Source organism: Vibrio sp. T11.5, from assembly GCF_027587155.1.
Taxonomy (GTDB): domain Bacteria; phylum Pseudomonadota; class Gammaproteobacteria; order Enterobacterales; family Vibrionaceae; genus Vibrio; species Vibrio neptunius.
The window spans coordinates 1-56478 of sequence record NZ_JAPPTP010000020.1; the positions used below are offsets into that span (position 1 = coordinate 1).

Annotated in this window: 66 protein-coding genes and 1 pseudogene (1 of these 67 only partly in view); 16 read left to right on the top strand and 51 right to left on the bottom strand. The window is 45.7% G+C overall.

Features of this window, described 5'->3' with window-relative positions; all coding sequences use genetic code 11:
* Nucleotides 1–381 precede the first annotated feature (381 nt).
* The 7 genes from OH455_RS17425 to dusA form a co-directional block, all read right to left on the bottom strand.
* Nucleotides 382–1158: a phosphoadenylyl-sulfate reductase gene (locus tag OH455_RS17425; RefSeq protein WP_269982254.1), complete on the bottom strand. Its 777-nt coding sequence runs from the start codon at nucleotides 1156–1158 to the stop codon at nucleotides 382–384.
* A complete protein-coding gene (gene cysI / locus OH455_RS17430; RefSeq protein ID WP_269982255.1) occupies nucleotides 1151–2887 on the bottom strand; it encodes an assimilatory sulfite reductase (NADPH) hemoprotein subunit in 1737 nt (578 codons plus the stop codon). The genes OH455_RS17425 and cysI overlap by 8 nt, the downstream gene beginning before the upstream one ends.
* Nucleotides 2887–4746, bottom strand: coding sequence for an assimilatory sulfite reductase (NADPH) flavoprotein subunit (locus OH455_RS17435; protein ID WP_269982256.1), 1860 nt, complete (start codon nucleotides 4744–4746; stop codon nucleotides 2887–2889). The genes cysI and OH455_RS17435 overlap by 1 nt, the downstream gene beginning before the upstream one ends.
* A 126-nt stretch (nucleotides 4747–4872) precedes the next feature.
* Nucleotides 4873–5103 (bottom strand): hypothetical protein, encoded by a 231-nt coding sequence (locus tag OH455_RS17440; RefSeq protein ID WP_006963181.1) that lies wholly within the window; start codon nucleotides 5101–5103, stop codon nucleotides 4873–4875.
* Between the two features lie 146 nt (nucleotides 5104–5249).
* Nucleotides 5250–5924, bottom strand: a complete 675-nt coding sequence (locus OH455_RS17445; protein ID WP_269982257.1) for a TIGR04219 family outer membrane beta-barrel protein — start codon at nucleotides 5922–5924, stop codon at nucleotides 5250–5252.
* A gap of 92 nt (nucleotides 5925–6016) precedes the next feature.
* Entirely contained in the window at nucleotides 6017–6226 is a 210-nt protein-coding gene (gene pspG / locus OH455_RS17450) for an envelope stress response protein PspG (protein WP_045974689.1), read from the bottom strand.
* A 170-nt stretch (nucleotides 6227–6396) separates the two neighbouring features.
* Entirely contained in the window at nucleotides 6397–7398 is a 1002-nt protein-coding gene (gene dusA, locus OH455_RS17455) for a tRNA dihydrouridine(20/20a) synthase DusA (RefSeq protein ID WP_269982258.1), read from the bottom strand.
* A gap of 111 nt (nucleotides 7399–7509) precedes the next feature.
* On the opposite strand from dusA, the pseudogene OH455_RS17460 reads away from it, so the two are divergent.
* From OH455_RS17460 to OH455_RS17480, 5 genes and pseudogenes are all read left to right on the top strand, one after another.
* Nucleotides 7510–7814: pseudogene (locus OH455_RS17460) on the top strand (site-specific integrase); the annotation flags it as partial.
* 790 nt (nucleotides 7815–8604) lie between these two features.
* Nucleotides 8605–9642, top strand: coding sequence for a response regulator (locus OH455_RS17465; protein WP_269982259.1), 1038 nt, complete (start codon nucleotides 8605–8607; stop codon nucleotides 9640–9642).
* A gap of 21 nt (nucleotides 9643–9663) precedes the next feature.
* Nucleotides 9664–13281, top strand: a complete 3618-nt coding sequence (locus tag OH455_RS17470) for a hybrid sensor histidine kinase/response regulator (RefSeq protein WP_269982260.1) — start codon at nucleotides 9664–9666, stop codon at nucleotides 13279–13281.
* Between the two features lie 166 nt (nucleotides 13282–13447).
* Nucleotides 13448–13906 (top strand): zinc uptake transcriptional repressor Zur, encoded by a 459-nt coding sequence (zur, locus tag OH455_RS17475; RefSeq protein WP_205622465.1) that lies wholly within the window; start codon nucleotides 13448–13450, stop codon nucleotides 13904–13906.
* Between the two features lie 15 nt (nucleotides 13907–13921).
* Entirely contained in the window at nucleotides 13922–14383 is a 462-nt protein-coding gene (locus OH455_RS17480; RefSeq protein WP_006963190.1) for a chemotaxis protein CheX, read from the top strand.
* 45 nt (nucleotides 14384–14428) lie between these two features.
* On the opposite strand, the gene cysC is transcribed toward OH455_RS17480, so the two are convergent.
* From cysC to cobA, 5 genes are read right to left on the bottom strand one after another with little or no spacing between them, the layout of a single operon-like run.
* The gene (gene cysC / locus OH455_RS17485) at nucleotides 14429–15046 is read right to left on the bottom strand and encodes an adenylyl-sulfate kinase (RefSeq protein ID WP_269982261.1); all 618 of its coding nucleotides are present in this window, start codon (nucleotides 15044–15046) and stop codon (nucleotides 14429–14431) included.
* Nucleotides 15047–15056: 10 nt separating this feature from the next.
* Nucleotides 15057–16781 (bottom strand): SLC13 family permease, encoded by a 1725-nt coding sequence (locus tag OH455_RS17490; RefSeq protein WP_206371620.1) that lies wholly within the window; start codon nucleotides 16779–16781, stop codon nucleotides 15057–15059.
* A 23-nt stretch (nucleotides 16782–16804) separates the two neighbouring features.
* Entirely contained in the window at nucleotides 16805–18217 is a 1413-nt protein-coding gene (cysN, locus tag OH455_RS17495; RefSeq protein ID WP_269982262.1) for a sulfate adenylyltransferase subunit CysN, read from the bottom strand.
* Between the two features lie 18 nt (nucleotides 18218–18235).
* Nucleotides 18236–19168 (bottom strand): sulfate adenylyltransferase subunit CysD, encoded by a 933-nt coding sequence (gene cysD / locus OH455_RS17500; RefSeq protein ID WP_269982263.1) that lies wholly within the window; start codon nucleotides 19166–19168, stop codon nucleotides 18236–18238.
* A 34-nt stretch (nucleotides 19169–19202) separates the two neighbouring features.
* On the bottom strand, nucleotides 19203–20069 hold the full coding sequence (gene cobA / locus OH455_RS17505; protein ID WP_045974697.1) for a uroporphyrinogen-III C-methyltransferase: 867 nt from the start codon (nucleotides 20067–20069) through the stop codon (nucleotides 19203–19205).
* Between the two features lie 261 nt (nucleotides 20070–20330).
* Here cobA and cpdB point away from each other — a divergent pair, with 261 nt between their 5' ends.
* The 4 genes from cpdB (at nucleotide 20331) to OH455_RS17525 (ending at nucleotide 24369) form a co-directional block, all read left to right on the top strand.
* Nucleotides 20331–22292, top strand: a complete 1962-nt coding sequence (gene cpdB, locus OH455_RS17510) for a 2',3'-cyclic-nucleotide 2'-phosphodiesterase (RefSeq protein ID WP_269982264.1) — start codon at nucleotides 20331–20333, stop codon at nucleotides 22290–22292.
* A 118-nt stretch (nucleotides 22293–22410) separates the two neighbouring features.
* Nucleotides 22411–22980 (top strand): Crp/Fnr family transcriptional regulator, encoded by a 570-nt coding sequence (locus OH455_RS17515; protein ID WP_045974699.1) that lies wholly within the window; start codon nucleotides 22411–22413, stop codon nucleotides 22978–22980.
* A gap of 70 nt (nucleotides 22981–23050) precedes the next feature.
* The gene (locus tag OH455_RS17520; protein ID WP_269982265.1) at nucleotides 23051–23503 is read left to right on the top strand and encodes a GNAT family N-acetyltransferase; all 453 of its coding nucleotides are present in this window, start codon (nucleotides 23051–23053) and stop codon (nucleotides 23501–23503) included.
* Nucleotides 23504–23505: 2 nt separating this feature from the next.
* On the top strand, nucleotides 23506–24369 hold the full coding sequence (locus OH455_RS17525; protein ID WP_269982266.1) for a DMT family transporter: 864 nt from the start codon (nucleotides 23506–23508) through the stop codon (nucleotides 24367–24369).
* On the opposite strand, the gene OH455_RS17530 is transcribed toward OH455_RS17525, so the two are convergent.
* Complete coding sequence (locus tag OH455_RS17530; RefSeq protein ID WP_269982267.1) at nucleotides 24370–24939, bottom strand: LysM-like peptidoglycan-binding domain-containing protein; 570 nt, start codon at nucleotides 24937–24939, stop codon at nucleotides 24370–24372.
* 234 nt (nucleotides 24940–25173) lie between these two features.
* Between OH455_RS17530 and OH455_RS17535 the strand changes: the two genes are divergently transcribed.
* Nucleotides 25174–25794 (top strand): FKBP-type peptidyl-prolyl cis-trans isomerase, encoded by a 621-nt coding sequence (locus tag OH455_RS17535; protein WP_006963202.1) that lies wholly within the window; start codon nucleotides 25174–25176, stop codon nucleotides 25792–25794.
* A 554-nt stretch (nucleotides 25795–26348) separates the two neighbouring features.
* Here the strand turns inward: OH455_RS17535 and rplQ are convergent.
* From rplQ to kefG, 38 genes are all read right to left on the bottom strand, one after another.
* Nucleotides 26349–26729, bottom strand: a complete 381-nt coding sequence (rplQ, locus tag OH455_RS17540; protein ID WP_005383141.1) for a 50S ribosomal protein L17 — start codon at nucleotides 26727–26729, stop codon at nucleotides 26349–26351.
* A gap of 26 nt (nucleotides 26730–26755) precedes the next feature.
* On the bottom strand, nucleotides 26756–27748 hold the full coding sequence (locus OH455_RS17545) for a DNA-directed RNA polymerase subunit alpha (RefSeq protein WP_004410407.1): 993 nt from the start codon (nucleotides 27746–27748) through the stop codon (nucleotides 26756–26758).
* A 24-nt stretch (nucleotides 27749–27772) separates the two neighbouring features.
* Nucleotides 27773–28393 carry a 30S ribosomal protein S4 gene (gene rpsD, locus OH455_RS17550; protein WP_045974704.1) on the bottom strand — a complete coding sequence of 207 codons (621 nt, stop codon included), beginning with the start codon at nucleotides 28391–28393 and terminating at the stop codon, nucleotides 27773–27775.
* Nucleotides 28394–28420: 27 nt separating this feature from the next.
* Nucleotides 28421–28810 (bottom strand): 30S ribosomal protein S11, encoded by a 390-nt coding sequence (gene rpsK, locus OH455_RS17555; protein WP_001118870.1) that lies wholly within the window; start codon nucleotides 28808–28810, stop codon nucleotides 28421–28423.
* Between the two features lie 18 nt (nucleotides 28811–28828).
* Nucleotides 28829–29185, bottom strand: a complete 357-nt coding sequence (gene rpsM, locus OH455_RS17560) for a 30S ribosomal protein S13 (protein ID WP_005450559.1) — start codon at nucleotides 29183–29185, stop codon at nucleotides 28829–28831.
* 149 nt (nucleotides 29186–29334) lie between these two features.
* The gene (gene rpmJ, locus OH455_RS17565; protein ID WP_000868186.1) at nucleotides 29335–29448 is read right to left on the bottom strand and encodes a 50S ribosomal protein L36; all 114 of its coding nucleotides are present in this window, start codon (nucleotides 29446–29448) and stop codon (nucleotides 29335–29337) included.
* 27 nt (nucleotides 29449–29475) lie between these two features.
* Nucleotides 29476–30810 (bottom strand): preprotein translocase subunit SecY, encoded by a 1335-nt coding sequence (gene secY / locus OH455_RS17570; protein WP_045974705.1) that lies wholly within the window; start codon nucleotides 30808–30810, stop codon nucleotides 29476–29478.
* A 20-nt stretch (nucleotides 30811–30830) separates the two neighbouring features.
* Complete coding sequence (gene rplO / locus OH455_RS17575) at nucleotides 30831–31265, bottom strand: 50S ribosomal protein L15 (RefSeq protein ID WP_006963206.1); 435 nt, start codon at nucleotides 31263–31265, stop codon at nucleotides 30831–30833.
* A gap of 5 nt (nucleotides 31266–31270) precedes the next feature.
* Entirely contained in the window at nucleotides 31271–31447 is a 177-nt protein-coding gene (gene rpmD, locus OH455_RS17580; RefSeq protein ID WP_006963207.1) for a 50S ribosomal protein L30, read from the bottom strand.
* A 7-nt stretch (nucleotides 31448–31454) separates the two neighbouring features.
* Nucleotides 31455–31958: a 30S ribosomal protein S5 gene (rpsE, locus tag OH455_RS17585; protein ID WP_004745894.1), complete on the bottom strand. Its 504-nt coding sequence runs from the start codon at nucleotides 31956–31958 to the stop codon at nucleotides 31455–31457.
* Between the two features lie 14 nt (nucleotides 31959–31972).
* Complete coding sequence (gene rplR, locus OH455_RS17590; RefSeq protein WP_045974706.1) at nucleotides 31973–32326, bottom strand: 50S ribosomal protein L18; 354 nt, start codon at nucleotides 32324–32326, stop codon at nucleotides 31973–31975.
* Nucleotides 32327–32335: 9 nt separating this feature from the next.
* On the bottom strand, nucleotides 32336–32869 hold the full coding sequence (gene rplF / locus OH455_RS17595; protein ID WP_045974707.1) for a 50S ribosomal protein L6: 534 nt from the start codon (nucleotides 32867–32869) through the stop codon (nucleotides 32336–32338).
* Between the two features lie 12 nt (nucleotides 32870–32881).
* Entirely contained in the window at nucleotides 32882–33274 is a 393-nt protein-coding gene (gene rpsH, locus OH455_RS17600; protein ID WP_045974708.1) for a 30S ribosomal protein S8, read from the bottom strand.
* A 29-nt stretch (nucleotides 33275–33303) separates the two neighbouring features.
* Complete coding sequence (gene rpsN / locus OH455_RS17605; protein WP_006963211.1) at nucleotides 33304–33609, bottom strand: 30S ribosomal protein S14; 306 nt, start codon at nucleotides 33607–33609, stop codon at nucleotides 33304–33306.
* 17 nt (nucleotides 33610–33626) lie between these two features.
* Nucleotides 33627–34166, bottom strand: coding sequence for a 50S ribosomal protein L5 (rplE, locus tag OH455_RS17610; RefSeq protein ID WP_045974709.1), 540 nt, complete (start codon nucleotides 34164–34166; stop codon nucleotides 33627–33629).
* Between the two features lie 23 nt (nucleotides 34167–34189).
* A complete protein-coding gene (gene rplX, locus OH455_RS17615; protein WP_045974710.1) occupies nucleotides 34190–34507 on the bottom strand; it encodes a 50S ribosomal protein L24 in 318 nt (105 codons plus the stop codon).
* A gap of 13 nt (nucleotides 34508–34520) precedes the next feature.
* Nucleotides 34521–34892 (bottom strand): 50S ribosomal protein L14, encoded by a 372-nt coding sequence (rplN, locus tag OH455_RS17620; RefSeq protein WP_004745883.1) that lies wholly within the window; start codon nucleotides 34890–34892, stop codon nucleotides 34521–34523.
* Nucleotides 34893–35056: 164 nt separating this feature from the next.
* Nucleotides 35057–35311, bottom strand: coding sequence for a 30S ribosomal protein S17 (rpsQ, locus tag OH455_RS17625; RefSeq protein WP_045974711.1), 255 nt, complete (start codon nucleotides 35309–35311; stop codon nucleotides 35057–35059).
* On the bottom strand, nucleotides 35311–35502 hold the full coding sequence (gene rpmC, locus OH455_RS17630) for a 50S ribosomal protein L29 (RefSeq protein ID WP_011078825.1): 192 nt from the start codon (nucleotides 35500–35502) through the stop codon (nucleotides 35311–35313). Before rpmC ends, rpsQ begins: the two co-directional genes overlap by 1 nt.
* Nucleotides 35502–35912: a 50S ribosomal protein L16 gene (gene rplP / locus OH455_RS17635; protein ID WP_004410459.1), complete on the bottom strand. Its 411-nt coding sequence runs from the start codon at nucleotides 35910–35912 to the stop codon at nucleotides 35502–35504. The genes rpmC and rplP overlap by 1 nt, the downstream gene beginning before the upstream one ends.
* An 11-nt stretch (nucleotides 35913–35923) precedes the next feature.
* On the bottom strand, nucleotides 35924–36622 hold the full coding sequence (gene rpsC, locus OH455_RS17640; protein ID WP_004745879.1) for a 30S ribosomal protein S3: 699 nt from the start codon (nucleotides 36620–36622) through the stop codon (nucleotides 35924–35926).
* 19 nt (nucleotides 36623–36641) lie between these two features.
* Entirely contained in the window at nucleotides 36642–36974 is a 333-nt protein-coding gene (gene rplV, locus OH455_RS17645; protein WP_006963216.1) for a 50S ribosomal protein L22, read from the bottom strand.
* Between the two features lie 10 nt (nucleotides 36975–36984).
* Entirely contained in the window at nucleotides 36985–37263 is a 279-nt protein-coding gene (gene rpsS, locus OH455_RS17650; protein ID WP_004745876.1) for a 30S ribosomal protein S19, read from the bottom strand.
* Between the two features lie 21 nt (nucleotides 37264–37284).
* Nucleotides 37285–38109 (bottom strand): 50S ribosomal protein L2, encoded by an 825-nt coding sequence (gene rplB, locus OH455_RS17655; protein ID WP_006963217.1) that lies wholly within the window; start codon nucleotides 38107–38109, stop codon nucleotides 37285–37287.
* A 16-nt stretch (nucleotides 38110–38125) separates the two neighbouring features.
* Nucleotides 38126–38428, bottom strand: a complete 303-nt coding sequence (gene rplW / locus OH455_RS17660; protein WP_004398471.1) for a 50S ribosomal protein L23 — start codon at nucleotides 38426–38428, stop codon at nucleotides 38126–38128.
* Nucleotides 38425–39027 carry a 50S ribosomal protein L4 gene (gene rplD, locus OH455_RS17665; RefSeq protein WP_004745875.1) on the bottom strand — a complete coding sequence of 201 codons (603 nt, stop codon included), beginning with the start codon at nucleotides 39025–39027 and terminating at the stop codon, nucleotides 38425–38427. The genes rplW and rplD overlap by 4 nt, the downstream gene beginning before the upstream one ends.
* A 17-nt stretch (nucleotides 39028–39044) precedes the next feature.
* Nucleotides 39045–39674 carry a 50S ribosomal protein L3 gene (gene rplC, locus OH455_RS17670; protein WP_006963219.1) on the bottom strand — a complete coding sequence of 210 codons (630 nt, stop codon included), beginning with the start codon at nucleotides 39672–39674 and terminating at the stop codon, nucleotides 39045–39047.
* Nucleotides 39675–39688: 14 nt separating this feature from the next.
* A complete protein-coding gene (rpsJ, locus tag OH455_RS17675) occupies nucleotides 39689–40000 on the bottom strand; it encodes a 30S ribosomal protein S10 (protein ID WP_001181007.1) in 312 nt (103 codons plus the stop codon).
* Nucleotides 40001–40656: 656 nt separating this feature from the next.
* The gene (rlmB, locus tag OH455_RS17680; protein WP_269982268.1) at nucleotides 40657–41394 is read right to left on the bottom strand and encodes a 23S rRNA (guanosine(2251)-2'-O)-methyltransferase RlmB; all 738 of its coding nucleotides are present in this window, start codon (nucleotides 41392–41394) and stop codon (nucleotides 40657–40659) included.
* A gap of 12 nt (nucleotides 41395–41406) precedes the next feature.
* Nucleotides 41407–43872: a ribonuclease R gene (gene rnr / locus OH455_RS17685; protein ID WP_269982269.1), complete on the bottom strand. Its 2466-nt coding sequence runs from the start codon at nucleotides 43870–43872 to the stop codon at nucleotides 41407–41409.
* A gap of 310 nt (nucleotides 43873–44182) precedes the next feature.
* The gene (motX, locus tag OH455_RS17690) at nucleotides 44183–44821 is read right to left on the bottom strand and encodes a flagellar protein MotX (protein WP_045977363.1); all 639 of its coding nucleotides are present in this window, start codon (nucleotides 44819–44821) and stop codon (nucleotides 44183–44185) included.
* A gap of 72 nt (nucleotides 44822–44893) precedes the next feature.
* Nucleotides 44894–45040 (bottom strand): hypothetical protein, encoded by a 147-nt coding sequence (locus OH455_RS17695; protein WP_167336335.1) that lies wholly within the window; start codon nucleotides 45038–45040, stop codon nucleotides 44894–44896.
* A gap of 53 nt (nucleotides 45041–45093) precedes the next feature.
* A complete protein-coding gene (locus tag OH455_RS17700) occupies nucleotides 45094–46410 on the bottom strand; it encodes an adenylosuccinate synthase (protein ID WP_045977362.1) in 1317 nt (438 codons plus the stop codon).
* A 133-nt stretch (nucleotides 46411–46543) separates the two neighbouring features.
* Nucleotides 46544–47485 carry an isoaspartyl peptidase/L-asparaginase family protein gene (locus OH455_RS17705; RefSeq protein WP_269982270.1) on the bottom strand — a complete coding sequence of 314 codons (942 nt, stop codon included), beginning with the start codon at nucleotides 47483–47485 and terminating at the stop codon, nucleotides 46544–46546.
* 102 nt (nucleotides 47486–47587) lie between these two features.
* Nucleotides 47588–48169 carry a peptidylprolyl isomerase gene (gene slyD, locus OH455_RS17710; protein ID WP_269982271.1) on the bottom strand — a complete coding sequence of 194 codons (582 nt, stop codon included), beginning with the start codon at nucleotides 48167–48169 and terminating at the stop codon, nucleotides 47588–47590.
* 96 nt (nucleotides 48170–48265) lie between these two features.
* A complete protein-coding gene (locus OH455_RS17715) occupies nucleotides 48266–48460 on the bottom strand; it encodes a YheV family putative zinc ribbon protein (protein ID WP_045977359.1) in 195 nt (64 codons plus the stop codon).
* Nucleotides 48461–48527: 67 nt separating this feature from the next.
* On the bottom strand, nucleotides 48528–50321 hold the full coding sequence (gene kefB, locus OH455_RS17720) for a glutathione-regulated potassium-efflux system protein KefB (RefSeq protein WP_269982272.1): 1794 nt from the start codon (nucleotides 50319–50321) through the stop codon (nucleotides 48528–48530).
* Entirely contained in the window at nucleotides 50311–50904 is a 594-nt protein-coding gene (gene kefG / locus OH455_RS17725; protein ID WP_422636376.1) for a glutathione-regulated potassium-efflux system ancillary protein KefG, read from the bottom strand. The genes kefB and kefG overlap by 11 nt, the downstream gene beginning before the upstream one ends.
* Nucleotides 50905–51071: 167 nt before the next feature.
* Here kefG and OH455_RS17730 point away from each other — a divergent pair, with 167 nt between their 5' ends.
* From OH455_RS17730 to crp, 6 genes are all read left to right on the top strand, one after another.
* Nucleotides 51072–52994 (top strand): ABC transporter ATP-binding protein, encoded by a 1923-nt coding sequence (locus tag OH455_RS17730; RefSeq protein ID WP_269982273.1) that lies wholly within the window; start codon nucleotides 51072–51074, stop codon nucleotides 52992–52994.
* Complete coding sequence (locus OH455_RS17735) at nucleotides 52991–53467, top strand: TIGR02444 family protein (RefSeq protein WP_269982274.1); 477 nt, start codon at nucleotides 52991–52993, stop codon at nucleotides 53465–53467. Before OH455_RS17730 ends, OH455_RS17735 begins: the two co-directional genes overlap by 4 nt.
* Nucleotides 53468–53478: 11 nt before the next feature.
* Nucleotides 53479–54456, top strand: coding sequence for a hydrolase (locus OH455_RS17740; protein WP_206371595.1), 978 nt, complete (start codon nucleotides 53479–53481; stop codon nucleotides 54454–54456).
* Between the two features lie 39 nt (nucleotides 54457–54495).
* Nucleotides 54496–54708, top strand: coding sequence for a YheU family protein (locus OH455_RS17745; protein WP_045977353.1), 213 nt, complete (start codon nucleotides 54496–54498; stop codon nucleotides 54706–54708).
* Between the two features lie 87 nt (nucleotides 54709–54795).
* Nucleotides 54796–55665, top strand: coding sequence for a phosphoribulokinase (locus OH455_RS17750; protein WP_019276788.1), 870 nt, complete (start codon nucleotides 54796–54798; stop codon nucleotides 55663–55665).
* Between the two features lie 242 nt (nucleotides 55666–55907).
* On the top strand, nucleotides 55908–56478 hold the 5' portion of the coding sequence (crp, locus tag OH455_RS17755) for a cAMP-activated global transcriptional regulator CRP (RefSeq protein WP_004410522.1). It continues 62 nt past the right edge of the window; 571 of the gene's 633 nt are visible here — the first part of the coding sequence; the start codon lies at nucleotides 55908–55910; its stop codon lies beyond the right edge, outside the window.

A 56478-nucleotide genomic window follows, 5' to 3' on the forward strand; every position in this document is an offset into this window, starting at 1 on the left:
ATTCTTCTTTTGTGATTAACTTCACTTCGGAAGAGGCGGCCATTCTAGCGTTTTAAGTTTTAGTGTCAACCACTTTTTTTAAACTTTTTTCTTAAGCGTTTCCGCTTGACTAGTTAACCTATCGACTTCACTTGAACCCTTGTGAGCCCTTGCCCTGTCGACAAGGAGGCATTATAGAGATCGACATCACATTAGCAAGCGTTATTTTATGAAAATTGCAAAAATAACATTTAAACGCTGACTTTTCGCTCAAAGCCTTATTTATCCAACTTTACCCCAAAATAGCGAACACCATACCCACAGAGTTATCCACAATCGCTATTTTTTCAGGCAAAATAAAAGGCCGCATTGCGACCTTTCCTCTTATTATAGAAGAGCAGATTAGATGCCTGAGCCATCTTGCTCGCTGTCATCTTCATGGAGCCCACATTCTCGTTTAAGGCCGAAGAACCGAGTTTCTTCTTCACTCATTCCTGGCTCCCATTTCTTGGTTGTATGAGTGTCTCCAATGGATAAGTACCCTTCATCACGTAACGGATGATACGGCAAGCCATGCTGTTCTAGATAATAGTGAACGTCTTTGTTTGTCCAATCGATGATAGGCAGAAATTTAAACACGCCATTTTGAATCGTCAGAATTGGCAGGTTTGCTCGAGAATTAGATTGCTCACGGCGCAATCCTGAAAACCAAGTCCCCACTCTAAGTTCATCCAAAGCGCGACGCATAGGTTCCACTTTGTTTAAGCGATTGTACTGTTCAATTCCCTCTATACCTTGCGCCCACAGTTTTCCATAACTTGCCTCTTGCCATGCCGCACTCTGCTTTGCACGATAGACTTGAAGGTTAAGGTTCAGCTTTTCCGTAAGGTCATCAATAAACTGGTAAGTTTCAGGGAAGAGATAGCCAGTATCTGTCAATATGACCGGGATATCAGGCCTAGCCTCCGTGACTAAATGCAGCATCACCGCGGCCTGAATACCAAAGCTTGAGGAAACAGCGTGTGTTCCTTCCAGATTTTCTATCGCCCAGGAGACTCTTTCCTGAGCCGTTAGCTTTTCGAGCTCTAAATTAATTTCCGCAAGACGGAGAGTCTGCTCCGTCTTTGTTGCCGTTAAGAGCTCTGCTAACTTCAGTTTTAAAGCCACGGAGTTAAGCATAAAAGTCCCTCTTAGAAACGAACACTTCATCGACAATGCCAGCTCTGATCGTGAAGTCACCAAAGCACTCACCGTCGGTACGCTCTTTGGCCCATCGACCGACTAGCTGATCGATCTCTTCTAGGATCTGTTTGTCTGTGATGTTTTCTTTATACATCTTAGGTACGCGCGTACCGCCACGATTACCACCAAGGTGCAAGTTGTAACGGCCAGGAGCTTTACCTACCAGACCAATTTCCGCCAACATCGCACGGCCACAGCCATTCGGACAGCCTGTCACACGTAATATAATGTTGTCTTCTTCCGGCAGGCCGTGTTTCTTGAGAATGTCTTCAACGTCCGTAACAAATTCTGGCAAGAATCGTTCAGCTTCAGCCATTGCCAACGGACAGGTTGGGAACGCAACACAAGCCATTGAATTCTTACGCTGCTCACTAACGGTTTCATCCATCAAACCGTGTTCAACAGCGATTTTCTCAATTTTCGCTTTATTGCTTTTTGAGACTCCTGCAACAATCAGGTTCTGGTTCGCCGTCATGCGGAAATCCCCTTTGTGAATTTTCGCTATCTCAGCCACACCTGTTTTAAGAGGCTTACTCGGATAATCCAGCAAACGACCATTTTCAATAAATAGAGTCAGGTGGTACTTGCCGTCGATCCCTTCGACCCAGCCGACTCGGTCGCCACGTTCGGTAAATTCATATGGACGGCTTGCTTCAAACTCTACCCCAGCACGCTTCTCCACCTCTGCTTTGAAGACATCACTGCCCACTCGATCAAGCGTGTATTTAGTTTTGGCATTTTTACGATTCGACCGGTTACCCCAATCACGCTGGGTAGTAACGACTGCCGCTGCAACATCTAGCGTTTTCTCAAGAGGGATAAATCCAAAATCATCGGCACGTCTTGGGTAAGTAGAGGTATCGCCATGAGTCATGGCTAGGCCACCGCCCACCAATACGTTAAAGCCCACCAGCTTGCCATCTTCAGCAATCGCGACAAAGTTAAGGTCATTCGCGTGTACATCGACATCATTTTGCGGTGGTATCACAACGGTCGTTTTGAACTTACGTGGTAAGTAGTTGCTACCCAGAATTGGTTCATCATCCTGAGTAGTTTCTACTTTATCGCCATCCAACCAGATTTCTGCATACGCTTTAGTCTTAGGTAAAAGATGCTCACTGATTTTCTTCGCCCACTCGTATGCTTCTTGGTGTAGCTCCGATTCAACCGGGTTTGTAGTACACAATACATTACGGTTCACGTCACCCGCTGTTGCAATGGAGTCGATACCAATGCTATTAAGCGTCTGGTGCATCAGCTTGATATTTGGTTTTAACACACCGTGAAACTGAAACGTCTGACGCGTAGTTAGACGAATACTTCCATACAAGGAGTGTTCTGTTGCGAACTTATCAATCGCTAACCACTGACCTGGTTTGATAATACCGCCTGGCATACGTGCACGTAACATGACGTTATGCAATGGTTCCAATTTCTGCTTAGTGCGTTCATTGCGGATATCACGATCGTCCTGCTGATACATTCCATGGAAGCGAATCAGTTGGAAGTTATCTGCAGTAAAACCACCGGTGATACGATCTTGCAGGTCTTGCTCAATCGTGCCACGTAAGAAATTACTTTCTCTTTTTAGGCGCTCGTTATCCGCAAGGGGCCCTAACTCTTCGCCCAAGACAACCTGTTTATTATTTTCGGTAGAAGCACTCATTAGTAAACATCCCTTTGGTAACGTTTCGCTTTGCGGAGTTCGTTGATAAATTCTTCGGCATCATCACGTGATAGTTTGCCGTGCTGCTCTGCGACATGAATCAATGCTTCATGGACATCTTTTGCCATGCGTGTCGCATCACCACAGACATAGATGTATGCCCCTTCCTGAATCCATTGCCATACTTGTTCAGCGTTTTCCAGAATGCGATGTTGCACGTAGACTTTTTCTGCTTGGTCGCGACTGAAAGCCACATCAAGACGATTAAGCAAACCTGACTTTAGGTACTTTTGCCATTCAACCTGATAAAGGAAATCTTGGGTAAAGGTGCGGTCACCGAAGAATAGCCAGTTCTTACCATCTGCTTCTCGGTCATCGCGCTCTTGGATAAAGCTTCTGAACGGAGCGATACCAGTACCGGGGCCAATCATGATGACAGGGGTATTGTCATCTTGAGGTAGTTTGAAGTTATTGTTGTGTTCAACAAACACTTTAACTTCACCACCTTCCTCTAAACGATGAGAAAGAAAGCTAGACGCACCACCAAAACGCTTTTCATCTCCCTTGTCATATTCAACAAGGCCAACCGTTAGATGGACTTCTTCGTCCACTTCACTCTGACTAGAAGCAATAGAATAGAGGCGAGGTGTCAATCGGCGCAGTAAACCGACCAATTCTTCAGCGGATAGTTTGGTTTTCTTCTCAGCCAGGACATCGACCACTTGGGTGTTGGTCGCGTATTCGCGTAACTTGTTTTTATCTTCCACCAGCTTAAGTAGTTTCTTGCTACCCGATAGCTCTGCAAATTTGGCGACAAGTTGCGGGTTTGCTGACGTTATCTCATATTTACTCACCAGCGCACTGTGGATGGAAATACTTTCACCATCAACATCGACACTTTCCACACCAGACAGCCCTGCTTTAGCTAAGACCGCATTCGCAAGATCTGAGCTGTTCTCGAACCACACACCAAGTGCATCACCCGGTTGATATGTCAGGCCTGAGCCATCCAAGTCGATCTCGACATGGCGGACATCTTTACCTGAATCCCGACCAGTGATCTTCTGGCTTGTGAGCAAGGTTGCGGTGTAAGGGTTTTGCTTATTGTATGGCGAGTGGCCAGGTGCAGCTTGACCGACTGGCAGCTGCACAACTTCCGCTTCATTACCTGATGCCAACGCTTCTTGGACTTTATCAAGCGCGTTTTGACGCCACTCACTCGCGGGCTGTTCGTAATCAACATCACAATCAATACGTTCAATAAATGAGGTAGCGCCAAGTTTAGACAGATACGAGTCGAAATCTTTACCTGTCTGGCAGAAGAATTCATAACTCGAGTCACCTAGGCCAATCACACCGTATTTCAGATTTGGTAATTTAGGCGCCTTCTTAGACTGAAGGAATTCATGCAGCTCAATCGCATTATCTGGTGCTTCACCTTCACCATTAGTGGAGGCAACGATAATGACGTGTGTTTCCTTAGCAAGGTTCTTTCCTTTGTAATCGCTGGCATCAAACAGCTCAACTGCAATTCCTTGGGCCTTGGCTTCTTGTTCCAGAGCTTCAGCAACGCCTTTCGCGTTGCCCGTCTGAGAGGCAAAGATAATAGAAAGCTTGCCTGCAGGTTTTACGGCAACTGCCGCAGCCGCCTGACTAATAGGTGCTGCAGCACCCGCTGTTTGAGGTTGAGCTTGAGATAACCCCCAAAAATAACCGCTGACCCACGCTAACTGTTGCGGTGACAGTTCTGAGACTGTTTGTTTTAGCGTATTCAGTTGTTGATCATTTAAAGGAGCAGCGATTGACGGTAGTTCTTGTGGTGTGTTTCCTGGAGAGGACACGTTCTTGTTCAAAGACATGGTCTCGACATCCCTATTCATTGCGTGATGATAGATTAACCACTCCCTTTAATAACAAGAAAGAATAGAAATGAATGTTTTATAACTTTTGGAATTAAAGAAAGCCGAAAGTTTAAGCAGGTCTGATTACTTAGCTTCGACACGTACCTGTCTGAACCCTACAGCCATTGCTGACTTTGAAGCTAAATCCAGATCAAGATAGTGGCACTCCTCCCCATGAGAGTCGGTTAACAACACAAAGCCGCCACGTGCATGACGAAACTCGACAATCCAACTCCCTTCCTGCGCAGAAGGTTCAATGATGGCTTCAACTAACTGATTTTCTCGATAAAGGTTTCTAAGTTCATTGATCGTCATAGGAATCCTTTCTCTGAAGTTATTGTAAGAACCCTCAATAAGCATGGTCGAAAGACAAAAAACTGCTAAACGAAAAACGAAGATATAACGAATAGGCATAAAAAAACGCCGCGATATTACGCGGCGTTTTTTAATACTCTTGCCGTTTAGAAACTGTATTCGGCACCAAGGAAGACACCATTCGCCATAATAAAAGGCTTGCCCAACGTGCTATCCTCAATATTGGACTTAAATTCATCAGACTCAAGATCGATCACACGGTACCCCCCACGGAAAGTTACCGTTGAACTATTCAGTGGCATTCGATATTGCATACCTGCCATCAAGTCAGTGCTCTTGATACCGCTACTATCACCAAAGTTCATTTCACCAATGATGTCAAAATTTGTATCTGGCACTGTCATTTCAGCATAGCCATAGAATGCCCACAGCAATTTGTTAAAATCTTTCGTTTGACCCGTTTCGACGTTCTTGTGCTTTGTATTACTCATATCGCTAAACGTAATACCGGCATCAAAGTGCAGTAGGTCGTGTTCCATCACTTGGTAGTATAGCGTTAGATCCAGCTTGTCAAACGCCATGAACTCGTTATCAACGCTGGCTGTTCTGATACGTGCATTCGGTACATATTTAATGTCGTGCTCGATCGCTGCATAAACACTTGGAGTGACTTCTTTATCACGACGGATTTCATTTACTTCTGTGTCTACCCACCATGCTTCAGCACCTACTTTTGCAATCACAGAATCATCTGCCATTGCTGCTGAACTTGCCATCGACATCGCAGCTGCAGTAACAACCGCCAGTGCTGATTTGTTCATCTAAATTTAGCTCCTGAGCTCATTGAGGTAAGAGGTGTTGGAGCGATAGTATCACATTCTGCAAAGCGGTTTATGTCAAATTACTGCGCGGATTAACGGTGGCCATACACGTAGTTTTTGAAAAACCAAATACCCACAGCAATAACAATCAGCCACGGGATAAGTTTAATCACTGCCCCGACCATCCCGAGTAACACCATCACCATCAAAGCAAAACCCGCCGCAGCAAATACCGTGAACATAGTAAGACCCGTCACCAGCAGCGTTGCAATAAAGACCAATACAAAGATGAGTTCAAACATATCTTTCTCCTTAGTTATCTTTCACATTGCAGAAAGTAAGCCAAGTTAAAGAAAAATACATAACTATTTGATTTTAATAAAATAAAAAAGAGACGCTTTATAAAGCGTCTCTTCTATAGATTATCTTAGTTGGTCAAATTCACCACCCCAATACTATTAGGTGGTGAAATTTACACATTCAGCTCTTTAGGAATTTTACTCAGCGCCGTCTCTACCACTTCGATACCAGAACCTGGCTTGTGAGCATTCTCACTGATGTAACGACGCCATTGACGCGCTCCCGGCATATTCTGGAACAAGCCCAACATATGACGAGTAATATGACCGAGATACGCCCCTTTCTCCAGCTGACTTTCAATGTAAGGGTACATCTCTTCCACAACTTGAGTACGCTTCTTAACAGGCTTATCCAATCCAAAAATCTGCTGATCAACTTCCGCCAGCATATATGGATTCTGGTAGGCTTCACGGCCAACCATAACACCATCTAGGTGCGTCAAGTGCTCTTTGGTGTCCTCCAGTGTCTTAACGCCACCATTAATAACAACATTTAGGTGCGCAAAATCTTTCTTCAGCTGATAGGCACGCGGGTAATCAAGAGGTGGGATTTCACGGTTCTCCTTTGGACTTAGCCCAGAAAGCCAAGCTTTGCGTGCGTGAATAGTAAATTGATCACAGCCCCCCTTCTCGGAAACTATCGATACAAAGTCGGTCAGAAACTCATAAGAGTCTTGGTCATCAATACCGATACGAGTTTTCACCGTAACTGGCACATCCACCACATTACGCATTGCGGCAACACATTCCGCCACAAGTTGTGGCTCTGCCATTAGACACGCGCCAAAGCGACCATTTTGTACACGATCAGACGGGCAACCAACGTTAAGGTTGATTTCATCATAGCCACGCTCTTGTGCTAATTTCGCACACGTCGCCAAATCTGCAGGGTTTGAGCCACCTAACTGAAGTGCCACTGGGTGCTCCTGCTGGTTATACGCCAGAAAATCACCTTTACCGTGAATAATCGCCCCCGTCGTCACCATCTCGGTATAGAGCAAAGTTTCGCTTGTCAGCAATCGATGGAAGTAACGACAGTGTCTGTCAGTCCAATCGAGCATGGGTGCAATGGAAAAGCGGTTAGCCGCGTATTTACTAGTATTGTCAGGTTTCATAAGGTGTTACTCGAAATCTATATACTGCATATACATACAGCAAATTGCTAGAATTGCCTCAAATCACCCCCATATAGTACGCATATAGTACGTATAAATGGAGTAGGACAAATGGCGTCATTCAGCATTAAAAAACGAACACTGAGAAGCGGAGAATCACGCTTTACAGTAGACATCATAGTCAAAAAGAATTCGGCGATTATACACAGAGAATCGAAAACATTCAGGAAAAAGAACTCGCTAGAGCCTACGAAAATAAAAGGGGTAGAGAGTTAGAAGATCCGTACTCACAGCAACAAAAATCCGTACCTATATACGTACTACTAGACAAGTTTATGGAAGAACCTGATTTATGAGATAAAACAGACCGTACTAAGCTGTTCGTGATTAATATGCGGCGAGATGGTGATATTTCACGAACGAAAGGTAAGTTTCAGATAAAAAAAGAGCTGGCCCAAAAGTGAGTTGGGGGCCAGCACCGTTCCATGAAGCAAATGAAATGATTGACAAATTACCCATAGGGATTTTTATCGTAGATGAATACAATATGAAATCAATTGCATTGGTGGGGTTTCAACTATGTATCGAAAGATTTTGCGTATCACACCTAGATTTAGAGTAATTGTTCCACACACACTACTTCAGATGTGTGATCTGCAACAAGCCTAACTGTGCATAAAATTCACGCAAAAAAAAGCTGGCCCTTGGAGTTGGCAGCCAGCATAAACATTTGAATTGAAAATGAAAGATACATGAATGTTACAGTTTCATATCATCCCGATTAAGGACAAGAGCAACCATATGACAAGCATGATATCAACTCAAGCACATATGGCGATATATTTGGTTCAGACACAATGTTTTTGCCGTTTTCACTACTAACCACACAAATCACATACCATTTAAATGATTGAAAACATTAGGTTAATATAAACAAACTTATCTATTAAAACTTTTAGAAATAAACTTTTTCGAGCTGTATTCTAAACATTTTGTATGCCACACATCCTTCTATCCAAGCTTGGAAATAGCAAATGCGTCGACCATGGGACTTTCCTAACTGTTCTTGGTAAATCGGTAAATGTATCACTGTTCCAGTTATTTGACTCGTCTGATTAGCTAATTAGCACTGCAACTATCTATAAATATTCACTATTCTATCTGTAGATAGCCTATTAAGAGCGCATGGTAGAAGGATTTACTCATATGGCCTCTGATACATTAGACAAACCAACCGTACTGGTAGTCGATGATATCCCAGACAATATCCATACTTTGTCTGGCATTCTCTCCGATGAATTCAAAATCAAAGCCGCCACCAGCGGCGCGAAAGCTCTCAAGATTGCCAACAGTTCTCCACGGCCCCATTTGATATTGCTCGATATAATGATGCCAGAGATGGACGGCTATGAAGTATGCTCGCTCCTTAAGTCCAACCCACTTACATCTGATATCCCCATAATCTTTGTAACGGCTAAAGCAGAAGTAGTTGATGAACAGAAAGGCTTCGAGATGGGGGCCGTAGACTACATCACCAAACCTGTCAGCCCACCTATTGTTAAAGCTCGTGTGAAGACACATATTGCGCTTTACGATCAAAACTTGGCGTTATCGGTTCAAGTAAAGCAAAGAACCGAACAATTAGAGCGTAGTCGCCTCGAAATCATTCAACGCTTAGGCAGAGCTGCTGAGTACAAAGACAATGAGACAGGCATGCACGTTGTTCGGATGAGTCATTACTCACGCATTCTGGCTGAACAACTGGATGTCAGTAAACGCTGGGTCGAACTTGTCTTTCAGGCTTCTCCCATGCATGACATCGGCAAAATTGGCATCCCCGATAACATTTTAGGCAAGCCTGGCAAGCTAGATGGTGATGAATGGACGGTGATGCAAAAGCACGTCAATTTCGGCGCAGACATTATCGGAGAAAGTGACTCGCTCCTGCTACAGATGGCAAAAGAGATTGCGCTTTATCACCATGAAAAATGGGACGGTAGTGGCTATCCTCATGGTACTCGCGGTGAAGCGATCCCTTTAAGTGCTCGCATAGTGGCGATTGCGGATGTGTTCGACGCCCTCACCAGTGAACGTCCTTACAAAAAAGCGTGGACAGTTGAAGATGCAGTGACGTTGCTGGAAGAAGGTGCTGGCGCGCATTTTGACCCTCACCTAGTTCCTATATTCATCAGTCAACTAGATGAAATCCTCAAAATCAAAGAATCCTTCAAAGACGAATTTTAAGCGCTTCGGCTAAGGTAGAGAATGAATCAAGTACAGAACTATGCGCTCGACTCTAAGCGCATTCTAACCGGCTTTGTTATTGCTTCTGTGATGTTACTAATTGCTGGCAGCATAGGCTGGATTAGCCTTAACCAGCGCTTTAATACAGTCGATCAGTATGCAAGTAATGCCCAGCTATTATCGACCTTAGATAGCGTTAAGATGCTCGAGCAAAGCTACATTCGTCTGCCTCAGGATGAGATCTCAGATGACATTTACCGTCAGATAGATAAAGCTCAAACGCTATCAGACATCGTTATCGCCAACGGTATTGATGCACAGATTACAGGCTTGCTAGCGGATTATCGGCAGGAATTTACCCAGTACATCACACTCAGTCAGAATGAAACCACGACTCGTGAACAAATGAGCTCCATTGCCGAGCAGGCTTCTAATACTATCGATGTGATTCAACAGTTGCATGAAGATTTCATTGAAAACGGCATGGTAAGTATCGAGGAGCTGAGGGAGCAAGTGGATGAAGATTCAGATAGTGCGATTCGTGCCCACTGGCTGGTTGGATTAATTGCAAACTCACAAAACCACCAGAAGTCATACGTACTTACTAAAGACCAACAGGAACTTAACCAAGCACAGTTTGAGCTGAAGAAAATAGATCAACTCATCACTTTACTCGAAGGCAAACTAACCGAACAAACCAGTATCAATAAACTGATTTTGGTCAACAATGCTAAAAACCGCTATCTCAGCGCCCTCGTTCAGTTAAGAAGCTGGTCTAATGTTGGTGAAAAGCTCCAACAAAGTATTCTCAATCAAGTAAACCGTTCTGGTGACGAACTGGCTCGTTCAGCCACTGACTTAAGAAACCACCTTCAAGACATTCTCCGAGCATCGCAACAGGCCGTTTCAAGCTCTCAGATTGCCATCAGTGAGCGTCTTGCTGTCAGCTCTAATTTACTTGTTCTTCAATCTTCGATCAGTGAAGCACAACAACTCGATCGCGACTATTCACTGTCACTTTCACCAACACGCCAGAAAACGATTGCTGACCAAGTCAATGATTATCTGGAATATTCACTGCGCCTCCTCGATGGCCTATCAGCTCAAGTGCCGACCGATGAAGAAAAAATCAATGTCGACAAAATACACACACTGACCAACAGCTACTATACGTTGTTCAATCAATTAACTTCAGCACGCAGTATTACCTCACAGCAGATCGCCCAGTTAGAAACAACCTACGACCAACTACAGTCTTTCATTCAACCCGTTTACCAAGAGCAGCTAAATACGGTGGAAAATTCCGGTGCTATTGCCAGCTATCTAGCGATTGGTGGCGGTATCTTTGTCGTGACTTTACTGCTGCTGGGTTTACTCGCCCATAAATCTCATACAGCACTGGAACGTTTTGCCGATAAGCTAGCATTGGCAAGAGACGATGCCGATGCTGCAAACAAAGCCAAGTCAGATTTCTTAGCAAACATGAGTCATGAGATCCGCACACCGATGAATGCCATTATCGGCATGAGCTATCTTGCACTCAAAACGGAGCTTTCCAAGGCTCAACGTAACTACATTCAGAAAGTGAAGCTTTCCGCCGATTCCCTGCTCGGTTTGATCAACGATATCTTAGACTTCTCAAAGATCGAAGCAGGTAAACTGGATATCGAAAACGTAGACTTCCACCTAGAGAATGTTCTCGATAATGTTTCCAATCTCGTTGGTCTACGCGCGTCTGAACGTGGGCTGGAATTATTGATCCACATTGATCGCGATGTACCAACCGCCCTTGTTGGCGATCCTCTACGTCTAGGTCAGATCTTAATTAACCTAGCCAACAATGCAGTGAAATTTACTGAACAAGGTGAGATCAAAGTCAGTATTGCTTTAGAGAACAAAAACGGCAGCGACATCACTCTCAAATTCTCTGTAACAGATAGCGGTATTGGCATGACTCCAGAGCAGTGTAATAAACTGTTCAACAAGTTTACTCAGGCCGATAGTTCAACCACACGCAAATATGGCGGTACCGGGCTCGGGTTGGCGATCAGTAAAGAACTTTGTCAATTGATGAGCGGTGACATTGGTGTAACAAGCGAACAAGGTAAAGGATCGACGTTCACCTTCACCGTTCAATTAGGTGTTAGCCATGCGTTGAAGCAAGAGCAATTGTTGGTACCGAAAGAACTCGGTAAACTGAAAATTCTGGTGGTCGATGATAACGCTAGCGCCAGGCTGATTGTGGAAGATATTCTTGAATCCCTTCAATTTGAAACCGCCAGCGTCACCAATGTTGATAGCGCGCTTGATGAATTAGAAGAAGCCATCACCAACAAGCAACCTTATGATTTAGTGATTTCTGACTGGCAGATGCCAGTCAAAGACGGTATCGATTTAGCAGAAATCATGTGGGACAGACTGGCTGAGCCTGATCAGCCAAAACTCTTAATGCTGACAGCTTATGGCCGTGAAGAACTGACCGATGCCTTCGTCAATCGCCAGTTAACACCGCCATCAATCCTAGACAAACCTGTCACCTCTTCACATCTGTTCGATGCAATAGTGACACTTTATGGCGTTGAAGGCAGTCGTGTAAGCCGCAGTGATGTTGAAGAGCAAACACAACTGGCCAATGCCCAACAGCTCGCTGGTGCAAAATTGCTACTAGTCGAAGACAATGAGATTAACCAAGAGCTGGCCACCGAGCTACTTGAAGGCCAACAAGTACACGTGACGATCGCTGAAAATGGTCAGGTAGCGATCGATCTGTATAAGAGCCATGACTTCGATGGCATTTTAATGGACTGTCAGATGCCAGTCATGGATGGCTATGAAGCCACAGAGTTTATACGTCAAAAACTGGATGATAAACACATCCCAATCATCGCCATGACGGCTAACATCATGGAACGCGATAAAGAAAAAGCGAAGAACGCGGGCATGAATGACATCATCGCCAAACCTATTGATGTCGGCGCCATGTTCAGTACTTTGGCAAAATGGATTACACCTAAACACCCACAACAACTGGTTACGGGATCAGAACAATCTACTGGCCGAGTCCCCGGCATTGCTGGTCTTGATATTACTTCAGGCCTAACCCGTGCGAGTGGCAATGCCGATTTGTACACCAAGCTCATTCTGCGCTTTGCCAGCACCTATGCAGATACCAACGCTTTAAAAGCCGCTGTCACCGACGAAGATAGTGCAACACGCAAACGCAATATTCACTCTCTCAAAGGGGTAGCAGGCAATATAGGAGCGACTTCGCTGCACGAGCTTTGCCAAGAGCTGGAGCACGACAGCACAAATCAAGACTTACGCCAAAGAATGCTTAAATCAATCACCGCACTGGTCGAGAATATCCACGCCAGCGAACTCCACAGTGAAAAGCCTGCGGTATCTTCTGCAAATGGTATTTTCAATCAGGATTTGTTTGATCAGCTCAAACAAGCCGTCGATGAAAACGACACTCAAGCACTGTCTATTATGGAAGATATTGCATCAAGCTCTTCGGTTGGGTTGTCTGAATCTGACTTCGCCCAGCTAAATAATGCGTTGGAAGAGTTTGATTTTGACTTGGGGCAGGAGATTTTATCCAACAGAGCGCACAAAGTGAGTAATACCAATGCGCCGTAGCAGTATCGTTTTATTAACAGATAAGGTAACTTATAACACTCAAAGCAGCTCCAGTTGCCCTAACCACATCGAGAGTGGTTAACTCACTGACTGTATTATCAGAAAATGCCTCTTGATAAACGAAATCCATCGAGAAATGGTATATTATTATTAAAGTCCAATGGTTATGGTGAAAAATTTGGACCACAAGCTACTAAAGCAAATTGAAGAAATGTGTGCATCGCGAGGAGTTAGACTTACTCCTCAAAGAAAAAGGGTTTTTGAGCTGATTTGTTCCAGTCCTAAATCGTCAAGTGCATACGAGTTACTGGAAGAGCTGAAGCAGAGTGAACCTCAGGCGAAACCACCGACCGTGTATCGCGCACTCGACTTTCTCTTGGAGCAAGGATTTATACATCGTGTTGAATCCACTAACAGTTTTATTCAGTGCAGCTCTTGCAATGCTCATAAGCACTACTCACATTTACTGATTTGCGACAAGTGCAGCAATGTTATTGAACTTCAAGATGATAGTTTGGTAGCCTTGCTAAAGGATAATGCTGAAAAACATGGCTTTACGATCACAAACCACGTGATTGAATCTCATGGAATTTGTCAGTCATGTTCAAGTGAACAGACGGAATAAGAATAGAAGAAGATTATGCGCGCTGAATTTGTAAACCCGTTTTTAGCTTCTCTGATGAACGTTCTAAAAACGATGGCTTCTCTGGAATTGAAGCCACAGAAACCTCGAGTAAAAAAAGATGAGATTGCTCGTGGTGATGTTTCAGGTTTAATTGGGATGGTAGGTCAGCAGACACGCGGTTCTATGTCTATCACATTCGATGAAAATCTGGCTCTGGAAATCATGCAGAACATGTTAGGCGAACGCCCTAACGGTTTAAATGACGAAATTACCGACATGGTTGGTGAGATAACTAATATGGTCGCTGGCGGTGCAAAACGTATCCTTTCTGAAAGCGGCTTCGATTTTGATATGGCAACACCCATCGTCGTATCGGGCAAAGGCCACACTATCCGACACAAATGTGAAGGCGCGATCATCATCATGCCGTTCACATCTCAATGGGGTAATGCGTTTATCGAAATTTGTTTCGAGTAACACACCTTTCGATATAGAAAAAGCTTTCTTCGGGAAGCTTTTTCTTTATGCGATGATGTTTCTTTGTTTAAGTACAACTAAACAATCATCCACCAGCGAATCAATGGACTTCTCACCCGAAAGCAAGTTAATTTCAGGTTTCAGTGGCGACTCATATGTCGAGTCAATCCCAGTGAAATTAGTGATCTCTCCCGCGCGAGCTTTTTTGTACAGCCCTTTAGGATCCCGTTGCTCACACACTTCCAATGAGGTATTAACAAAGACTTCAAGAAACTCCCCTTCTGGCAGTAAATCCCTTACCAGTTGACGTTCTGCACGATGCGGTGAAATAAAAGCCGACAAAACAATTAAACCAGCATCAGCCATCAGTTTAGCCAACTCACCAATACGGCGAATATTCTCACGACGATCTTGCTCGGAGAAGCCCAGATCACTGCACAGACCATGACGCACATTGTCACCATCCAGCAGATAGGTGTGATAACCCAGTTCTGCAAGCTTGTTTTCCAACGCGCCAGCAACCGTTGACTTCCCTGCCCCAGATAAACCGGTAAACCAAAGCACAACTGGTTTTTGTTGTTTTAACTCTGCTCTGAAAGCCTTATCTATATTATGCTGATGCCAAACGATGTTTTCGTCTTTGGTCGGCGTTTCCGTAGTCATAACTCTGTCCTTAAAACGGGAAAAATTGAGGAATCAAAGCCAATACCAACACCGAGTAAACGATGGAGACTGGGATGCCGACTCTGATGTAATCCGCGAGCTTATAGTTACCTACACTGTATACAAGTAAGTTGGTCTGGTAACCATAAGGTGAAATAAAACTGGCGCTGGCACCAAATAGCACCGCCATAATGAATGGCATAGGATCGACGCCATACCCAATAGCCATACTGTAGCCCAGTGGAAACGCAAGCGCAGCAGCAGCATTATTGGTCACTAGTTCAGTCAGTATTAGCGTAAATAGATAAGTCGCGACTAAAGCCCCAAACGCTCCCCAGCCATTAAATGTCTCCATAAACATCTCACCCAATGTGGCAGATAAGCCAGAAGACATCATCAATTGTGCAATGGTTAGGGCAGAGCCCACAATGACGATGATGTCGACAGGGAAACGACGTCTAAGCTCCCCCATCTGAATCACACCGAAAAAAATCGCGGCTAGAAGAAAAATCGACAGACCTTTAATCAATGGAAAAACATTCAGCAATGCGGCTCCAATCACTCCTACAAATCCAAGTAAAACCAAACTTGATTTATTCTCATCAAGACGAGCACTCGAATCCAAGTCATTGACCAAAACAAATTCTTTGCGATGTGCCTTGCGCTCCTGCTCAAAACGCTTGCCTGGCACCAAGACTAAGGTGTCACCTGCGTTGAGCTCTATGCTGCCCAACCCCCCCTGCAGCCTTTCATGGCCGCGACGTATTGCGACTACCACCGCATCAAAGCGATCACGAAAATGAATCGACTTGAGGGTATTATTACAGAAGCTAGCCGAAGAGCTCACTACCACTTCAACAAAACTCTGACCATTTAGGTGGTGTTGACCGAACAGTGTCAGCCCTTGAATTTCCTGAAGTGTTGCAACGCTTTCAATATCACCACAGAACAATAAGCGATCTTTAGACTGTAAAACAAAATCCGGTTCCACCGATGGCATGGTTTTACCACCACGTACCACTTCAGCTAGAAACAGTTTTCTCAGTGCACGCAGGTTGTTCTCACTGATGCTTTTCCCCACTAAAGGCGAGCCTGGCTCTACAATCGCTTCAAGAAAATAGGGCAACTCTTCCTGCTGATGCTCTTCATAACTAGGAAGTAAATAGCTGAGCGGGATCAAGACCAATAGTCCACCTACCAGTACGGACAACCCGATCATAGTCGGAGTAAAAAAGCCAAGACTCGGCAGTCCAGCATCTTCTACAAAGCTATTGATGATCAAGTTGGTTGAAGTACCGATCAAGGTCAATGTACCGCCTAGGATCGCAGTGTAAGAGAGTGGAATAAGTAGCTTAGAGGGTGCATGAGCTTGATTCCGCTTGATAGCACCGATAAGAGAGACAACCACTGCGGTATTATTAGTGAACGACGACAGAAATGCCGTCGACAAACCCAGTTTGGCCACGACTGCACCAAGCTTACCCGTCGATAATGAACGACTGACCCAACTGATCAATCTGGTTTTTTCCAACGCGCTAGAGGCAAGGATCAACAAAACCAGCGTTAACAAAGACGAATTGGTAAAGTTAGTGGCAACATCGCCAATCTCAATCATCCCAGCAAGAAAAGCAATAAACGCTCCTCCTGCAAATATGAAACTTGGCTTAATTCGTGTTGTAATCAGGCACGTAATAATACCCAACAACACAGCCAGCACGAATCCTTGCTGCCACATCATGCTTTACTTGCTCCGCTCGGTTAGATTTTTGCATCCCACTCAGGGAAGTGTTTAAGAATCAGCGCTTTTAGCTCAGTTTCAAAAGCTCCCATGCGCTCTTGAGGAGAACGTTGACGTTCCGCCAGAGCATCACGTACCAAACCCGCACCTACCGTCACGTTGGTCAAGCGATCAATGATGATAAAGCCCCCGGTATCCTGCACTGCATCGTAACTGTCGATGGCTACTGACTCATTCAATGTCCACTCACACAAACCAATACCGTTCAGAGGTAGCTCTTCTGCCTTGTGCATAGACAAGTTGTTGATGTCATACTGATGGCGAATGGCTTCAACACGACCCACAGTCTTCTTGCCCGCAATCTTCACATCATAATCGCGGCCAGCCTGCAATGGCTGCTCTGTCATCCACACCACATCAGCAAGCAGTCGGTTACTTGACTCAACTTGCGCATTCTCAAGTACAATCAAATCACCACGACTGATATCGATTTCATCTTCTAATGTAAGTGTCACCGCTAGGCCCGCTTGAGCTTGCTCGATATCGCCATCAAAAGTTACAATGCGCGCCACTTGCGAACTCTTACCTGAAGGCAAAGCTTTGATGCGGTCACCCACTTTGACATTTCCTGAGGCAATCGTGCCGGCAAATCCACGGAAGTCGAGGTTTGGACGATTCACATATTGAACAGGGAAACGGAAATCACTTTCCTCTTTGACCTGATCCACATCGACATTTTCTAGAAGTTCAAGTAGCGATGGTCCTTCAAACCAGCTAAGTTTCTCGCTCGCTTCTACCACGTTGTCGCCCTCAAGAGCAGACAGCGGAATGATCTGAATATCTGTTTCACCCTGAAGGTTTTCTGCAAACGATAGATATTCGTCACGAATCTCTTCAAAGCGTTGCTGTGAGTACTCAACCAGATCCATTTTGTTTACTGCTACTACGAAATGCTTAAGGCCCAGCAGGTTTGAGATGAAAGAGTGACGGCGAGTTTGATCCAGCACGCCTTTGCGTGCATCAATCAAGATCACTGCGAGATCACAGGTCGATGCCCCTGTCGCCATATTGCGCGTATATTGCTCGTGCCCTGGAGTATCAGCAATGATGAACTTACGTTTCTGAGTTGAGAAGTAACGGTAAGCCACATCAATAGTGATCCCTTGTTCTCGCTCTGCCTGAAGTCCATCAACAAGCAGCGCAAGGTCTGGACGCGCTCCAGTGGTACCAACGCGTTGGCTGTCGTTATGAACGGCTGCTAATTGATCTTCATAAATTTGCTTAGAGTCATGCAGTAAGCGACCGATCAAAGTACTTTTACCATCATCCACTGAACCGCAAGTGAGGAATCTAAGTAGTGATTTGTATTGGTGTTGTTTTAGGTATCCTTCAATACCAAGCTCTTCAAGCTGAGCTTCAACTGCGCTATTCATCTTCTTTATCCTCAATCCTTAGAAGTAACCTTGGCGTTTCTTAAGTTCCATCGATCCTGACTGATCATGGTCGATCGCTCTACCTTGTCGTTCACTGGACGTGGCCACCAACATCTCTTCAATAATGCCTGTGAGCGTATTGGCGTCAGACTCAATTGCTCCAGTCAGTGGGTAACAACCTAGTGTTCTGAAACGAACGCTTTTCTCTTCAATCTTTTCACCTGGCTGAAGCTCCATACGATCATCGTCAACCATGATCAGCATGCCATCACGCTCAACAACTGGGCGCTTATCGGCTAGGTAGAGTGGAACTATCTCAATGTTCTCTAGGTAGATGTATTGCCAGATATCTAGCTCAGTCCAGTTTGAAAGTGGGAAGACACGAATGCTCTCCCCTTTGTTGATTTGGCCATTGTAAGTACGCCACAACTCAGGGCGTTGATTCTTTGGATCCCATGTATGGTTCTTGTCACGGAAAGAGTAAACTCGCTCTTTCGCACGAGACTTCTCTTCATCACGGCGTGCACCACCAAAAGCCGCATCAAAACCATACTTGTCCAAAGCTTGTTTGAGGCCCTGAGTTTTCATGATGTCAGTATGCTTAGAAGAACCATGGGTAAAAGGGCTACATCCCATCGCAAGGCCTTCTGGGTTCTTGTGAACCAAAAGCTCAAAACCGTATTTTTCTGCGGTTTTATCGCGGAATGTGATCATCTCCTTGAACTTCCAGTCGGTATCAACATGAAGTAAAGGGAACGGTATCTTACCTGGGTAAAAAGCCTTACGAGCGAGATGCAGCATGACTGAGGAGTCTTTACCGATAGAGTACATCATCACTGGATTATCAAACTCCGCAGCAACTTCGCGGATAATGTGAATACTTTCCGCTTCAAGCTGCTTGAGATGGGTTAAACGTTCTTGGTCCATGTTAGTGCTTCCTTTGCGGCTCACTGAGAGCGTCTGACAAATTCAAAATAAATAGGTATTACGCGAATTGGCGCTGTTGTAATGGTTCTTGCTGTGTGCCAAACCACGTTAATTTTTCTGACAAAGACACCACTTCCCCAATCACAATCAGTGACGGTGACTCAGCGTCTTTAGCAAGGGTCGCCAGCTGTGATAGCTGACCTTTAAAAACCTTCTGACAGGATTGTGTTCCGCGTTCGATGATCGCAATTGGAGTCTCTGGGGAACGGCCATGCTCAATCAACTGACCTTGAATGTATTCCGACTTCATTAGCCCCATGTAAATCACCAAAGTCTGGTTGCCACGGGCGAGCGTTGACCAGTCCATTTGGTCACTTTCAGCTTTAAGGTGACCTGTAATAAACATCGCTGTTTGTGCATAATCGCGGTGTGTCAGTGGTATACCTGCATAGGCAGTTGCACCAGAAGCGGCAGTAATACCAGGCACAACATGAAATGAAACGCCTGCATCTGCCAAAACTTCCAGTTCTTCGCCACCACGACCAAAGATAAATGGATCACCACCTTTAATACGTACAACACGGTGTCCTCTTTGAGCAAAGTCCACCAGTAGCTGATTGGTTTTGTCTTGGGGAACACTATGATGACCCGCTCGCTTGCCGACACAAACTAAGATCGTATCGCTTGGTACCAGTGCCATGATTTCATCGGAGACTAAATAGTCGTAAAGTACGACATCCGCCTGCTGTAAAAACCGAAGCGCTTTGATGGTCAGCAATTCAAGATCACCAGGACCAGCACCAATTAGAGCCACTTCGCCAGAGTTCAATACACTCTTACCAATACTCACGGTAGCAGAAGGCTGTGCTTGCGCGGCTCGTGGGTTGTGAAGTGGGAACTTAGAAATTGTATCCTTACTCGCCATCATGTTGTTCCTTTCCTGTCATTGAAAGCATTATGGCGCTCTAGTTATATTACCTGAAATTCTAAAATTTCATTTTTTATACCTTTTCATGATAAGGGCGAAATGCGATGTAAATAACCGTTGAACTTAGATGAGATCTGCTAAGCAGAACGGCATAAAGTAATCGCCCTATGTCACACTTTGCTACTGAGTGAAATATTCGTTGCACATCGTTTTGTTACATTATGCAGCGTCTCACAATAACGCTATCGGAGCTTAAAAATGAAAGTCGCAGTGAACCCCCTTTCGATTGCTGTACTTGGTGGCATGCTAACTATGGCTGGCCCTACTATGGCTGAAACGATCAAGTTACGTATCGTAGAAACCACGGATATTCACACTAACGTCATGGACTACGACTACTACAAAGATAAACCGACCCAGAAGATAGGACTGACTCGTACAGCCACATTAGTGAAGCAAGCTCAGGCTGAAGTAGAAAACAGTGTACTGGTTGACAACGGTGACCTCATCCAAGGCAGTCCTATGGGTGACTACATGGCAGACAAAGGCATCAAGCCAGGTGAAGTACATCCTGTATACAAAGCCATGAACCAACTTAACTACGATGTGGGTAACATCGGTAACCACGAGTTCAACTATGGCCTAGAGTTCTTGGCTGAAACTATCAACGATGCTGACTTCCCATACATTAGCGCTAACGTGTTCGACAAGAAAACCGGCGAACACTACTTCAAGCCATACATTATTAAGTCACACACATTTAAAGATATTGATGGTAAAGAACACCAAATCAAAGTCGGCTACATCGGCTTCGTTCCACCACAAATCATGGTATGGGATAAGAAAAATCTTGAAGGTAAGGTGTTTGCAAAAGACATCAAAGAGACAGCAGAACAGCTTGTCCCTCAGATGAAAAAAGAAGGCGCTGATGTCATTGTTGCCATTCCGCACTCTGGCGTAGCATCTGACCCTTACAGAGTAGGTGCAGAAAACTCAACCTACTACTTATCAGAAGTCAAAGGCATTGATGCAATCGCCTTTGGTCACTCACATGCGGTCTTCCCGGGTAAAGGTTTTGACAACATCCAAGGAGTCGATAACCAAAAAGGTACCATTAACGGCGTCGCTTCGGTTATGCCTGGACGTTGGGGTAGCCACGTCGGTGTTATCGACCTAGAATTGAAACAACAAGATGGCAAGTGGTCAGTTGTGAAAGGAGGGGCAGAAGCCCGTCCTATCTACGATAAAATGGCTAAGAAGTCTCTTGCCAAAGCCGATCCTGACATGGTTAAAGCGCTAGAAACAGACCATAAAGGTACCCGCGATTTCGTTAACCAACCAATCGGTAAAGCAAACGACGTGATGTACAGCTTCCTAGCTCTTGTACAGGATGATCCAACCGTACAAATCGTTAACCTTGCACAGAAAGATTACGTTGAACGCTTTATTCAAGGCGACCCTGATCTGTCAGATATTCCAGTCCTTTCTGCAGCCGCTCCATTCAAAGCTGGTGGTCGTAAGAACGATCCCGCAAACTTTACTGAAGTCGAATCTGGTCAGTTGACGTTCCGTAATGCAGCAGACCTTTACCTTTACCCGAACACGCTTGTCGCAATGAAGGTCAAGGGCAAAGAAGTGAAAGAATGGCTGGAGTGTACTGCTGGCCAATTCCAACAGATTGATGTTAACAGCACTGCGCCACAGCAGCTGATCGACTGGGATGGCTTCCGTACTTATAACTTCGATGTCATTGACGGTGTTGAATACCAAATTGATGTAACTCAGCCAGCCAAATATGATGGTGACTGTAAGCAGATCAATGAAGGGGCTGAACGTATTGTTGGTTTGACTTACCAAGGTAAGCCAATCGATATGGAACAAGATTTCCTGATCGCTACCAATAATTACCGTGCCTACAGCAACAAGTTCCCAGGTACTGGCAGCGAATTTGTAGCGTTTGATTCTCCAGACGAAAACCGTTCTGTTATTGCGTCTTACATCAGTCGAGTAAGTAAAGAGAAAGGCGAAGTAACACCAAGCGCAGACAACAACTGGACATTCGCGCCAATTAAGTCTGAAAATAAACTAGACATCCGTTTTGAAACCTCACCAAGTGATAAAGCTGCGGCCTTCATTGAGAAGAAAGGCCAATACCCGATGAAACATGTCGCAACAGACGATGTGGGCTTCGCGGTTTATCAGATAGATCTGCAAAAGTAAGCGTATGATATTGCTTTCAAGCCGCGATTTTTATCGCGGTTTTTTTTCATCAGAAGTTAGCGAATCGCACTTGATCGGTTAGAATTCTAAGCATATTTTAGTTGATGATACAAAGTTCATGCAGCCCACCGAACGCTTTATGGAACAGCTCCAAGCCACAGGCTTCAACCACGATGAGATAGACCAATTACTTGATTCTTCCCAACTTATTGAGCTCCCAACTCGACATATATTGCTTCATCAAGGCCAGCTAGCTGACGAGATCTTTTTCCTCATCGAAGGGATCTGCCACTCAGCCTATCTCACTGATAAAGGTAAAGAATTCAGCAAGGAGTTTTACTGGGAACACGACTGGATCATCGGCTTTGAAAGTTTAATCAAGCAGCAACCGTCACCCTACCTGCTCGAATCTCTGACCTCTTGCGTCCTCTTCTCGCTTCCAGTCGAAACGCTTCGTCAATGGCGCAGTCAAAAACATAGCGTGTATCTCAAGCTGCTAGAAACTCAGTTGATGTACAAAGAGAACAAAGAACGCTTTATGTTGTTATATACTCCAGAAGAACGTTATGAACTCTTCTGCAAGCACTATCCGCACTTACCCGAAAGACTGACTGACTATCAGATAGCCGCGTATCTAGGTATTACACCGATTAGCCTAAGCCGAATTAAAAAGCGAATGCAAAGTTAACATTTGTTAATGCTGCCTAATTTCATCACTGTTAACTTAGCTCTACCTAACAACGAAACCGAGTAACGCTATGATCACCTGGCAACTTTTACCTTTTGACCAATTGTCTGTCCATCAGCTCTATCAGCTTCTCAAACTGCGTGTTGATGTATTTGTCGTCGAACAAACCTGCCCCTACCCTGAGTTGGATGGCAAGGATAGCTTAGAGAACGTGTATCATTTAATGGGTTACAAAGACGACGAACTGGTTGCTTGCGCACGACTTCTGCCACAAGACGCTAGCTACCCTTCGGTCAGCATTGGTCGAGTGGCTACCGAGCAAACTCACCGCGGTGACGGGTTAGGCCATCAATTGCTCGAACAAGCTCTGTTAGAATGCGATAAACTCTGGCCGGGACAAGATATTGAGATTGGTGCTCAGGAGCATCTGGAAACATACTATAATCGCCATGGTTTTCAACGTACCTCAGAGATGTACCTAGAGGACAACATTCCGCACATCGACATGAAATTTAGTCGTTAACTGTGGGTAATCTTTCTCCTCAAGCCATAGCGCTGTGGCTACTCATTGCTGGTAATCTAGCGGCATCACTATCAGATGTGATGGTCAAATTACTCGACGGCAATGTCAGCCCGTTTCAGTACATTTTTATTCGTCAGTTAATCTCAGTGGCGGTGATCTACCCTTTATGGAGAAAAGAAGCACGAACAAAACGTCAGCTACATTCACCCAGTCTCAACATCTTTCGCGCTCATCTCGTTCTAATTGGTAGTGGCTGCATGGTGGTAGCCATCACTCATATGACATTAGCCAGTGCAAATGCCGTATTCTACGCTGCCCCTTTATTGATGCTGCCCATTTCAATGTTGATGATAGGAGAAAAACCTTCTCGTTCCAAAGTGATCGGCACATTATTGGGTTTTGTTGGCGTACTGATTGTACTCAGACCTTCGCAATTTCATTGGGCCGCTCTTTTTGCTCTCGGTACTGCAATTACTCTGGCGTTGTTTAATGTTTCAGCGCGTAAGCTACCCGCTCAACAATCGATGATCAGCACTTTATTTTGGACCTCGCTACTCTCCCTTCCTGTTGCAGGCATTCTAGCCGCTTGGTCTTGGCAAGCAATCAGCGCCCCCCAATTGGGAGCGATCGCCGCCGGTGCACTGCTGATTCTTATTTATAATGGGCTGGCGGTTTTAGCTTATCGGAAAGCGCCAGCTGGAGAGATAGGCTTAGCGGAGTATTCTGGATTAGTGTTTGTCACTCTGTTTGGAGTTTGGTGGTTTAATGAAATTCCTGATTGGATTACCGCCCTTGGTATCACGCTAATCATCGCTCCTTTATTACCCATAAGACGACGATTTCGACGGCATGTCGTGAGCAGTTAACTACTTACTGCGTCCAAATCCACCATCTGATAAACGGAAGAACATCACTGACTTTGAACGTTTTTCAAGCTGGAGAATATCTAACCTACCATCATCGGCGAGCTTAAAACGTACAAGCTGACCGGCTTTGATGTGGCTGAGTGGCTTATCGTTACCTTCAACGCGTACCAAGGCGTTTAAGTCAGCCATCGCTAAATCGTTATGACGAAACACTTGAGCAAGTGTGTCACCTTTTTTGACTGTGTATTCTTGCCATACTTCAGACTTCAAGTTTTCTTGTTCTTGGGAAGGCTGCTCGCTCAAACCTGTTGTATTTATGTCAACTTGCACACGCTGCTGAACTAGTGGCTCTGCTTGTTGCTGAACACTTGTAGACTCCGCGCTAGGGAAGATAATTAAAAGAAAAACAACAGGGACTAGGACCATAAGAGCACGTCGGTGGAGTATAGGTAAGCCAGACCAAGCGCGCTTTGCTTGATCAACGAGCCCTTTCCAATCCACCTGTGAGATTTTTTGCTGCATTATCTCAACATAATCTACCTGCTTGGCTTTCTTCTTTCTACGATTCACTATGCTAGGTCTCCCAAAATCCATGGCTACAAGTATAAAAACGAAGCGCACTCTAGTATAGGAGTTTTCAATGTGTTAAGTGATGTTCAGGTCAAATTTGCCAAACTCAGCTTAAAAGTAAGACGTGAATCCCACATTGTGATACTTGTTGTTGCATCCAAGCACGACCATTTCATCCCAACACTAATACTGGTATCCTGTCCCACCTAAATACATCAAAAGTAGAGAGACATCATGTCTGAAGTTAAATTTGAAACTGTAGAACAAAAAGCAAGCTACGGCATTGGTCTACAGATGGGTCAGCAACTGGCGGGATCTGGTCTAGAAGGCCTGAGCGTTGATGCAATCGCAGCGGGTATCGCAACAGCGCTAGTGGGCGACATGCCAGCTATTGAAATCGACGAAATCAATTCTGCACTTCAAGACCTACACCAACGCGCAGAATCTGCTCGTCAGGAGTCAGCGAAAGCAGCGGCTGCTGACGGTGAAGCGTTCCTAAAAGACAACGCACTTCGCCCTGAAGTAACGGTTCTTGAGTCAGGCTTACAGTACGAAGTTATCACTGAAGGTACTGGTGAAATCCCGACATCAGATAAGCAAGTTCGTGTTCACTACCATGGTGAGCTGACTGACGGCACTGTATTCGATAGCTCAGTATCTCGCGGTCAACCAGCAGAGTTCCCGGTAACTGGCGTAATCAAAGGCTGGGTTGAAGCACTTCAACTAATGCCTGTTGGTTCTAAGTGGAAACTATACATTCCTCAAGACCTAGCATACGGTGAGCGTGGCGCAGGTGCAGCGATTCCTCCGTTCGCAGCACTAGTATTTGAAGTAGAACTACTAGACATTCTGTAATTCGATACAAATCTAATACTGTTTGTAAAGCGACGCATGGCGTCGCTTTTTTTGTCTACATTAGGTGTGTTTCGCTTTGCCCTTAAAAAATCACTATGGCTAAAGCCCAAGATTATTCCCAATAAACCTTGCAACACATTTCCCAATGTTACTCGTTTAACAACTCAGGAAAAGGAACCCTAACTCGAACACGTTAACTAGCGTTATTTGCCAAAAGCTATCGAACACGCAAAGTCAATCAGCGCTCACTAACCCACTATCTTGCGTTCAGCGATCAATGAACAAGCGCTATATCAGGTTTATCGAGTTTGCCTCCACTAAATGGAATAGCCGATCAAATAGAATACCTGAGTGCAGTAAAGGATATTTTCACCAAGATAGAGCTAGATACATCTATAAGCGGCCAATCAATTAAAATATTTATCGGGACAAGGTACTAGCTCAGGGCTAGTGACATCTATTGAAGAGTTGTGGAAAGAATAATAACAGTGCAACAAACAGTAGGTACAAAAAAGCCGAGCTAATGCTCGGCTTTTTCGTTCTTACGAACCTGATTACTCAGCAGCTTCTTCAGCAGCTGGGCGATCTACAAGCTCAATGTAAGCCATTGGAGCTTTATCACCAGCACGGAAACCAGCTTTTAGGATACGAGTGTAACCGCCCTGACGAGCAGCAAAACGTGGACCTAGTTCGTTAAATAGTTTTGCAACTACTTCGTTGTCACGAGTACGTGCAAATGCTAGACGACGGTTAGCAACGCTGTCAGTCTTAGCTAGTGTAATCAAAGGCTCAACTACGCGACGTAGCTCTTTAGCTTTTGGCAAAGTAGTCTTGATAACTTCATGACGTACTAGAGAGCTAGCCATGTTGCTGAACATCGCTTTGCGATGTGAGCTATTGCGGTTGAGTTGACGACCACTCTTACGATGGCGCATGACCTAATCCTTCTAACTAGTATCGATTAATCTTCAGCGATAGACGCTGGTGGCCAGTTTTCTAGGCGCATACCCAGAGACAGACCACGTGATGCAAGTACGTCTTTAATCTCAGTAAGAGATTTTTTACCAAGGTTAGGCGTTTTAAGTAGCTCAACCTCAGTGCGCTGTACAAGATCACCGATGTAGTGAATCGCTTCTGCTTTCAAACAGTTAGCAGAGCGAACTGTTAGTTCAAGATCGTCTACAGGACGCAGTAGGATCGGATCGAATTCTGGCTTCTCTTCCTTCTCCTCAGGTACACGTACATCACGTAGATCTACGAACGCATCCAATTGCTCAGCTAGGATAGTAGCTGCGCGACGGATAGCTTCCTCAGGGTCTAGAGTACCGTTCGTTTCCATGTCGATAACAAGCTTGTCTAAGTCTGTACGCTGCTCTACACGAGCTGCTTCTACAGAATAAGCAATCTTATCTACTGGGCTGTACGTAGCGTCAACCAGTAGGCGACCAATAGGACGCTCATCTTCTTCAGTATGGATACGAGCTGAAGCTGGAACGTAACCACGACCACGTTCAACTTTGATACGCATAGCGATCTCAGCGTTGTCATCTGTTAGGTGACAAATAACGTGTTCTGGGTTAGCGATCTCTACATCACCATCATGGGTGATGTCACCTGCAACCACAGGGCCCGAGCCTGATTTGTTAAGCGTAATAAACACTTCATCTTTGCCTTCGGCAACGCGTACAGCCAAACCTTTAAGGTTTAGAAGAATTTCAAGAATATCTTCCTGAACACCTTCTTTTGTACTGTATTCGTGTAGAACGCCCTCAATCTCTACTTCTGTTACTGCACAACCTGGCATAGAAGATAGAAGAATGCGGCGAAGTGCATTACCTAGAGTGTGACCAAAGCCACGCTCTAATGGCTCAAGAGTTACTTTTGCGTGTGTCGTGCTAACTTGTTCGATGTCAACAAGACGTGGCTTAAGAAATTCTGTTACAGAACCCTGCATTGTGTCCTCTCTTTAGTTTAAACCTTACTTAGAGTAAAGTTCGACGATCAGTTGTTCGTTGATGTCAGCAGATAGATCTGAACGCTCAGGCATACGCTTGAACGTACCTTCCATCTTACCACCATCTACTTCAATCCAAGTTGGTTTTTCGCGTTGTTCGGCAACTTCTAGAGCTGCTTTAATGCGAGATTGCTGTTTAGCTTTCTCACGGATAGAAACAACGTCGTTAGCCGCAACTTTGAAAGAAGGAACGTTTACAACTTTACCGTTAACTAGGATAGCTTTGTGGCTAACTAGCTGACGTGCTTCTGCGCGAGTTGCACCAAAGCCCATACGGTAAACTACGTTATCAAGACGACCTTCAAGAAGCTGAAGTAGGTTTTCACCAGTGTTGCCTTTAAGGCGAGCAGCATCTTTGTAGTAGTTACGGAATTGTTTTTCTAGAACGCCGTACATACGACGAACTTTTTGCTTCTCACGAAGCTGAACGCCATACTCAGATAGACGACCGCGACGAGCGCCGTGTACACCTGGTGCGTTATCAATTTTACACTTGGTATCGATCGCGCGAACACCAGACTTAAGGAATAAGTCAGTGCCTTCACGACGGCTAAGCTTCAGCTTAGGACCCAAATATCTTGCCATGATCTTTCTCCAGTAATCTAAAAAACGTTATACGCGACGTTTCTTAGGTGGACGACAACCGTTATGAGGGATTGGTGTAGCATCAACGATGTTTGTGATGCGGAAACCAGCAGCGTTCAGTGCACGAACAGTAGATTCGCGACCTGGACCAGGACCCTTAACCATAACTTCCAAGTTCTTTAGACCGTATTCTTTAGCCATTTCAGCACAACGCTCAGCAGCAACCTGTGCAGCGAACGGAGTAGACTTACGAGAACCACGGAAACCTGAACCACCTGCAGTAGCCCAAGCTAGAGCGTTACCCTGACGGTCAGTGATGGTTACGATTGTATTATTGAAAGAAGCATGGATGTGCGCAACGCCATCTGCAACTTGCTTGCGTACGCGCTTACGAGCGCGAGTTGGTTGTTTAGCCATTGTACTCTACCTTCCCGATTATTTCTTGATCGGCTTACGCGGACCCTTACGGGTGCGAGCGTTGGTTTTAGTACGCTGTCCACGTAGTGGTAGACTGCGACGATGACGAAGACCACGGTAACAGCCAAGGTCCATAAGACGCTTGATGTTCATTGATACTTCACGACGTAGATCACCTTCTACAGTGTACTTAGCTACACCATCACGCAGTTGATCGATCTGCTCTTCAGTTAGTTCACTGATCTTAACATCTTCAGCAATACCCACTTCAGCTAGGATAGCTTGAGAGCGAGTTTTACCGATACCGTAGATCGCTGTTAGAGCGATTACGGCATGTTTCTGATCAGGAATGTTAATGCCTGCTATACGGGCCATTATTCACTCCTAAGTGTTTCTATAAAAGAATTAGCCGCAGCAAAGCCCGTTATGGATACGCTGCGGAATACTACTTCTTTTGCACGCAAAAGGTAGGCCGAGGAATATACTCGACGCTACCTTATATTTCAAGTAAAAATTTCTGCTAATTAGCCTTGGCGCTGCTTGTGCTTTGGCTCACTGCAAATCACGCGAACAACACCGTTACGCTTGATAACTTTACAGTTACGGCAGATTTTTTTAACGGAAGCACGAACTTTCATTGCTAAACTCCGTAAATGAAACCTAAATTAACGGCCATAGCCCTTTAGGTTTGCCTTTTTCAACACAGAATCATACTGTTGAGACATCAGATGAGTCTGTACCTGTGCCATAAAGTCCATAATTACAACGACTACGATAAGTAGCGATGTACCGCCGAAGTAGAAACGTACGTTCCACGCGACCATCATGAACTCCGGAATCAGACAGATAAAGGTAATGTAAAGCGCACCAGCTAGGGTTAAACGCGTCATTACTTTATCGATATATTTCGCTGTCTGCTCACCTGGGCGGATGCCGGGTACGAATGCACCGGACTTCTTCAGGTTATCTGCTGTTTCACGCGGGTTGAATACCAACGCTGTGTAGAAGAAACAGAAGAAAATAATTGCTGCAGCATAAAGCATTACATACAGAGGTTGACCTGGGCTCAGAGCCAAAGACACGTCAGTTAACCAACCGAGCGTGCTGCTCTCACCATTTTGACCAAACCACTGCGCCAATGTTCCTGGGAACAAGATAATGCTTGACGCAAAGATTGCTGGAATTACACCTGCCATATTAATTTTAAGTGGCAAATGAGTGCTTTGCGCAGCAAATACTTTACGACCCTGTTGACGCTTCGCGTAGTTAACAACGATTCGACGTTGACCACGCTCCATGAAAACAACGAAGTAAATTACTGCAAAAGCAAGTACAACAATCAACAGCAGAAGAAGTACATGCAATTCACCTTGACGCGCTTGCTCGATTGTTTGACCGATTGCAGAAGGCAATCCAGCAACAATACCTGCAAAAATCAATAACGAAATACCGTTACCAATACCACGCTCTGTAATTTGTTCACCTAACCACATCAAGAACATGGTGCCGGTTACTAAACTTACGGTAGCAATTAGCGTAAACATGGTTTGGTTGATAACAACCAGATTGTCGACCATGTTTGGTAAGCCAGTTGCAATACCAATAGCCTGGAATGTTGCAAGTACAAGCGTGCCGTAGCGTGTATATTGGCTGATCTTACGACGGCCTGCTTCACCCTCTTTTTTGAGTTCAGCTAACGCTGGATGAACTACAGTTAGCAGTTGGACAACAATAGATGCCGAAATATACGGCATGATGCCCAACGCTAATATAGATGCACGCTCAAGAGCACCACCGGAGAACATGTTAAACATTTCAACGATGGTACCTTTTTGCTGTTCGAACAAATCGGCAAGTACAGCAGCGTCAATACCAGGAATCGGCACAAAAGAGCCTGCTCGGAATACTAAAAGTGCACCAATTACGAATAACAAGCGCGACTTCAGTTCACTTAAGCCGCTCTGAGCACTACGAAAATCTTGTCCTGGTTTCTTAGCCATCTGTACCTCGTTCCTCGAGATTATTCCTCGATTTTACCGCCTGCAGCTTCGATTGCAGCTTTAGCGCCTTTAGTCACACGTAGACCTTTAACAGTCACTGCTTTGTTAATTTCACCAGATAGAACAACTTTTACAAATTCGATGTTCTTAGTGATAACGTTAGCAGCTTTAAGGCTGTTTAGGTCAACGACGTCACCAGTAACTTTCGCTAGCTCAGCTAGACGAACTTCAGCAGACACTAGGCTCTTACGAGAAGTGAAGCCGAATTTTGGTAGACGTTGTTTCAGAGGCATTTGACCGCCTTCGAAACCTGGACGTACTGAACCGCCAGAACGTGACTTTTGACCTTTGTGGCCACGACCACCGGTTTTACCAAGGCCAGAACCGATACCACGACCTACGCGCTTCGCAGAAGGCTTAGAACCCGCAGCCGGTGATAGAGTATTCAAACGCATTCTGATTACTCCTCAACTTTAACCATGTAGAAAACCTTGTTGATCATGCCGCGTACACACGGAGTATCTTCAAGTTCTACAGTATGGTTGATTTTACGAAGGCCTAAACCCTTTAAACACGCTTTGTGCTTAGGTAGGCGACCGATTGAGCTTTTAGTCTGAGTAACTTTAATAGTTGCCATGGTGTTCTTACTCCGAAATAGATTCAACAGTTAGACCACGTTTAGCAGCAACCATTTCTGGCGACTTCATGCTACCTAGCGCATCGATCGTAGCACGAACGATGTTGATAGGGTTCGTAGAACCGTATGCTTTAGATAGTACGTTGTGTACACCTGCTACTTCTAGTACTGCACGCATCGCACCACCTGCGATTACACCCGTACCTTCTGCAGCTGGCTGCATGTAAACTTTAGAGCCCGAATGACGACCTTTCACCGGGTGGTGAAGAGTGCCTTCGTTTAAAGCGATCGTCGTCATATTGCGACGCGCTTTTTCCATTGCTTTTTGGATCGCTGCAGGTACTTCACGAGCTTTGCCGTAACCGAAACCTACACGACCGTTACCGTCACCAACTACAGTTAGTGCAGTAAAGCTCATGATTCGACCACCTTTAACCGTTTTTGAAACACGGTTAACTGCGATTAGCTTTTCTTGCAAATCATTCGCTTGAACTTGTTGTTCTTTAGCCATCTTCCAACCCTACCTTAGAATTTCAGACCAGCTTCGCGAGCAGATTCTGCTAGCGCCGCCACTCGACCGTGGTATTGGAAACCAGAACGATCAAATGCAACTGAATCAACGCCTTTTTCAAGAGCGCGCTCAGCAACAGCTTTACCTACTGCTTTAGCTGCATCGATGTTACCAGTGTTCTTAATTTGCTCACGGATCGCTTTTTCTACAGTAGAAGCTGCTGCGATAACCTCAGAGCCGTTTGATGCGATAACCTGAGCGTACACGTGACGAGGAGTACGGTGTACTACTAGGCGAGTTGCACCCAGTTCTGCAATCTTACGACGTGCGCGTGTAGCACGACGGATGCGAGATGCTTTCTTATCCATAGTGTTACCTTACTTCTTCTTAGCTTCTTTAGTACGCACATTTTCATCTGCGTAACGAACACCTTTACCTTTATAAGGCTCAGGCTCACGGTAAGAACGAATGTCAGCCGCAACCTGACCAACAAGTTGTTTGTCACAACCAGTGATCACGATTTCAGTTTGGCTTGGACACTCAGCTTTAATACCCGCTGGCAATTCATGCTCAACTGGGTGAGAGAAGCCAAGAGTTAGGCCTACAGCGTTGCCTTTGATAGCAGCACGGTAACCTACACCCTTAAGAGTTAGCTTCTTAGTAAAGCCTTCAGTAACGCCAACAACCATGTTGTTAACTAGAGCGCGAGCAGTACCTGCTTGTGCCCATGCGTTAGCAACACCTTCGCGTGGACCGAAAGTAAGATTGTTTTCTTCCTGAGCAACAACTACCGCATCGTTAAGAACGCGAGATAGTTCGCCTTTAGCACCTTTTACAGTGATTTCTTGGCCGTTTAGTTTCACCTCTACGCCAGCTGGAATAGCGACAGGTGCTTTAGCAACACGAGACATAGTCTACTCCTATTAAGCTACGTAGCAGATGATTTCACCACCAAGACCTGCTTTACGTGCAGCGCGGTCTGACATAAGACCCTTGGAAGTTGAAACGATAGCAACACCAAGACCACCCATTACAGAAGGAAGTTCATCTTTCTTCTTGTAAACACGTAGACCTGGACGAGAAACACGTTTAAGTTGCTCGATTACTGGTTTTGCTTGGAAGTACTTAAGTGTAACTTCTAGCTCAGGTTTAGCTTCGCCTTCTACAGCGAAATCAGTGATGTAACCTTCAGCTTTTAGTAGTGCAGCAATTGCAACTTTAAGCTTTGAAGAAGGCATTTTAACAGCAACTTTGTTTGCTGCCTGACCGTTACGAACGCGGGTCAGCATATCCGAAATCGGATCTTGCATGCTCATATGATTTACTCCAAATGATTAAGTGGCAATTACCAGCTAGCCTTACGAAGTCCAGGAATCTCGCCTTTCATGCAAGCTTCACGAACTTTGATACGGCTTAGACCGAACTTACGTAGGTAACCGTGTGGACGACCAGTTTGGTTACAACGGTTGCGCTGACGAGATGCACTTGAATCACGTGGAAGAGATTGCAATTTAAGAACTGCGTTCCAACGATCTTCTTCAGATGCGTTTACATCGCTGATGATAGCTTTAAGCGCAGCACGCTTTTCAGCGAACTTAGCGACTAGCTTCGCACGTTTTGCTTCACGTGCTTTCATTGAATTTTTAGCCATAACAGTAACCCTTCACCTTACTTACGGAATGGGAAGTTAAAGGCAGCCAGCAGAGCACGGCCTTCCTCATCAGTAGCAGCAGACGTCGTAATAGTGATGTCTAGACCGCGTACTCGATCAACTTTATCAAAGTCGATTTCCGGGAAGATGATTTGCTCGCGAACGCCCATGCTGTAGTTACCGCGTCCGTCAAAAGACTTAGCGCTAACACCACGGAAGTCACGTACACGTGGAAGAGCGATGTTAATTAAACGCTCAAGAAAATCCCACATACGTTCGCCACGCAAGGTTACTTTACAACCGATAGGGTAGCCTTCGCGGATTTTGAAACCTGCAACAGATTTACGCGCTTTAGTGATAAGTGGCTTTTGACCAGAGATCGTTGCCATATCAGCAGCTGCGTTTTCTAGCAGTTTCTTATCGTTGATTGCTTCACCAACACCCATGTTTAGGGTGATTTTCTCGATTCTAGGGACTTGCATGACGCTTGTGTAGCTGAACTCTTTGGTCAGTTCAGCGACTACAGACGACTTGTAGTAATCATGCAGTTTCGCCATAGTAGAACTCCAAATTACTTCTATTAGTTAGAAACGATTTCGTTGTTAGATTTAAAGAAACGAACTTTCTTACCATCTTCAAAACGGAAACCGATACGGTCAGCTTTACCAGTAGCTGAGTTAAAGATTGCAACGTTAGAAGCATCAATAGCTGCTTCTTGCTCAACGATGCCACCTTGTTGACCTAGAGCCGGAACCGGCTTTTGGTGCTTCTTAACAAGGTTGATACCTTCAACAATAACTTTACCAGTTGCTAGAACCTTAGTTACTTTACCTTTCTTGCCTTTGTCTTTACCAGCAAGAACGATTACTTCGTCGTTACGACGGATTTTAGCTGCCATTTCTACGTGCTCCTTACAGAACTTCTGGAGCCAGTGAAACGATCTTCATGAACTTATCGCCACGAAGTTCACGTGTCACAGGGCCAAAGATACGTGTACCGATTGGTTGCTCAGTGTTGTCGTTCAACAATACGCAAGCATTACGGTCGAAGCGAATGACAGAACCGTCTGGACGACGTACGCCTTTACGGGTGCGCACTACTACCGCCTTCAGAACGTCACCTTTTTTAACTTTACCGCGAGGAATTGCTTCCTTAACAGTAACTTTGATGACGTCACCGATATGTGCATAACGGCGGTGTGAGCCACCCAGGACCTTAATACACATTACCTTGCGCGCGCCAGAGTTATCAGCTGCGTCAAGTGTACTTTGCATTTGGATCATTGTTAGTGCTCCGCTAAATATTAATAACTAGACCCATCACGGGTCGGGCTGCCTCTTTAAAAGGGACGCGAATTGTACCACCCTTTTCTGTGATTGGGTAGTCAAAAAATAAACGGCCCCAAAATAATTTTGGAGCCGTTTTTTTGTTTATAGATAAGTGAAGATTACATCTTCGCCTTTTCTACAACTTTTACCAAAGTCCAAGACTTAGTCTTAGACAGTGGACGACATTCACGAATCTCAACAGTATCGCCTAGGCCACACTCGTTGTTCTCGTCATGTGCGTGAACTTTAGTCGTGCGCTTTACGAACTTGCCGTAAATTGGGTGTTTAACCATGCGCTCGATAGCAACAGTGATAGACTTATCAGCCTTGTTGCTAACTACACGACCAAATGAAGTACGAATTTTGTCGCTCATTATGCGCCTGCCTTCTCAGTCAATACGGTTTTCACACGTGCGATATCACGACGTACAGCTTTCAGAGTATGAGTTTGCTGTAGCTGACCAGTTGCAGCTTGCATGCGCAAGTTGAACTGTTCGCGTAGCAAATTCAGTAGCTCAGAGTTAAGCTCTTCAACGCTTTTTTCGCGTAGATCTTGTGCTTTCATCACATCACCTGCTTAGTTACAAACGTAGTTTTGAATGGCAGTTTACGCGCCGCTAGACGGAACGCTTCACGAGCCAATTCTTCAGGTACACCACCCATTTCGTACATAACCTTACCAGGTTGGATTTGGGCTACCCAGTACTCAACGTTACCTTTACCCTTACCCTGACGAACTTCAAGTGGTTTTTCTGTGATAGGCTTGTCTGGGAACACACGGATCCAGATTTTACCTTGACGCTTAACGTGACGTGTCATTGCACGACGTGCCGCTTCGATTTGACGAGCAGTTAGACGGCCACGGCCAGTTGCTTTAAGACCGAATTCGCCGAAGCTTACATCAGTACCTTTAGCTAGACCACGGTTACGACCTGTCTGAACCTTACGGAACTTAGTACGTTTAGGTTGTAGCATCTGTCGACTCCTTACTTACGGCCTTTGCGCTGCTTCTTAGGCTTGTCGCCTTTAGGCTCTACAGCGTTAGCTGCTGGCATACCGCCTAGGATCTCACCTTTGAAGATCCAAACTTTAATGCCGATCACACCGTATTGAGTGTGAGCCGAAGAAGTTGCGTAATCAATGTCAGCACGTAGAGTGTGTAGAGGCACACGACCTTCACGGTACCACTCTGAACGTGCAATTTCAGCGCCGCCTAGACGACCGCTTACTTCTACTTTGATGCCTTTAGCACCTAGACGCATAGCGTTTTGTACCGCGCGCTTCATAGCACGACGGAACATAACACGACGCTCTAGCTGAGACGCGATGCTGTCACCAACAAGTTGCGCATCTAGTTCAGGTTTACGTACTTCAGCGATGTTAATTTGCGCTGGTACACCTGCAATTTTAGCTACTGCTGTGCGTAGCTTCTCAACGTCTTCACCTTTCTTACCGATTACAACGCCTGGACGAGCAGTGTGAATTGTCACACGGATGCTCTTAGCAGGACGCTCGATAACGATGCGTGATAGAGACGCTTTTTTCAGTTCACTTGTAAGGAACTGACGTACCTTGAAGTCGCCGTCTAGGTTGTCAGCGAAATCTTTGGTGTTAGCAAACCATGTAGCATTCCAAGGCTTAACGATGCCAAGACGAATACCATTTGGATGTACTTTCTGACCCATTGCTTACTCTCCTAGTCTCTTAGCGATCTGCTACAACAACAGTGATGTGGCTTGAACGCTTCAAGATACGATCCGCACGACCTTTAGCACGAGGCATAATACGCTTCATGATAGGGCCTTCATCTACGAAGATCTTTGCGACACTTAGATCGTCAATATCTGCACCTTCGTTGTGCTCCGCGTTCGCGATAGCTGACTCAAGAACTTTCTTAACTAGATCAGCAGCTTTTTTGTTGCTGAAAGTTAGGATTTCTAGAGCTTGGTCAACTGATTTACCACGGATTTGATCCGCAACTAAGCGAGCTTTCTGAGGCGAAATGCGAGCAAAGTTATGTTTAGCTAGTGCTTCCATCATCTACTCCTTAACGCTTCTTAGCTTTCTTATCCACGACGTGGCCGCGGTAAGTACGAGTTGGTGCAAATTCACCCAGTTTGTGACCGATCATTTCTTCGGTAACGAAAACTGGTACGTGCTGACGACCATTATGGACAGCGATGGTCAAACCGATCATCGTAGGGATGATCATTGAACGACGGGACCAAGTCTTAATAGGCTTTTTGTCTCCGCTTTCCACCGCTTTCTCTACCTTCTTCAGCAAGTGTAGGTCAATAAATGGACCTTTCTTGAGAGAACGTGGCATGGCGATTCCTCTTTATATAGATTACTTGTTACGACGACGTACGATGTACTTGTCAGTGCGTTTGTTCTTACGAGTCTTGAAGCCTTTAGTTGGCTGACCCCATGGTGAAACTGGGTGACGACCACCAGAAGTACGGCCTTCACCACCACCGTGTGGGTGGTCTACTGGGTTCATCACAACACCACGAACGGTTGGACGAACACCACGCCAGCGGCTAGCACCAGCTTTACCAAGTTCACGTAGCATGTGCTCAGAGTTACCAACTTCACCGATTGTTGCACGGCCTTCAGAAAGTACTTTGCGCATTTCGCCAGAACGTAGACGGATAGTTACGTATGCACCGTCGCGAGCAACGATTTGAGCATATGCACCAGCCGAACGAGCTAGCTGACCACCTTTACCAGGCTTAAGTTCAACGTTGTGTACAGTTGAACCTACTGGGATGTTACGCATTGGAAGTGCGTTACCAGCTTTGATTGGCGCGTCTGCACCAGACTGGATAGCATCACCAGCTTGAACACCTTTAGGTGCTAGGATGTAACGACGCTCACCGTCTGCGTACAGAACTAGAGCGATGTTAGCGCTACGGTTTGGATCGTATTCTAGACGCTCAACTTTCGCTGGGATACCGTCTTTAGTACGTTTAAAATCAATTACACGGTAGTGGTGCTTGTGACCACCGCCGATGTGACGTACTGTAATACGACCGTTGTTGTTACGACCACCGTTCTTAGAGTTTTTCTCTAGAAGAGGTGCGTATGGCTTGCCCTTGTGTAGGTCAGCGTTAACAACTTTAACAACGTGACGACGACCAGGGGAAGTCGGCTTACATTTAACAATAGCCATTTCTCAACTACTCCTGTTATTCCGCGCCGCCAACGAAGTCAAGATCTTGACCTTCTTTCAAAGTAACGTACGCTTTCTTAACGTCGCTGCGGCGACCTTGGCGTAGACCTTGACGTTTGGTCTTACCCTTAGTAATAAGAGTATTTACAGACTTAACTTCAACTTCAAATAGCTTTTCTACAGCTGCTTTGATCTCTTTTTTAGTAGCATCTTTAGCTACTTTGAAAACGATAGTGTTCGCTTTCTCAGCTGCCATAGTTGCTTTTTCAGAGATGTGCGGAGCACGTAGAACTTTTAGGATACGCTCTTCAGTGATCATGCTAGCATCTCCTCAACTTGCTTAACTGCGTCAGCAGTAATTACAACCTTGTCGAACGCGATTAGCGATACTGGGTCGATACCAGCAACGTCACGTGCGTCAACTTTGTATAGGTTACGAGCAGCTAGGAATAGATTCTCATCTACTTCGCTAGTCACGATAAGCGCGTCAGTTAGCTCAAGCTCTTTAAGCTTAGCTACAAGCTCTTTAGTCTTTGGTGCTTCTACTGAGAAGTTATCAACAACGATTAAACGCTCTTGACGAACAAGCTCAGAAAGAATGCTCTTCATAGCACCACGGTACATTTTTTTGTTTACTTTTTGGCTGTGATCTTGTGGTTTCGCAGCAAAAGTAACACCACCTGTACGCCAGATTGGGCTACGGATTGTACCAGCACGCGCACGGCCAGTACCTTTTTGACGCCATGGCTTAGCGCCACCGCCAGAAACTTCTGAACGTGTTTTTTGAGCACGAGTACCTTGACGAGCACCTGCTGCGTACGCAACAACTACTTGGTGTACAAGAGCTTCGTTAAACTCACGTCCGAAAGTAGTTTCGGAAACAGTTAGTGCATCAGCACCTTTAACCATTAGTTCCATTACTTACTCCTGAGACGTTATGCTTTAACAGCTGGTTTAACGATCACGTTACCGCCAGTTGCGCCTGGGACTGCACCTTTAATAAGAAGCAGGTTGCGCTCAGCGTCAACACGTACGATCTCTAGGTTTTGAGTCGTTACACGCTCAGCACCCATGTGACCTGCCATTTTCTTGCCTTTAAATACGCGACCTGGAGTCTGACATTGACCGATAGAACCAGGAGCACGGTGAGACAATGAGTTACCGTGAGTCATATCTTGAGTAGAGAAGTTCCAACGCTTAACAGCGCCTTGGAAGCCTTTACCTTTAGATGTACCAGTAACGTCTACTTTCTTAGTTTCGTTGAACAGTTCAACCGTTAGTTCAGCACCAACTTCAAACTCTTCACCGTTTTCCAAACGGAATTCCCAAAGACCGCGACCAGCTTCAACACCTGCTTTAGCAAAGTGGCCAGCTTCTGGCTTAGAAACACGGTTAGCTTTCTTAGCACCAGTAGTTACCTGGATTGCTGCGTAGCCGTCAGTCTCAAGTGTACGAACTTGAGAAACACGGTTAGCTTCAACCTCAACAACTGTTACTGGGATAGAAACGCCTTCTTCAGTAAATACGCGGGTCATACCCACTTTACGACCGATTAGACCAATCATTCTTCTAATCTCCCTTAACCTAGGCTAATTTGTACGTCAACGCCCGCAGCAAGGTCTAGACGCATCAGTGCATCAACAGTTTTGTCTGTTGGCTCAACGATGTCGATTAGACGTTTGTGAGTACGGATTTCGTACTGATCACGAGCATCTTTGTTAACGTGTGGAGAGATAAGAACTGTGAAACGCTCTTTACGAGTAGGCAGTGGGATTGGACCACGAACCTGTGCGCCAGTGCGCTTAGCTGTTTCAACGATTTCCGCTGTAGAAGCATCGATTAGTTTGTAATCGAAAGCTTTTAGGCGGATACGGATACGTTGGTTCTGCATGAGACAGAGCTCCAATATTAAAAATTACACAAACAATATCGCCACTCACACTCGCAAAAGCGAGAGAATGCCGATTGATTTATGTGAAACCGTAACTTCCAAGATTAGGAAGTATTGTCAGTTAATTTTCGATTAACTACCCCTACATACCAGAATCACGTCTGGGGATAGTTATTCCGAAGAATAAGTAGCTAATTGTATTAACCGCGAACATAAGCTGAGTCTACATTACCTGAAATATCATAGAGATAAATCAGCTCCTCTTCGCTCATTGGTTCACAACTGGCTTAACCAGTGCGCTGCATTATACAGATCACAGTTTGACATGCAAGCGCTGTGTGAAAAATAAACGCATAAGAGGGAATGGGGATTTGGGATTGGGATGCGGGATGCGGGAACGGACTTCGTCCTATGGTGAACTAACTTGTTAAGGCTAATGAAGCTGTAAATGGTATTTGATTCTCTGCAAAGCCAAAACTGTCATCCTCAAGAGTGAGGGACGAACGAGTTGTGGATCTCGCAACTCCAACAGATGTACTTGTGAGATTCCCTACTCCCTCATTCTTCGGTCTATGGAATGACATCTTTAAGACTTAAAACAAAAAAGCGCAAGCTGAACGAACAGTCTGCGCTTTATAGATAAGGCTTGCGAGCAGTTAAGCTAAGCGCTGGCGCACCGCTTCAAACAAACAAATGCCTGAAGCAACAGAGACATTTAGACTTGAGACACTCCCTGCCATTGGGATCTTGATTAGGTCATCACAAGTTTCACGTGTCAGGCGACGCATACCATCGCCTTCTGCGCCCATGACGATCGCAAGAGGCCCAGTTAACTTAGCTTGGTAGAGGTCATGAGTTGCTTCGCCAGCCGTGCCAACAAACCAGATCCCCTGTTCCTGCAATGCACGCATTGTTCGAGCTAAGTTGGTTACGCGAATCAAGGGTACTGTTTCTGCTGCGCCACATGCGACTTTGCTAACCGTAGCCGTAATATTCGCTGACTTATCCTTAGGAACAATCACTGCCGCTACTCCCGCAGCATCAGCATTGCGTAGACACGCACCTAGGTTATGCGGATCAGTGACTCCATCCAATACTAGCAATAACGGTGTGGAATGTTGGGCAAGAATGTCATCGAGATCATTTTCATTCAGCTGCTTAGCTGGCTTCACCTTAGCCATAATGCCTTGGTGATTCGCACCACGTGCTTTGTCATCCAGAGTTTTGCGTGTCATTTGTTGAATCGACACACCACACATCTGGAGTTCATTCAAGATTGGCATTAAGCGGTCATCTTGACGACCTTTTAATACGAAGGCTTCAACAAAGCGCTCTGGCTCTTTTGCCAGTACCGCTTTTACTGCGTGAATGCCGTAAATAAATTCATTACTCATTAATTTATCCGATTACTGTTTTTTACCACGCGCTTTCTTTGCTTTGTGACGTGGCTTTTTCTTACGCGCTTTTTCTGAAGGTTTCTTCGAGGTTTTACTGCCTTTGCCTTCTTCCTGGCTGCCATCCGGGCGTTTAGTTGGTTCAACCATAGGCTTAGCTTTATCTGCGGAACGACGACCATTCGCTGCCGCATTTTTTTTGGCCTTAGCTTTTTTCTGTGCCTCAGCTGCACGTTTTTTGGCTGTTTTTCCTTTGCCGCGTAGCTTACGACTAGTTTCGACTAATTCAAAGTCAATTTGTCGATCATCTAGATTTACAGACAGTACTTTCACTTTCACTGCATCACCAAGGCGATAGATAGCGCCGAAAGTTTCACCAATTAGTCGCTGTCCAATCGGATCAAACTGGTAGTAGTCGTTTGCCAAAGCAGAAATATGCACTAGTCCGTCAATATGCAGTTCAGTTAAACGGACAAAGAAACCAAAGCCAGTCACATTAGCAATCACACCTTCCAGCTCTTCACCAACGTGATCTTGCATGTACTCACATTTGAGCCAGTCAGAAACTTCGCGAGTCGCATCATCGGCGCGACGCTCAGTCATCGAACATTGCTCACCGTAGAAGTCCATGTCATCAAATGAATAGTGGCAACCACCGGTTGGTGTCCAGCGATCTTTCAATGTGCCATTTTCTTTGGCAATTAGATATTTAATCGCGCGGTGCAATAGCAAGTCTGGGTAGCGGCGAATTGGCGAGGTAAAGTGCGCGTAGCGTTTTAGTGCCAAGCCAAAGTGACCGCAGTTATCTGCGTTATAGACCGCCTGCTTCATTGAACGCAACAACATGGTTTGAATCAGCTCTTTATCTTGACGCTCGCCAATTTGCTTAACTAAGTCAGCATAATCGGTTGGCGATGGCTCTAAACCACCATTTAAGTGCAGACCTAACTCACCCAAGAAGTCACGGAAACCTTGCAGACGGAGTTCACCCGGAGATTCGTGAATTCGGTAGAGTGCCGGTTCTTTTGCTTTTTCGACCAAAGAAGCAGAAGCGATATTGGCTAAGATCATACACTCTTCAATAATCTTGTGCGCATCGTTGCGAATCACAGGTTCAATACTGTCAATCTTACGCTCCGCATTGAAGATGAACTTGGTTTCCACCGTTTCAAATTCAATCGCACCACGATTGTCACGAGCATGCTTAAGCACCTTGTACATCTTATGCAGCTCTTCTAAGTGAGGAACGAGTGGTTCGTATCTTTGGCGTAGCTCTTCATCCCCTTCAAGGATATGGTGTACCTTGTTATAAGTCAGGCGAGCATGGGAGTTCATCACCGCTTCGTAGTGCTTATAGCCAGATAACTTACCCGTCTCAGAGATGGTCATCTCACACACCATACATAGGCGATCAACTTGTGGGTTGAGAGAACATAAGCCGTTAGACAATACCTCCGGAAGCATAGGAACGACCTGCGATGGGAAGTAAACCGAGTTACCGCGGTTAATCGCTTCTTTATCCAGTGCACTGTCTGGGCGAACGTAATAGCTGACATCAGCAATAGCGACCCAAAGCCTCCAACCACCGCTTTTCTTTTTCTCACAGAAAACAGCATCGTCAAAGTCGCGAGCATCTTCGCCATCGATAGTCACGAGTGGCAGTTCGCGTAGGTCTACCCTACCGACTTTTGCCTCTTCCGGTACTTCTTCACCAAGCCCTTCAATTTGCTTATCGACTGCTTCAGGCCACTCATGCGGAATTTGGTGAGTACGGATAGCAATTTGTGTCTCCATCCCCGGGGCCATATTTTCACCCAGAACTTCAATCACTTTGCCCATCATGCCACGAGAGCGAGAGCCACGATCGGTAATTTCAATCACTACGACGTTACCCATACGCGCTCCTGCACGTAAGTCATTCGGGATCAGGATGTCTTGGCTAATACGCGAGTCATCGGGCACAACATAGGAATAGCCGTACTCCATAAAAAATCGACCCACAATTTGCGTCTGACGCTCTTCAAGCACGCGAACCAAACGACCTTCTTTTCTTCCTCGCTTGGAGTTCTGTGTTGGCTGGACTAACACATAGTCGCCATGCAGAACACTTTTCATCTGGTGATGTGGCAATACCACATCGTTATCTTTGCCCACACTCCCTTCAGGCCGCACCCAGCCATGACCATCTTTGTGTCCGATAACGTAACCTTTCACCATTTCGAGTTTTTCTGGCAAGGCGTAGCATTGACGGCGGGTAAACACCAGTTGACCATCACGTTCCATCGCTCTCAATCTACGGCGTAAGCCTTCATATTGCTCTTCGCCTTCTAAATGAAGCGCTTCAAAAAGATCGTTGCGATTTAAAGGAACGCCAGCCTGCTCAAGAAATTCAAGAATGAACTCCCGACTGGGAATTGGGTTTTCGTAGTTCTCTGACTCACGAGCAGCAAAAGGATCGTTTGTGGTGTTTTCTGACATAGGCGCGCCTAATTAAACAAGGAAGGTAATTAAAGCTAGTATATCTGACTCACTTACTAAGCTACAGGAGAGTTAGATTAAAAAGCCAAATTCTCACTCTATTTTCATCACTGGCTATGATTGGTCACAATCTTAGTGGCTTACGCTAGAGACCAGCTGCTGCTATGCGGGGTGAAGCGAACGAACACAAAAGCAAGGTTTCTCGCTAAACACAGGCGAGGAATGCAACCAAGCAGTGGAAATATAAAGCAACAACGCCCAGCTTATGCTGAGCGTTGTGTTGTTACCTGAGTGCAGTCAGGTTATTGGATTACCAGAAAGTATCGCGTTTTTTGGCTCTGGCGATAATATTCTGTGGCATTCTACGTTCTAAACCCTGGCGCAGAATTGAAATGCGTTTGTGCGTACGCTGATCCGCCGTCACAGAGTTGTACAGCCAGCGATACGCATCTTCATAATCTAACGGGCTGCCGTAATCACGCAGCAGCAGTTCCGCCAAATGGATACGTGCATTAAGATTGCCCATCGCAGCCGCTTCACGCAAGTAAGGGATTGCTCGTTCTTTGTCCTGCTGAACTAAGGTGCCGCGCGAATAATAACGCCCAAGCTGCTCCAATGCCGCAGGTAACCCCTGATGCGCTGCATTTTCCATATAGTACAAGCCAAGTTCCACATCCTGCTCGACACAAACTCCCCACGCCAGCATGTCTCCATACAAAAACTCGTAGGATGGTAGGCTGATCCGGGTCGCTCGAGCGACGATATCTTCAACTAATTGGCAATTATCTGACTTAACTTGTTCTAAATGTTTGTTTTCATTGATCAGTTTTATCAATTCAGCTTCGGTATATATGGGAATAGGCTCACCGATTTCAGTAAGCTCATTGGCATTAGCCACTGAAGCCCCAAACAAAAATACCATCGAAGCAGCTAACTTTCTTAGCTTCATTGTCTGCACTCTTTGACTTCGATAATGTCTACACCTATCTGCTCACAAGACAGGTTCATACAAGCTGGGTTGTTAGCAACCTGTATCTTTAGGATTCACCGAACAAACGGCAACCTTGATACCTGTATCGGCAACGGCTGCTAACTCTTTAATCAAAATTGCCGACGACTGGCAAAAACTTGCCACTTTCAGTATAGATAGTGCATGAAAATTAAGCATAAAAAAACCAGCGCTAATGCGCTGGTTTTTACAATCGTGGATAACAATCAGAATTAAGCTTCGTAAGGATGAACCTTGATGATTGTTTCGTTGCGATCTGGGCCAGTCGAGATAATGTCGACAGGAACACCCGTTAGCTCTTCGATACGCTTGATGTAGTCTAGAGCTGCTTGTGGAAGCGCATCGATAGACTTAGCACCAAATGTTGTCTCAGACCAACCTGGCATAGTTTCATAGATTGGCGTTGCTTCTTCGAATGACTCAGCTGCCATTGGAGACACTTCTAGGATAGCGCCATCTTTCATCTTGTAACCAGTACAGATCTTGATCTCTTTCAGACCATCAAGAACGTCTAGTTTAGTCAGACACATACCGGTTAGTGAGTTGATTTGAATTGCACGGCGCATTGCCACTGCATCAAACCAACCAGTACGACGCAGACGACCAGTTGTTGCGCCAAACTCGTGGCCAACATCGCCTAGGTGTTTACCAACTGGGTCTTGCTTATCTAGACCGTCGTATAGTTCTGTTGGGAATGGACCAGAACCAACACGAGTACAGTACGCTTTAGTGATACCAAGGATGTACCCGATGTGACGAGGGCCAAAACCAGAACCAGCAGCAACACCACCAGCCGTCGTGTTAGAAGACGTTACGTATGGGTAAGTACCGTGGTCGATATCAAGTAGCGTACCTTGAGCACCTTCGAACATGATCTTGTCGCCGCGCTTACGTGCTGCGTCTAGTTCATCAGTGACGTCCATTACCATTGAAGTAAGAAGGTCTGCGTAACCCATGCACTGCTCTAGTACCGCTTCGTAGCTAACTGTTTCTGCTTTATAGAAGTGCTCTAGCTGGAAGTTATGGAATTCCATCACTTCTTTTAGTTTCTCAGCGAACATTTCTTTGTCGAAAAGGTCACCAACACGTAGACCGCGACGAGCTACTTTATCTTCATAAGCTGGACCGATACCACGACCCGTTGTACCGATAGCTTTCGCCCCACGAGCGATTTCGCGCGCGTTGTCGATAGCGATGTGGTATGGAAGAATTAGAGGACAAGCCTCAGAAACGAAAAGACGCTCACGTACTGGAATACCGCGCTCTTCAAGAGGCTTCATTTCTTTAAGCAGAGCTTCAGGCGATAGTACAACGCCATTACCGATAACACATTTTACGTTATCGCGAAGAATACCTGATGGAATTAAGTGAAGAACGGTTTTTTCACCGTCAATGACTAGAGTGTGACCTGCGTTGTGACCGCCTTGGTAGCGAACCACGTATTTTGCATCTTCAGTTAAAAGGTCTACTATTTTACCTTTACCTTCGTCACCCCATTGGGTGCCCAGAACGACTACGTTATTTCCCATCTTTCCAAGTCTGATTGGTAGTTAAAAATGGATTCTAGCACTGAATCACACTTCTTGCAGTCATTTTTTAATCATAGAAGTGTAATGAAGCACTAACCCTTTGTTAGTGCTAAACTTAGCGGTCATTTTGACTCTATTCATCGGCATAAATCTTCACTAGCAGGCTGCCATCTGTGCCAATGCTCGCCCGGTACATGCCGCTGCTGTTCATCGCAAAGTTAACACGTCCATCACCGTCAATAGCAATCAGCCCCCCTTCGCCACCCATAGCCTTCAACTCGCCTTGAATCACAGTCTCGCAGGCCGTGTGTACATCTTCCTTGAGATAACGCATTCGCGCTGCCACATCACTCGCAACGGTTTTTCGGATGAAATACTCGCCCATACCAGTTGTCGACACAGCTACATTGCCATTTTCAGCAAACGTACCTGCGCCAATGATGGAAGAATCTCCCACTCGACCGTACTTTTTATTGGTCACACCACCAGTGCTAGTCGCAGCCGCTAAGTTGCCTTGCTGGTCCAGCGCGACAGCGCCGACTGTGCCGTATTTCTTGTCATCTGGGTATTTCGCCTCGGATAAGGCAAATAAGCCTTTCTCTTTCATCGACTGCAACTGGTCATAGCGTCGGTCAGTAAAGAAGTAATCTTGTTCGGTGTATTGATGCCCCTGCTCAAAGGCAAACTCTTCGGCCCCATCTCCGATCAACAGTACATGGTTACTGTCTGTCATCACATCACGAGCCAACTCAATCGGGTTACGAATATGGCGCACGCCAGCCACTGCGCCTGCATTGGCTTCTTTACCGTGCATAACAGAGGCATCCATCTCAACAATTTCTTTGTGGGTTAAGACAGAGCCCTTGCCAGCATTGAAGTTTGGTGAGTCTTCGAGCACTTTAACCGCGGCAACGACCGCATCCAACGCATCACCCGACTGAGCTAGAACGCTATGCCCAGCGCGAACCGAAGCTTCAAGGTCTTCTAGGATGGAAGCCTTTAACTCTTCGCTCATTTGCTCACGCAATATAGTTCCGGCTCCGCCATGAATGGCGATTGAGAATGGTTGAGTCATCGACGGCTCTCCTAACAACGAGTTGACTGATAAGTTAATAACAAAAAGGCGTTTCCCGTACAGCGGGAAACGCCTTTTACTATCTAGCTATAAGCTAACGGATTAGTGAGAACCACAGCTACCGCCACCGCAGCAGCCATCTTTCTTCTCTTCGCTGTGATCATGGCCTTCGCCACCACAGCAACCATCTTCGTGATCGTGGTCGTGACCACAACCATCAGCTTGGTGAACATGACCGTGTTCAATTTCATCTGCTGTCGCTTCACGTACCGCTACAACTTCAACATCGAAAGTCAGAGTCTGACCCGCAAGCATATGGTTGCCATCCACCACCACTTCGTCGCCGTCCACTTCTGTCACTTCCACAGGGATTGGACCTTGGTCAGTATCTGCAAGGAAACGCATACCCACTTCAATCTCATCAACACCTTGGAATACATTCGCAGGTACACGTTGAACAAGTGCGTCGTTGTGATCACCGTAAGCCTCTTCTGGAGACACGGTTACTGAGAACTGAGCGCCCGCTTCCTTACCTTCCAGTGCAGTCTCAAGACCTGTGATCAGGTTGTTGTTGCCGTGTAGGTAATCCAGTGGCGCTTCTGCTGTTGATTGATCAACCACAGCACCATCTTCCAGCTTAACCTGGTAAGCAAGGCTTACTACTACATTCTTTTCAATTTTCATAATGACTCCAAGGAGATAAAGAAACGGAGCAATTGAGTTGCTCCGAATAACAATTTTCTATGCCGGATATTATGGGGATCAAATAAAGAAACTCAATCAATCTGGCTTAAAAATACCAATCATCTCTTGTTGGGAGTGTTCGGTTTTCTCTACAGATTGCGGTTTACGCTGCTCCTGATACTCACACTCTACACACTCAACTAACTCAATATTGTTTTCTATCCACCAGCGCAAAGTATCTTGCTGAGCACATTTAGGGCAGCTAGCACCTGCGATAAATCTTTTTTTCATTTTTTCATTCCACAACGTAAATCTTCACCAGAATGGAATGGTTGCCATGCTCTGGGAAGATTTGGATTTAATCCCAGAAGTTCTTTGATTGCTGATCTTTTTCCATCTCGCGACCAAAAATTTCTTCCAGTTCTTTTCGGGCTTCTTTGGCTCTCATGGCCAATTGCTTGTCTTCATGATGCTGAGGTAATAATTCTTCCAACATCGCATTATCCAATTTTCTAAAGTGCGCTTCGGCTCGCTTGGCCTGATAGGGGTGCATCCCGAGCTCAGTTAACGCTTGGCGACCCAAGTCTAAAGCACCGAGAAATGTCTCCCTTGAGTAGTTTTCGACCCCGTGGCTCAACAGCTGATAGGCCTCAACTCGACTTCGTGCCCGTGCCAAAAGCTTAAGATGCGGAAAATGGTACTGACACAAATCGATAATCTTCATGATTTCGTCGGGAGAGTCGGTACAAATCACCATTGCTTCGGCTTTATCCGCTCCCGCAGCCCGCAGCAAGTCTAACTGCGTAGCATCACCATAAAAAACCTTATAGCCATACTTTCTGAGTAATTGGATCTGACTGGCGTCACTTTCTAGTACCGTTACTCGAATTTTGTTGGCGTACATTAGTCGACCAACAATCTGACCAAAACGACCAAAACCCGCAATAATCACTCTTGGTTCACGGTTAACTACATCCGTGTGCAGCGACCCCGCATCATCATTCAAGCCACGTGCATACCACTTACTTTGTGCCATCAATAGCAGGGGCGTAGTGACCATAGATAAACTCACCACGACAAGTAGAAAAGCAGTTTGCTCTTGCGCTAACAGACCTTCTGCGCTCGCGGCTGTAAAAATAACAAACGCAAACTCGCCTCCTTGGCTTAAAATAGCTGCCATCTTACTGCGGGCTTTAGGTTTACTGCCGGCCAAGCGGGCTAAGAAATAAAGAATAACAGCCTTGACGGCAACCAAGCCGAACACCGCCATCAGTACATTCCAAGGCTCCAAGGCTAACAGGCCTAAGTTCACCGCCATACCCACGGCAATAAAGAACAATCCTAACAGTAACCCTTTAAATGGTTCGATAGCGATCTCAAGCTCGTGGCGATATTCACTCTCTGCTAGAAGAACCCCGGCAAGGAAAGTGCCGAGTGCCATAGAGAGGCCAAGATGCTGCATCAGTAGTGCGATGCCGATCACTAACAGTAACGCAGCAACCGTAAATAGCTCTCGTACTCCACTCAACACCACGTAGCGGAATAGTGGACGAAGTAGAAAGTGACCGCCGACCAGTAGGCCGATAACACCACCCAGCATCCACATGGCATCGAGCCAATCCCCTGCAGTATTGCCTGCTAGAATAGGCAAAATCGCCAACATGGGTATCACCGCAATATCTTGAAATAGCAATACGGCAAACCCAGACTGACCCGCTTCACTGCCTGCCAAACCCTGTTCTTCGATCACTTTCAGCGCAATGGCGGTTGATGACAATGCCAAGCCCATGCCAATCACTAAACTGGTTTGCCAATTGACGCCAGCGAGATTGGTCACACTCGCCAGTACCGCCGTCGTAATCACGACTTGTGCGCCACCCAGACCAAGGATCGGCCCTTTCATCTGCAAGAGCTTTTTGGGATTCAGTTCTAAGCCGATCAAAAACAGCAGTAGCACAACACCAAACTCGGCAAAGTGGAGGATCGCTTCCACATCGCTAATAAGGCCTAGCCCCCAGGGGCCGATAATAATACCGGCCAGCAAATACCCCAATACCGAGCCAAGCCCTAAGCGTTGCGCCAACGGCACTGCAACGACCGCTGCAGTTAGAAAAATGACACTGCTCTGGAGGAAATCATTTTCAAGTGCCATGAGTTTCTCCTGAAGTTGCGTTCATCGTCGGGTTGAGTAGCCATTGGCGATAAGCCTCTGCGTGCTGATAGCGGTCCATATCAGAGACATTGCGAGCCCAGTAAAGTACCAACGGCTCAATCCATGTCATTTGGCACAACGCAGCCGTCAACTCAAACGGCTGTAAAATTTCTGACAACGGGTATTTGTTATACCCACTACTGCCAAAGGCATCCTCATTACCGCCTGTAGTAATGACACTGCGCCAATGTTTACCTTTAAGCGCTTCACCTTTTCCATAAGCGAACCCCTTACCCAACACTCGATCCATCCACTCTTTAAGTAGTGCTGGGCAAGAATACATATACAACGGATGCTGAAAAACGATCACATCGTGGTCGAGCAAACGCTGCTGCTCGGCATCCACATCAATAAAAAAGTCGGGGTAATACGCATAGAGATCATGCACAGTAACGTGTTCAAGCGCCGCAGTCTTCTTGATCATCACTTGGTTCGCGACTGAGCTTTGCGACTCAGGGTGAGCATAAATCACCAACACTTTCGGTTTTTCAGGCGACTCAGCATTCAAATCATTTACAGCCATTCCGTAAGTTGCCATCCTTTTGTTTTCAATACCTAAATAGGTGTTAAGTACAATTTTATCGCTATCGGTTTGTTATACGTTGTTGTTAAGCATAACGCAATAATCGACATTTTATCTCATTCCCCCTACTATTCGACGCGATACGAGCAAGAATAAAGCACAAGATTATGATTACCTTTTCTGACATCCAGCTGCTGCGTGGCGGTAAGCCACTGCTGGACCAAACTTCAGCGACCATTCACCCGGGCGACAAAGTCGGCCTAGTCGGTAAAAACGGCTGTGGTAAATCGACCCTATTTGCATTAATCAAAGATGAACTGTCTATTGATGCTGGTAACTTCAGCAAACCCTCTCATTGGGAAATGGCGTGGGTGGCACAGGAAACGCCAGCCCTAGAGCGCAGTGCGATTGAGTATGTCATTGATGGTGATCGTGAGTATCGCCGCCTCGAATCAGAGCTGGAGACGGCAGAGCAACAGGACAAAGGCACCTTGGTCGCCGAAATCCATGGCAAGATTGAAACCATTGGTGGTTATAGTATTCGAGCACGCGCCGCAGAACTGCTTGATGGTTTGGGTTTTAGCCAAGATCAGATGAGCTGGAGCCTCACTCAGTTTTCTGGTGGTTGGCGTATGCGCCTTAACCTTGCACAAGCCCTGCTTTGTCGCTCCGATCTTTTGCTACTCGATGAGCCAACCAACCACTTAGATCTTGATGCTGTGATGTGGTTAGAGCGCTGGTTGCAAAACTATCCGGGCACGCTCGTACTGATCTCACACGACCGTGATTTCCTCGATCCTATCGTGGGTCGTGTTATTCATGTCGAAAACCAGCAACTCAATGAGTACACGGGTAACTACTCTTCGTTTGAGGATCAGCGTGCGCAAAAGCTCATCTTGCAGCAAGCACAATTTGAAAAGCAGCAAAAGCAAATGTCGCATATGCAAAGTTATATCGACCGCTTCCGCTATAAAGCCTCAAAAGCTCGCCAAGCACAAAGCCGTATCAAAGCCCTTGAGCGTATGGAAAAAGTTCTACCTGCTCAGCTTGACAACCCATTCAGTTTCCAATTCCGCGATCCCGATGCGTTGCCCAACCCAATCATTATGATGGATGAGGTCTCTGCGGGTTATGATGACAATCTGATCTTAGAAAAAATCCGCCTCAATCTGGTTCCTGGTAGCCGCATAGGTCTACTTGGACGTAACGGCGCGGGTAAATCCACCCTAATCAAACTGCTTTCTCGTGAATTGAACCCTCAAGGTGGCGATCTGACATACTCACAGGGGGTTAAGATTGGTTACTTCGCTCAGCACCAGTTAGAGACACTGCACCCAGAAGAAACACCACTGCAGCATATGATGCAAATTGCACCGGATAAAAACGAACTTGAGCTACGTAATTATCTGGGCAGTTTTGGATTCCAAGGTGATAAAGCGCTAGAAAAAGTGGCCCCTTTCTCTGGCGGAGAGAAGGCTCGCCTCGTACTGGCTCTGATCGTTTGGCAAAAACCAAACTTATTACTGCTTGATGAGCCGACCAACCACCTAGACTTAGACATGCGCCAAGCTCTCACGCTGGCTCTACAAACGTTCGAAGGTGCGATGGTGATTGTTTCACACGACCGCTACTTGCTGCGCGCGACCACAGACGATCTCTACTTAGTTCATGCTCGTCAGGTTGCCCCTTTTGATGGTGATCTGAATGATTACTACAAGTGGCTGACAGAACAGCAAAAAGCTGAACGCCGCGAAGCGCAATCTGCACAACCAGAAAAGAGCAACATCAATAGTGCCGCTGCCAAAAAAGAACAAAAGCGTCGTGAAGCCGAATTCCGTAAACAGACCGCTCCTGCACGCAAAACACTTACTAAACTTGAGGCTAAGATGGAGACCCTTGGTCATCAATTAGCGGAAGCAGAAACGCAATTATCTGATAACTCGCTGTATGAAGCGGAAAACAAAGCTAAACTTAATCAGATATTAACCGTTCAGAGTCAGGCCAAAGCCGAACTGGAAGACGTCGAAATGGAATGGATGGCGCTACAGGAAGAGCTGGAGCAGATGGAACAGGAGTTTAACGGTCAATGAGCTCAAAGCACGCATCAACATCTCTGACACTAGAGCGCTTATGGCAGTTCAGCCTACAATATTACAGTGTTAGGGAAGTCAAAGATGCGTGCCTGAATTTACAAAACCAGTTCAAAGGCAATGTAAACTTGCTGTTGCTGCTGAAATGGCTTGATGAGCAGCAAGCTGCCTTTCTCGATGAAGACTGGCATAAAGTCGAAGAATGTTTGGGGCGCTCAGAAACCTTGTTACACAGCTATCGCGACCTGCGCCGTAAGCTCAAATCTCATGTTTCTGATACCCTCTACAGAGAAGCTTTGCAGTTCGAATTACAACTCGAAAAGCAGCAGCAGTCTGATCTGGTCGACTGCATCAATAGTATAGAATTACAGAATAACCAAGATGAACCGCTGACGTTAAGATATTGTCGTCAGCTTGGCGGAGAACATTTACACGCCGTTTTTGCCCAATCCATCGATGACCTCACCCACTGACAGGCTTTCTTATGACTCAATTTATTGCTGCCAAAGGATTAGCCAATCCGCACCTGCAAACTCTAGCGCCACGATTTATTCGCAAAAAAGCGCTATTTGAACCACTGTGGCAAACCCTGAATACTCCAGATGGTGATTTCCTCGATCTGGCGTGGAGTGAAGACTGGCAAACTGAACACGCGAAGAAAAAGCCTGTTTTTATCTTGTTTCATGGCCTAGAAGGGTGCTTTTACAGCCCATATGCCAATGGCTTGATGCACGCATTTTCTCAGCAAGGTTGGCTATCTGTGATGATGCATTTCCGTGGCTGTAGCGGTAAACCTAACCACCGAGCACGGGCATATCACTCCGGTGAAGTAGAAGATGCGCGTTTCTTCCTTGAGCAGCTCAATCAACAAGTGCCGAACGAAACCAAAGTCGCCGTTGGAATTTCGCTCGGTGGCAACATGTTGGCTAACTATCTAGCTGAGTACAATCAAGCGCCTCTGCTTTCTGCGGCGACCATAGTGTCGGCACCACTTGACCTATCGGCTTGTTCAGAACGCATCGAGAAGGGCTTTTCCAAGGTTTATAAGACCTATTTACTCTCATCGTTGAAAAAAACGGCTTTGCGGAAACATCACCTAATTAAAGGCGAACTCGATGTGTCTTACCAGAGCATTAAGCGAGTCACCAAGTTGTTTGAATTTGATGACTTGATCACTGCGCCACTGCATGGCTTTAAAGATGCACAAGATTATTATCAACGTTGTTCGGGTATCCACAAATTGAAAGACATTCGCATACCGACACAAATCATCCATGCTAAAGACGACCCTTTCATGACCGATGCGGTGATCCCTAAGTATGTCCTCCCTGACAATATCGACTACCGGCTGTTCGAACAAGGTGGACACGTTGGTTTCTTAACTGGCAGCGCACTCAAACCTAGGTTCTGGTTAGAAGAAGCGTTACCAGCCTACTACCAAAGTCTGGCGGTTTCTGGATAATAGCCCTCAACTTTTCGAGCATAAAAGACAGAGGTATTTATGATCGTTCCATGGCAACAAATTGACCCAGACACACTAGACAACCTGATTCGTGAGTTCGTCCTTCGCGAGGGCACTGACTATGGTGAACTGGAAATATCCCTACCAGACAAAGTCGAGCAAATAAAAAGCCAGCTCGAATCAGGCGAGGCTGTTGTGGTGTTTTCCGAGCTTCACGAAACCGTCGATATTCAACTCAAGCAAAAGTTTTAATTTAAAACACATCATACCGTGCCCTTCCAATAAAGCGTGTTATAGTGACATGCAACAAGGGACAGTTATTTACAGACAAGGTTTGTCATGTCAGCAAAACATCCAATCATTGCCGTCACCGGTTCTTCTGGTGCAGGCACTACTACGACATCTGAAGCGTTCCGCAAAATGTTCAACATGATGAACGTCAAGCCCGCTTGGGTCGAAGGTGATAGCTTTCACCGTTTTACTCGCCCAGAGATGGATGTCGAAATTCGTAAAGCCCGTGAGCAAGGTCGTCACATTAGCTACTTTGGTCCGCAGGCCAACGACTTTCCGGCGCTCGCAGAGTTTTTCCGTAAATACGGTAACGAAGGGACAGGTCAGGTACGTCGTTATCTGCACACCTTTGATGAAGCCGTACCATACAACCAAATGCCGGGGACCTTTACGCCGTGGCAAGAACTGCCAGAAAACTCTGATGTGCTGTTTTATGAAGGCTTACACGGTGGCGTCGTTGATGGCGATGTGAATGTCGCTCAGCACGTCGATTTTCTGATCGGCATGGTACCCATTGTCAACTTGGAATGGATCCAAAAGTTTGTCAGAGACACCCGTGACCGCGGCCATTCGCGTGAAGCGGTGATGGATTCAATTGTCCGTTCGATGGACGACTACCTCAACTACATCACTCCTCAGTTCTCAAGAACTCACATCAACTTCCAGCGTGTTCCGACCGTCGACACTTCCAACCCACTTAATGCTAAAGGCATCCCAAGCTTAGATGAAAGCTTTGTTGTCATTCGCCTACGTGGTATCAAGAATGTCGACTTCCCATATCTGCTGGCGATGATTGACGGTTCATTTATGTCACGTCACAACACGCTCGTGGTGCCGGGCGGAAAAATGAGTTTCGCTGTCGAGCTGATTGTTCGCCCTATCTTGCAACAGTTAATTGAAACCGGAAAAATTGGCTAAGACTCGCGTTCTAAACACGATTACTTTTCATACCGTGATCATGTGCACATTTTTGCGTAGAAAATCGTAAGATGTACCCGATTAAAATCAAGAAATAGATTTCAAAAAAAGATACTATTTGAAACCGAAACAAAGATGGCTTGCAGCATTTGAAAAGTGCTCTTATCCTAGTAGGTCTTGATTCAAGGCTTAGCTAAAACATGGAAAGTAGCAAGCGTACCCTGCAGAGGAAGTGAGATATTATGGTTCTAGGTAAACCTCAAACCGATCCAACATTAGAGTGGTTCCTTTCACACTGTCATATTCATAAGTACCCATCAAAAAGCACGCTTATTCACGCGGGCGAAAAAGCAGAGACTCTTTACTACATTGTCAAAGGTTCTGTGGCTGTACTTATTAAAGACGAAGAAGGTAAGGAAATGATCCTTTCTTACCTAAACCAAGGTGACTTTATCGGTGAACTTGGTTTATTCGAAGAAGACCAAGAGCGTACGGCATGGGTTCGTGCCAAATCTCCTTGTGAAGTAGCAGAAATTTCATTCAAGAAATTCCGTCAGCTAATCCAAGTTAACCCTGACATCCTGATGCGTCTATCTGCACAAATGGCAAGCCGCCTGCAAGTGACCAGTCAGAAAGTCGGTGACTTGGCATTCCTTGATGTAACAGGCCGCATCGCGCAGACACTGCTTAACTTGGCAAAACAGCCAGATGCAATGACGCACCCAGACGGTATGCAGATCAAGATCACTCGTCAGGAAATCGGTCAGATTGTTGGCTGTTCTCGTGAAACCGTAGGTCGTATCTTGAAGATGC

Bases quoted from the DNA above. Each gene is read 5' to 3' on its own strand.
- OH455_RS17520 (WP_269982265.1), top strand. From the start codon at position 23,051: ATGATCACCTGGCAACTTTTACCTTTTGACCAATTGTCTGTCCATCAG.
- rplW (WP_004398471.1), bottom strand. From the start codon at position 38,428: ATGATCACTGAAGAGCGTATCCTAAAAGTTCTACGTGCTCCGCACATC.
- cysI (WP_269982255.1), bottom strand. From the start codon at position 2,887: ATGAGTGCTTCTACCGAAAATAATAAACAGGTTGTCTTGGGCGAAGAG.
- rpsM (WP_005450559.1), bottom strand. From the start codon at position 29,185: ATGGCCCGTATAGCAGGCATTAACATTCCTGATCAGAAACATGCCGTA.
- pspG (WP_045974689.1), bottom strand. From the start codon at position 6,226: ATGTTTGAACTCATCTTTGTATTGGTCTTTATTGCAACGCTGCTGGTG.
- rplO (WP_006963206.1), bottom strand. From the start codon at position 31,265: ATGCGTTTGAATACTCTATCACCGGCTGCGGGTTCTAAGCCTTCTGCG.
- rplF (WP_045974707.1), bottom strand. From the start codon at position 32,869: ATGTCTCGTGTTGCTAAAGCACCTGTCGCTATTCCAGCTGGCGTAGAG.
- OH455_RS17700 (WP_045977362.1), bottom strand. From the start codon at position 46,410: ATGGGAAATAACGTAGTCGTTCTGGGCACCCAATGGGGTGACGAAGGT.
- rplN (WP_004745883.1), bottom strand. From the start codon at position 34,892: ATGATCCAAATGCAAAGTACACTTGACGCAGCTGATAACTCTGGCGCG.
- zur (WP_205622465.1), top strand. From the start codon at position 13,448: ATGGTGAAAAATTTGGACCACAAGCTACTAAAGCAAATTGAAGAAATG.
- rplR (WP_045974706.1), bottom strand. From the start codon at position 32,326: ATGGATAAGAAAGCATCTCGCATCCGTCGTGCTACACGCGCACGTCGT.
- OH455_RS17750 (WP_019276788.1), top strand. From the start codon at position 54,796: ATGTCAGCAAAACATCCAATCATTGCCGTCACCGGTTCTTCTGGTGCA.
- rpmD (WP_006963207.1), bottom strand. From the start codon at position 31,447: ATGGCAACTATTAAAGTTACTCAGACTAAAAGCTCAATCGGTCGCCTA.
- kefB (WP_269982272.1), bottom strand. From the start codon at position 50,321: ATGGCACTTGAAAATGATTTCCTCCAGAGCAGTGTCATTTTTCTAACT.
- rpmJ (WP_000868186.1), bottom strand. From the start codon at position 29,448: ATGAAAGTTCGTGCTTCCGTTAAAAAAATCTGCCGTAACTGTAAAGTT.
- rlmB (WP_269982268.1), bottom strand. From the start codon at position 41,394: ATGAGTAATGAATTTATTTACGGCATTCACGCAGTAAAAGCGGTACTG.
- OH455_RS17715 (WP_045977359.1), bottom strand. From the start codon at position 48,460: ATGAAAAAAAGATTTATCGCAGGTGCTAGCTGCCCTAAATGTGCTCAG.
- OH455_RS17465 (WP_269982259.1), top strand. From the start codon at position 8,605: ATGGCCTCTGATACATTAGACAAACCAACCGTACTGGTAGTCGATGAT.
- rpsC (WP_004745879.1), bottom strand. From the start codon at position 36,622: ATGGGTCAGAAAGTACATCCAAATGGTATTCGTCTTGGCATCGTTAAG.
- rpsK (WP_001118870.1), bottom strand. From the start codon at position 28,810: ATGGCTAAACAACCAACTCGCGCTCGTAAGCGCGTACGCAAGCAAGTT.
- cysN (WP_269982262.1), bottom strand. From the start codon at position 18,217: ATGAATAGCGCAGTTGAAGCTCAGCTTGAAGAGCTTGGTATTGAAGGA.
- rpsN (WP_006963211.1), bottom strand. From the start codon at position 33,609: ATGGCTAAAAATTCAATGAAAGCACGTGAAGCAAAACGTGCGAAGCTA.
- rpmC (WP_011078825.1), bottom strand. From the start codon at position 35,502: ATGAAAGCACAAGATCTACGCGAAAAAAGCGTTGAAGAGCTTAACTCT.
- OH455_RS17735 (WP_269982274.1), top strand. From the start codon at position 52,991: ATGAGCTCAAAGCACGCATCAACATCTCTGACACTAGAGCGCTTATGG.
- rplD (WP_004745875.1), bottom strand. From the start codon at position 39,027: ATGGAACTAATGGTTAAAGGTGCTGATGCACTAACTGTTTCCGAAACT.
- secY (WP_045974705.1), bottom strand. From the start codon at position 30,810: ATGGCTAAGAAACCAGGACAAGATTTTCGTAGTGCTCAGAGCGGCTTA.
- rplV (WP_006963216.1), bottom strand. From the start codon at position 36,974: ATGGAAGCACTAGCTAAACATAACTTTGCTCGCATTTCGCCTCAGAAA.
- OH455_RS17730 (WP_269982273.1), top strand. From the start codon at position 51,072: ATGATTACCTTTTCTGACATCCAGCTGCTGCGTGGCGGTAAGCCACTG.
- OH455_RS17470 (WP_269982260.1), top strand. From the start codon at position 9,664: ATGAATCAAGTACAGAACTATGCGCTCGACTCTAAGCGCATTCTAACC.
- kefG (WP_422636376.1), bottom strand. From the start codon at position 50,904: ATGGCTGTAAATGATTTGAATGCTGAGTCGCCTGAAAAACCGAAAGTG.
- cpdB (WP_269982264.1), top strand. From the start codon at position 20,331: ATGAAAGTCGCAGTGAACCCCCTTTCGATTGCTGTACTTGGTGGCATG.
- rpsH (WP_045974708.1), bottom strand. From the start codon at position 33,274: ATGAGCATGCAAGATCCGATTTCGGATATGCTGACCCGCGTTCGTAAC.
- OH455_RS17515 (WP_045974699.1), top strand. From the start codon at position 22,411: ATGCAGCCCACCGAACGCTTTATGGAACAGCTCCAAGCCACAGGCTTC.
- motX (WP_045977363.1), bottom strand. From the start codon at position 44,821: ATGAAGCTAAGAAAGTTAGCTGCTTCGATGGTATTTTTGTTTGGGGCT.
- dusA (WP_269982258.1), bottom strand. From the start codon at position 7,398: ATGAAACCTGACAATACTAGTAAATACGCGGCTAACCGCTTTTCCATT.
- slyD (WP_269982271.1), bottom strand. From the start codon at position 48,169: ATGAAAATTGAAAAGAATGTAGTAGTAAGCCTTGCTTACCAGGTTAAG.
- OH455_RS17705 (WP_269982270.1), bottom strand. From the start codon at position 47,485: ATGACTCAACCATTCTCAATCGCCATTCATGGCGGAGCCGGAACTATA.
- rpsJ (WP_001181007.1), bottom strand. From the start codon at position 40,000: ATGCAGAACCAACGTATCCGTATCCGCCTAAAAGCTTTCGATTACAAA.
- rplC (WP_006963219.1), bottom strand. From the start codon at position 39,674: ATGATTGGTCTAATCGGTCGTAAAGTGGGTATGACCCGCGTATTTACT.
- OH455_RS17435 (WP_269982256.1), bottom strand. From the start codon at position 4,746: ATGTCTTTGAACAAGAACGTGTCCTCTCCAGGAAACACACCACAAGAA.
- rpsE (WP_004745894.1), bottom strand. From the start codon at position 31,958: ATGGCTAAAGAACAACAAGTTCAAGCGAATGATTTGCAAGAAAAGCTA.
- rplE (WP_045974709.1), bottom strand. From the start codon at position 34,166: ATGGCGAAACTGCATGATTACTACAAGTCGTCTGTAGTCGCTGAACTG.
- OH455_RS17745 (WP_045977353.1), top strand. From the start codon at position 54,496: ATGATCGTTCCATGGCAACAAATTGACCCAGACACACTAGACAACCTG.
- rpsD (WP_045974704.1), bottom strand. From the start codon at position 28,393: ATGGCAAGATATTTGGGTCCTAAGCTGAAGCTTAGCCGTCGTGAAGGC.
- OH455_RS17535 (WP_006963202.1), top strand. From the start codon at position 25,174: ATGTCTGAAGTTAAATTTGAAACTGTAGAACAAAAAGCAAGCTACGGC.
- rplP (WP_004410459.1), bottom strand. From the start codon at position 35,912: ATGCTACAACCTAAACGTACTAAGTTCCGTAAGGTTCAGACAGGTCGT.
- OH455_RS17740 (WP_206371595.1), top strand. From the start codon at position 53,479: ATGACTCAATTTATTGCTGCCAAAGGATTAGCCAATCCGCACCTGCAA.
- rplB (WP_006963217.1), bottom strand. From the start codon at position 38,109: ATGGCTATTGTTAAATGTAAGCCGACTTCCCCTGGTCGTCGTCACGTT.
- rplQ (WP_005383141.1), bottom strand. From the start codon at position 26,729: ATGCGCCATCGTAAGAGTGGTCGTCAACTCAACCGCAATAGCTCACAT.
- OH455_RS17490 (WP_206371620.1), bottom strand. From the start codon at position 16,781: ATGTGGCAGCAAGGATTCGTGCTGGCTGTGTTGTTGGGTATTATTACG.
- rnr (WP_269982269.1), bottom strand. From the start codon at position 43,872: ATGTCAGAAAACACCACAAACGATCCTTTTGCTGCTCGTGAGTCAGAG.
- cysC (WP_269982261.1), bottom strand. From the start codon at position 15,046: ATGACTACGGAAACGCCGACCAAAGACGAAAACATCGTTTGGCATCAG.
- rplX (WP_045974710.1), bottom strand. From the start codon at position 34,507: ATGGCAGCTAAAATCCGTCGTAACGACGAAGTAATCGTTCTTGCTGGT.
- OH455_RS17445 (WP_269982257.1), bottom strand. From the start codon at position 5,924: ATGAACAAATCAGCACTGGCGGTTGTTACTGCAGCTGCGATGTCGATG.
- OH455_RS17440 (WP_006963181.1), bottom strand. From the start codon at position 5,103: ATGACGATCAATGAACTTAGAAACCTTTATCGAGAAAATCAGTTAGTT.
- OH455_RS17545 (WP_004410407.1), bottom strand. From the start codon at position 27,748: ATGCAGGGTTCTGTAACAGAATTTCTTAAGCCACGTCTTGTTGACATC.
- OH455_RS17425 (WP_269982254.1), bottom strand. From the start codon at position 1,158: ATGCTTAACTCCGTGGCTTTAAAACTGAAGTTAGCAGAGCTCTTAACG.
- OH455_RS17695 (WP_167336335.1), bottom strand. From the start codon at position 45,040: ATGCTTAATTTTCATGCACTATCTATACTGAAAGTGGCAAGTTTTTGC.
- rpsQ (WP_045974711.1), bottom strand. From the start codon at position 35,311: ATGAGCGACAAAATTCGTACTTCATTTGGTCGTGTAGTTAGCAACAAG.
- cobA (WP_045974697.1), bottom strand. From the start codon at position 20,069: ATGGCGAGTAAGGATACAATTTCTAAGTTCCCACTTCACAACCCACGA.
- OH455_RS17480 (WP_006963190.1), top strand. From the start codon at position 13,922: ATGCGCGCTGAATTTGTAAACCCGTTTTTAGCTTCTCTGATGAACGTT.
- rpsS (WP_004745876.1), bottom strand. From the start codon at position 37,263: ATGCCACGTTCTCTCAAGAAAGGTCCATTTATTGACCTACACTTGCTG.